The organism is Streptomyces sp. JLBG701 (assembly GCF_058544905.1).
This window is the reverse complement of record NZ_CM178588.1, coordinates 4,586,593-4,642,399: the sequence shown is the minus strand read 5'-3', so window position 1 is coordinate 4,642,399 and position 55,807 is coordinate 4,586,593. Positions and strand designations below refer to the sequence as shown.

Annotated in this window: 54 protein-coding genes and 2 pseudogenes (1 of these 56 cut by a window edge); 26 read left to right on the top strand and 30 right to left on the bottom strand. The window is 70.0% G+C overall.

The features are described from left to right. Positions 1-221: 221 nt before the first annotated feature. Positions 222-1,064, bottom strand: a complete 843-nt coding sequence (locus AC5DRG_RS21260) for a helix-turn-helix transcriptional regulator (protein WP_491812144.1) — start codon at positions 1,062-1,064, stop codon at positions 222-224. 145 nt (positions 1,065-1,209) lie between these two features. Here AC5DRG_RS21260 and AC5DRG_RS21255 point away from each other — a divergent pair, with 145 nt between their 5' ends. Then, on the top strand, positions 1,210-1,971 hold the full coding sequence (locus AC5DRG_RS21255) for an SDR family oxidoreductase (protein ID WP_491812143.1): 762 nt from the start codon (positions 1,210-1,212) through the stop codon (positions 1,969-1,971). 16 nt (positions 1,972-1,987) lie between these two features. On the opposite strand, the gene AC5DRG_RS21250 is transcribed toward AC5DRG_RS21255, so the two are convergent. After that, entirely contained in the window at positions 1,988-2,425 is a 438-nt protein-coding gene (locus AC5DRG_RS21250; protein WP_491813113.1) for a hypothetical protein, read from the bottom strand. A gap of 166 nt (positions 2,426-2,591) precedes the next feature. Between AC5DRG_RS21250 and AC5DRG_RS21245 the strand changes: the two are divergent. Beyond that, positions 2,592-3,326: pseudogene (locus AC5DRG_RS21245) on the top strand (IS200/IS605 family accessory protein TnpB-related protein); the annotation flags it as partial. A 105-nt stretch (positions 3,327-3,431) separates the two neighbouring features. Here AC5DRG_RS21245 and AC5DRG_RS21240 read toward each other — a convergent pair. From AC5DRG_RS21240 to AC5DRG_RS21225, 4 genes are read right to left on the bottom strand one after another with little or no spacing between them, the layout of a single operon-like run. After that, on the bottom strand, positions 3,432-4,364 hold the full coding sequence (locus AC5DRG_RS21240; RefSeq protein ID WP_491813112.1) for an ABC transporter substrate-binding protein: 933 nt from the start codon (positions 4,362-4,364) through the stop codon (positions 3,432-3,434). Positions 4,365-4,384: 20 nt separating this feature from the next. Beyond that, on the bottom strand, positions 4,385-5,047 hold the full coding sequence (locus AC5DRG_RS21235; protein WP_491813111.1) for an ABC transporter permease: 663 nt from the start codon (positions 5,045-5,047) through the stop codon (positions 4,385-4,387). After that, the gene (locus tag AC5DRG_RS21230; RefSeq protein WP_491812142.1) at positions 5,047-5,688 is read right to left on the bottom strand and encodes an ABC transporter permease; all 642 of its coding nucleotides are present in this window, start codon (positions 5,686-5,688) and stop codon (positions 5,047-5,049) included. The genes AC5DRG_RS21235 and AC5DRG_RS21230 overlap by 1 nt, the downstream gene beginning before the upstream one ends. After that, on the bottom strand, positions 5,685-6,728 hold the full coding sequence (locus AC5DRG_RS21225; RefSeq protein ID WP_491812141.1) for an ABC transporter ATP-binding protein: 1,044 nt from the start codon (positions 6,726-6,728) through the stop codon (positions 5,685-5,687). Before AC5DRG_RS21225 ends, AC5DRG_RS21230 begins: the two co-directional genes overlap by 4 nt. Before the next feature lie 142 nt (positions 6,729-6,870). Between AC5DRG_RS21225 and AC5DRG_RS21220 the strand changes: the two genes are divergently transcribed. The 3 genes from AC5DRG_RS21220 (at position 6,871) to AC5DRG_RS21210 (ending at position 10,022) form a co-directional block, all read left to right on the top strand. Next, positions 6,871-8,433 carry an aromatic amino acid ammonia-lyase gene (locus AC5DRG_RS21220; protein ID WP_491812140.1) on the top strand — a complete coding sequence of 521 codons (1,563 nt, stop codon included), beginning with the start codon at positions 6,871-6,873 and terminating at the stop codon, positions 8,431-8,433. A gap of 26 nt (positions 8,434-8,459) precedes the next feature. Next, positions 8,460-9,338 (top strand): MurR/RpiR family transcriptional regulator, encoded by an 879-nt coding sequence (locus tag AC5DRG_RS21215; protein ID WP_491813110.1) that lies wholly within the window; start codon positions 8,460-8,462, stop codon positions 9,336-9,338. 99 nt (positions 9,339-9,437) lie between these two features. Beyond that, positions 9,438-10,022 (top strand): hypothetical protein, encoded by a 585-nt coding sequence (locus tag AC5DRG_RS21210; protein WP_491812139.1) that lies wholly within the window; start codon positions 9,438-9,440, stop codon positions 10,020-10,022. 3 nt (positions 10,023-10,025) lie between these two features. Here AC5DRG_RS21210 and AC5DRG_RS21205 read toward each other — a convergent pair whose 3' ends face one another. The 5 genes from AC5DRG_RS21205 to AC5DRG_RS21185 all read right to left on the bottom strand — a co-directional run bounded on the left by AC5DRG_RS21205 (position 10,026) and on the right by AC5DRG_RS21185 (position 13,862). Further along, complete coding sequence (locus tag AC5DRG_RS21205; protein ID WP_491812138.1) at positions 10,026-10,400, bottom strand: roadblock/LC7 domain-containing protein; 375 nt, start codon at positions 10,398-10,400, stop codon at positions 10,026-10,028. A gap of 14 nt (positions 10,401-10,414) precedes the next feature. Beyond that, complete coding sequence (locus AC5DRG_RS21200) at positions 10,415-10,915, bottom strand: roadblock/LC7 domain-containing protein (RefSeq protein ID WP_491812137.1); 501 nt, start codon at positions 10,913-10,915, stop codon at positions 10,415-10,417. 34 nt (positions 10,916-10,949) lie between these two features. Further along, positions 10,950-11,822 carry a transcriptional regulator gene (locus AC5DRG_RS21195; RefSeq protein WP_491812136.1) on the bottom strand — a complete coding sequence of 291 codons (873 nt, stop codon included), beginning with the start codon at positions 11,820-11,822 and terminating at the stop codon, positions 10,950-10,952. Further along, positions 11,819-12,220, bottom strand: a complete 402-nt coding sequence (locus tag AC5DRG_RS21190) for a hypothetical protein (RefSeq protein ID WP_491812135.1) — start codon at positions 12,218-12,220, stop codon at positions 11,819-11,821. The genes AC5DRG_RS21195 and AC5DRG_RS21190 overlap by 4 nt, the downstream gene beginning before the upstream one ends. A 169-nt stretch (positions 12,221-12,389) precedes the next feature. After that, positions 12,390-13,862 carry a type III PLP-dependent enzyme domain-containing protein gene (locus AC5DRG_RS21185; protein ID WP_491813109.1) on the bottom strand — a complete coding sequence of 491 codons (1,473 nt, stop codon included), beginning with the start codon at positions 13,860-13,862 and terminating at the stop codon, positions 12,390-12,392. 228 nt (positions 13,863-14,090) lie between these two features. Between AC5DRG_RS21185 and hutU the strand changes: the two genes are divergently transcribed. From hutU to hutI, 4 genes are all read left to right on the top strand, one after another. Next, positions 14,091-15,755, top strand: a complete 1,665-nt coding sequence (hutU, locus tag AC5DRG_RS21180; RefSeq protein WP_491812134.1) for a urocanate hydratase — start codon at positions 14,091-14,093, stop codon at positions 15,753-15,755. 143 nt (positions 15,756-15,898) lie between these two features. Then, a complete protein-coding gene (locus AC5DRG_RS21175; protein ID WP_491813107.1) occupies positions 15,899-17,107 on the top strand; it encodes an allantoate amidohydrolase in 1,209 nt (402 codons plus the stop codon). Next, positions 17,104-18,450, top strand: a complete 1,347-nt coding sequence (locus AC5DRG_RS21170; RefSeq protein ID WP_491812133.1) for a formimidoylglutamate deiminase — start codon at positions 17,104-17,106, stop codon at positions 18,448-18,450. Before AC5DRG_RS21175 ends, AC5DRG_RS21170 begins: the two co-directional genes overlap by 4 nt. 32 nt (positions 18,451-18,482) lie before the next feature. Beyond that, positions 18,483-19,670, top strand: a complete 1,188-nt coding sequence (gene hutI / locus AC5DRG_RS21165; protein WP_491812132.1) for an imidazolonepropionase — start codon at positions 18,483-18,485, stop codon at positions 19,668-19,670. Positions 19,671-19,721: 51 nt separating this feature from the next. On the opposite strand, the gene AC5DRG_RS21160 is transcribed toward hutI, so the two are convergent. After that, positions 19,722-21,227 (bottom strand): ricin-type beta-trefoil lectin domain protein, encoded by a 1,506-nt coding sequence (locus AC5DRG_RS21160; protein WP_491812131.1) that lies wholly within the window; start codon positions 21,225-21,227, stop codon positions 19,722-19,724. 183 nt (positions 21,228-21,410) lie between these two features. Next, positions 21,411-22,322 (bottom strand): RNA polymerase sigma factor SigF, encoded by a 912-nt coding sequence (locus AC5DRG_RS21155; protein WP_491812130.1) that lies wholly within the window; start codon positions 22,320-22,322, stop codon positions 21,411-21,413. Positions 22,323-22,652: 330 nt separating this feature from the next. Here AC5DRG_RS21155 and AC5DRG_RS21150 point away from each other — a divergent pair, with 330 nt between their 5' ends. From AC5DRG_RS21150 to AC5DRG_RS21125, 6 genes are all read left to right on the top strand, one after another. After that, positions 22,653-23,030 carry an STAS domain-containing protein gene (locus tag AC5DRG_RS21150; protein ID WP_491813106.1) on the top strand — a complete coding sequence of 126 codons (378 nt, stop codon included), beginning with the start codon at positions 22,653-22,655 and terminating at the stop codon, positions 23,028-23,030. Positions 23,031-23,247: 217 nt separating this feature from the next. Further along, positions 23,248-23,718: an ATP-binding protein gene (locus AC5DRG_RS21145; RefSeq protein ID WP_491812129.1), complete on the top strand. Its 471-nt coding sequence runs from the start codon at positions 23,248-23,250 to the stop codon at positions 23,716-23,718. 200 nt (positions 23,719-23,918) lie between these two features. After that, positions 23,919-24,614 carry an LPXTG cell wall anchor domain-containing protein gene (locus AC5DRG_RS21140; protein WP_491812128.1) on the top strand — a complete coding sequence of 232 codons (696 nt, stop codon included), beginning with the start codon at positions 23,919-23,921 and terminating at the stop codon, positions 24,612-24,614. A 28-nt stretch (positions 24,615-24,642) separates the two neighbouring features. Continuing rightward, positions 24,643-25,488 carry a hypothetical protein gene (locus AC5DRG_RS21135; protein ID WP_491812127.1) on the top strand — a complete coding sequence of 282 codons (846 nt, stop codon included), beginning with the start codon at positions 24,643-24,645 and terminating at the stop codon, positions 25,486-25,488. Between the two features lie 14 nt (positions 25,489-25,502). After that, positions 25,503-26,639 (top strand): hypothetical protein, encoded by a 1,137-nt coding sequence (locus AC5DRG_RS21130; protein ID WP_491813105.1) that lies wholly within the window; start codon positions 25,503-25,505, stop codon positions 26,637-26,639. Continuing rightward, positions 26,636-27,940, top strand: a complete 1,305-nt coding sequence (locus tag AC5DRG_RS21125) for a hypothetical protein (RefSeq protein WP_491812126.1) — start codon at positions 26,636-26,638, stop codon at positions 27,938-27,940. Before AC5DRG_RS21130 ends, AC5DRG_RS21125 begins: the two co-directional genes overlap by 4 nt. Positions 27,941-29,368: 1,428 nt before the next feature. On the opposite strand, the gene AC5DRG_RS21120 is transcribed toward AC5DRG_RS21125, so the two are convergent. From AC5DRG_RS21120 to AC5DRG_RS21110, 3 genes are all read right to left on the bottom strand, one after another. Continuing rightward, complete coding sequence (locus tag AC5DRG_RS21120; protein ID WP_491812125.1) at positions 29,369-29,740, bottom strand: PIN domain-containing protein; 372 nt, start codon at positions 29,738-29,740, stop codon at positions 29,369-29,371. Continuing rightward, positions 29,737-30,000, bottom strand: a complete 264-nt coding sequence (locus tag AC5DRG_RS21115) for a hypothetical protein (RefSeq protein ID WP_491812124.1) — start codon at positions 29,998-30,000, stop codon at positions 29,737-29,739. Before AC5DRG_RS21115 ends, AC5DRG_RS21120 begins: the two co-directional genes overlap by 4 nt. Before the next feature lie 101 nt (positions 30,001-30,101). Beyond that, the gene (locus tag AC5DRG_RS21110; RefSeq protein ID WP_491812123.1) at positions 30,102-31,598 is read right to left on the bottom strand and encodes an oligopeptide:H+ symporter; all 1,497 of its coding nucleotides are present in this window, start codon (positions 31,596-31,598) and stop codon (positions 30,102-30,104) included. 517 nt (positions 31,599-32,115) lie between these two features. Here AC5DRG_RS21110 and AC5DRG_RS21105 point away from each other — a divergent pair. Together AC5DRG_RS21105 and AC5DRG_RS21100 are read left to right on the top strand one after the other, a co-directional pair. Next, positions 32,116-32,793 (top strand): response regulator transcription factor, encoded by a 678-nt coding sequence (locus AC5DRG_RS21105; RefSeq protein ID WP_491812122.1) that lies wholly within the window; start codon positions 32,116-32,118, stop codon positions 32,791-32,793. 39 nt (positions 32,794-32,832) lie between these two features. After that, positions 32,833-34,104 carry an ATP-binding protein gene (locus AC5DRG_RS21100; protein ID WP_491812121.1) on the top strand — a complete coding sequence of 424 codons (1,272 nt, stop codon included), beginning with the start codon at positions 32,833-32,835 and terminating at the stop codon, positions 34,102-34,104. A 141-nt stretch (positions 34,105-34,245) separates the two neighbouring features. Here AC5DRG_RS21100 and AC5DRG_RS21095 read toward each other — a convergent pair whose 3' ends face one another. Beyond that, a complete protein-coding gene (locus AC5DRG_RS21095) occupies positions 34,246-34,758 on the bottom strand; it encodes a GtrA family protein (protein WP_491812120.1) in 513 nt (170 codons plus the stop codon). A 194-nt stretch (positions 34,759-34,952) separates the two neighbouring features. Between AC5DRG_RS21095 and AC5DRG_RS21090 the strand changes: the two genes are divergently transcribed. After that, positions 34,953-36,092: a 5-(carboxyamino)imidazole ribonucleotide synthase gene (locus AC5DRG_RS21090; protein ID WP_491812119.1), complete on the top strand. Its 1,140-nt coding sequence runs from the start codon at positions 34,953-34,955 to the stop codon at positions 36,090-36,092. Positions 36,093-36,123: 31 nt separating this feature from the next. Here AC5DRG_RS21090 and AC5DRG_RS21085 read toward each other — a convergent pair. After that, positions 36,124-37,330 (bottom strand): annotated as a pseudogene (locus AC5DRG_RS21085) (RNA-guided endonuclease InsQ/TnpB family protein). A gap of 149 nt (positions 37,331-37,479) precedes the next feature. Here AC5DRG_RS21085 and purE point away from each other — a divergent pair. The 3 genes from purE (at position 37,480) to AC5DRG_RS21070 (ending at position 39,641) form a co-directional block, all read left to right on the top strand. Further along, on the top strand, positions 37,480-38,043 hold the full coding sequence (purE, locus tag AC5DRG_RS21080) for a 5-(carboxyamino)imidazole ribonucleotide mutase (protein ID WP_491812118.1): 564 nt from the start codon (positions 37,480-37,482) through the stop codon (positions 38,041-38,043). 5 nt (positions 38,044-38,048) lie between these two features. Beyond that, a complete protein-coding gene (locus tag AC5DRG_RS21075; protein ID WP_491812117.1) occupies positions 38,049-39,254 on the top strand; it encodes a dipeptidase in 1,206 nt (401 codons plus the stop codon). A gap of 153 nt (positions 39,255-39,407) precedes the next feature. Beyond that, positions 39,408-39,641: a DUF397 domain-containing protein gene (locus tag AC5DRG_RS21070; protein WP_491812116.1), complete on the top strand. Its 234-nt coding sequence runs from the start codon at positions 39,408-39,410 to the stop codon at positions 39,639-39,641. 224 nt (positions 39,642-39,865) lie between these two features. On the opposite strand, the gene AC5DRG_RS21065 is transcribed toward AC5DRG_RS21070, so the two are convergent. Continuing rightward, positions 39,866-40,327, bottom strand: coding sequence for a hypothetical protein (locus AC5DRG_RS21065; protein ID WP_491812115.1), 462 nt, complete (start codon positions 40,325-40,327; stop codon positions 39,866-39,868). 36 nt (positions 40,328-40,363) lie between these two features. Beyond that, entirely contained in the window at positions 40,364-41,218 is an 855-nt protein-coding gene (locus tag AC5DRG_RS21060) for a helix-turn-helix domain-containing protein (protein ID WP_491812114.1), read from the bottom strand. A 438-nt stretch (positions 41,219-41,656) separates the two neighbouring features. Between AC5DRG_RS21060 and AC5DRG_RS21055 the strand changes: the two genes are divergently transcribed. After that, positions 41,657-42,784 carry a dipeptidase gene (locus tag AC5DRG_RS21055; RefSeq protein ID WP_491812113.1) on the top strand — a complete coding sequence of 376 codons (1,128 nt, stop codon included), beginning with the start codon at positions 41,657-41,659 and terminating at the stop codon, positions 42,782-42,784. An 11-nt stretch (positions 42,785-42,795) separates the two neighbouring features. Here AC5DRG_RS21055 and AC5DRG_RS21050 read toward each other — a convergent pair whose 3' ends face one another. The 6 genes from AC5DRG_RS21050 to AC5DRG_RS21025 form a co-directional block, all read right to left on the bottom strand. Next, positions 42,796-43,185 carry a VOC family protein gene (locus tag AC5DRG_RS21050; RefSeq protein WP_491812112.1) on the bottom strand — a complete coding sequence of 130 codons (390 nt, stop codon included), beginning with the start codon at positions 43,183-43,185 and terminating at the stop codon, positions 42,796-42,798. A gap of 48 nt (positions 43,186-43,233) precedes the next feature. Next, positions 43,234-43,686 (bottom strand): cupredoxin domain-containing protein, encoded by a 453-nt coding sequence (locus AC5DRG_RS21045; RefSeq protein ID WP_491812111.1) that lies wholly within the window; start codon positions 43,684-43,686, stop codon positions 43,234-43,236. 2 nt (positions 43,687-43,688) lie between these two features. Further along, positions 43,689-44,048, bottom strand: a complete 360-nt coding sequence (locus tag AC5DRG_RS21040; protein WP_491812110.1) for a hypothetical protein — start codon at positions 44,046-44,048, stop codon at positions 43,689-43,691. Between the two features lie 122 nt (positions 44,049-44,170). Further along, positions 44,171-44,335 carry a hypothetical protein gene (locus AC5DRG_RS21035; protein ID WP_491812109.1) on the bottom strand — a complete coding sequence of 55 codons (165 nt, stop codon included), beginning with the start codon at positions 44,333-44,335 and terminating at the stop codon, positions 44,171-44,173. 34 nt (positions 44,336-44,369) lie between these two features. Continuing rightward, positions 44,370-44,591 (bottom strand): hypothetical protein, encoded by a 222-nt coding sequence (locus AC5DRG_RS21030; RefSeq protein ID WP_491812107.1) that lies wholly within the window; start codon positions 44,589-44,591, stop codon positions 44,370-44,372. A 108-nt stretch (positions 44,592-44,699) separates the two neighbouring features. After that, positions 44,700-46,040 carry a UDP-glucose dehydrogenase family protein gene (locus tag AC5DRG_RS21025; protein WP_491812106.1) on the bottom strand — a complete coding sequence of 447 codons (1,341 nt, stop codon included), beginning with the start codon at positions 46,038-46,040 and terminating at the stop codon, positions 44,700-44,702. Between the two features lie 199 nt (positions 46,041-46,239). Between AC5DRG_RS21025 and AC5DRG_RS21020 the strand changes: the two genes are divergently transcribed. Together AC5DRG_RS21020 and AC5DRG_RS21015 are read left to right on the top strand one after the other, a co-directional pair. Then, on the top strand, positions 46,240-47,397 hold the full coding sequence (locus AC5DRG_RS21020; RefSeq protein ID WP_491812105.1) for an acyl-CoA dehydrogenase: 1,158 nt from the start codon (positions 46,240-46,242) through the stop codon (positions 47,395-47,397). A gap of 192 nt (positions 47,398-47,589) precedes the next feature. After that, the gene (locus AC5DRG_RS21015; RefSeq protein ID WP_491812104.1) at positions 47,590-47,940 is read left to right on the top strand and encodes a four-helix bundle copper-binding protein; all 351 of its coding nucleotides are present in this window, start codon (positions 47,590-47,592) and stop codon (positions 47,938-47,940) included. Between the two features lie 65 nt (positions 47,941-48,005). On the opposite strand, the gene AC5DRG_RS21010 is transcribed toward AC5DRG_RS21015, so the two are convergent. Then, on the bottom strand, positions 48,006-49,316 hold the full coding sequence (locus AC5DRG_RS21010) for an LCP family protein (protein ID WP_491812103.1): 1,311 nt from the start codon (positions 49,314-49,316) through the stop codon (positions 48,006-48,008). A gap of 119 nt (positions 49,317-49,435) precedes the next feature. On the opposite strand from AC5DRG_RS21010, the gene AC5DRG_RS21005 reads away from it, so the two are divergent. Further along, entirely contained in the window at positions 49,436-49,984 is a 549-nt protein-coding gene (locus tag AC5DRG_RS21005; protein WP_491812102.1) for an acyl-CoA thioesterase, read from the top strand. Between the two features lie 32 nt (positions 49,985-50,016). Here AC5DRG_RS21005 and AC5DRG_RS21000 read toward each other — a convergent pair whose 3' ends face one another. Further along, complete coding sequence (locus AC5DRG_RS21000) at positions 50,017-51,486, bottom strand: LCP family protein (protein WP_491812101.1); 1,470 nt, start codon at positions 51,484-51,486, stop codon at positions 50,017-50,019. Positions 51,487-51,627: 141 nt separating this feature from the next. On the opposite strand from AC5DRG_RS21000, the gene AC5DRG_RS20995 reads away from it, so the two are divergent. Next, entirely contained in the window at positions 51,628-52,659 is a 1,032-nt protein-coding gene (locus tag AC5DRG_RS20995; protein ID WP_491812100.1) for a glycosyltransferase family 2 protein, read from the top strand. Between the two features lie 24 nt (positions 52,660-52,683). On the opposite strand, the gene AC5DRG_RS20990 is transcribed toward AC5DRG_RS20995, so the two are convergent. Further along, positions 52,684-54,303 (bottom strand): LCP family protein, encoded by a 1,620-nt coding sequence (locus AC5DRG_RS20990; RefSeq protein ID WP_491813104.1) that lies wholly within the window; start codon positions 54,301-54,303, stop codon positions 52,684-52,686. Positions 54,304-54,703: 400 nt separating this feature from the next. Further along, positions 54,704-55,807 carry the 3' portion of an LCP family protein gene (locus AC5DRG_RS20985; protein ID WP_491812099.1) on the bottom strand. It continues 447 nt past the right edge of the window, so the window shows 1,104 of its 1,551 coding nt (coding positions 448-1,551); the start codon falls outside the window, past its right edge — the gene reads right to left on this strand; its stop codon occupies positions 54,704-54,706.

Genomic DNA, 55,807 nt, shown 5'->3' with positions numbered 1-55,807 from the left:
CACGGGTCCGGCACATTAGTGGATGTCGGCAAGGGCGGGAGCGGCTCCCCGCCCCGGCCGGCACCAAAACGGCGCCAAGGACCTCCGGAGCGGCTCCCGGACCTCCATGGACGCCTATGGACGCGTAAGCCCGGCCCTGACCCGGCCCGCGTCCCTCGCGGGGACCGCCGTCGTCCCGCCCCCCGGTAACGGGGGTGCGGCGGTCCCCGCGCCAAGCTTTTTCAGCGGGCGTGAGTTGTCGCCCAACTCCCCAACAGACCTAGCCTCTCCGCCGTCTCCGACCCCGGCTCGGGTGTGTAGACCAGGAGGCTCAGGTCCTCGTCGCCCGGTACCGTCAGCGTCTCGTACGCGATGGTGAGCAGGCCCGCTACCGGGTGCCGGATGCGCTTCACGCCGTATGCGCACTCCCTTACCTCGTGGTCGGCCCACAGGCGGCGGAAGTCCTCGCTCTTCAGCGACAACTCGCCCACCAGCTCGGTCAGTTGGCGGTCGTCCTGGTGGCTGCCCGCGATGATCCGCAGATGCGCGACGCACTGGGTGGCCACCGCCGACCACTCGGGGTAGAGGTCGTGGGCGGCGGGGTCGAGGAAGACATGGCGCGGGATGTTGCGGGCCTCGGGTGGCGTGCCGCTGTAGCCGAAGACCGCGTCCCCCAGGGCGTTCCAGGCCAGCACGTCCATCCGGCGGCCGATCACGAACGCCGGGGTGCGGTCGATGCTGTCCAGCAGCAGTTGCACGCCGGGGCGCACGCGGGCGGTCGGGCGGCGGTCCTGTCGGTCCCGGCTGCGGTTTCGGGCGGGGCTGGCCACCGAGTGCAGGTAGACGCGTTCCGTCTCGTCCAGGCGCAGGACGCGGGCGATCGAGTCCAGCACCGCCTCCGACACCCTTGGTCCGCGGCCCTGTTCGAGGCGGATGTAGTAGTCGACGCTCACCCCGGCCAGCTGAGCGACCTCCTCGCGGCGCAGGCCGGGGACGCGGCGGCGGCCGTATGAGGCCAGACCCACCTCGTCCGGCTGGATGCGTGCGCGGCGCGAGCGCAGAAAATCTCCCAGGTCCCCGTCCATGGGTTCGATCCTAGGCGGGTCGCGGGCCGCGAACCTGGTTCTGCCAGACCCAGGAAAAACGCATCCCTGGGTACGGCGGGAGCGGGCGCGCAGGGTGTTCGGTGTGGCCGGGGAGACGCCCCGGCCGCGACCGAGGGAGTGCTTCATGTCGTACGAGAATCTGGCCGGCCGGACCGCGGTGGTCACCGGGGCCGCCAGTGGGATCGGCGAGGCGGTCGCCGTGCTGCTCGCCCGGCACGGTGCGCGGGTCGCGTTGTTGGCCCGGCGTGGGGAGCGGCTGGAGGCGATCAGCGGGAAGATCCGGGCGGATGGGGGGCAGGCCCTCGCCGTCGTCGCCGATGTCACCGACGAGGCGTCGGTCGGGGCTGCCGTCGGCAGGGTTCATGAGGTGTACGGGGGTGTCGACCTGGTCGTGAACTCGGCCGGCGTCATGCTGGGCAACCCCGTCGACGACGGGCGCATCGACGAGTGGCAGCGGATGATCGACACCAATGTGACCGGTGTGCTGCGGGTCATCCGGGCCTTCACGGGTGACCTGGTGGCGGCGGCCGCGGAGGGGCGTACGGCGGATCTGGTGAACGTGTCGTCCGTCGGCGCGCACCTGACGTTCCCCAACTTCGGGGTGTACTCGGCCACCAAGGCCGCGGTCACCCATCTCTCGACGGTCCTGCGTACCGAGTTCGGGCCCCGGGACGTGCGGGTCACCAACGTCGAGCCGGGGTTCACGCGGACCGAGCTGGCGTCGCACACCGACAACGCCGAGCTGCTCGGGCAGTTCGAACCCCTGATGGAGACATGGGGCTCGCTGTCGGCCGAGGAGGTCGCCGACGTCGTGGCCTATGCGAGCAGCCGGCCCCGCCACGTCAACCTCCGCCAGATCATGGTGCTGCCGACCCGCCAGGCGTGAACCCGCCGGACAGGCCCTAGCCCTCCCAGTCGCTGTCCTGCGCCGCCTTGTGCCGCCTGCCCCTGCCGCCGCCGAACAGGCCGGGGTTGGCGCGGGCGGCCTGGACCGCGTTGACGCCGACAATGCCGATCCAGGCGACCACAAGGCCGGGGAGGTGTCCGACGGTCCCGCCGATGGCCGACAGGGGGACCGCCAGGACCAGCGAGACGATGCCGAAGCCGAAGCGCTCGCCCCAGGAGTCCGTGGCCCTCGGCGACCGCGAGCCGCGGGCCACCACCATCTGCTGCTCGGCTATCTGCCGGCGCACCCGGCGCTCGACGGCGCCGTCGATGCGCTGGTCGACCTTCTCCAGGAACGAGTCGACCAGCGCGGACTCGTACTCCTCGCCCAGCTCCCTGCGGGCCTGCAGGGTGGCGTTGAGTTCCTTCTTGAGTTCGGTGTCCCGCGCGTCCATTCCGGTCATGAGGTCCACGTTAGGGAGCCGGAACGCCGGCTGCACTGGGGATAGCCCCCCTGTTCATATTCGGGGTTACCTGGAGGACTCCCCGGGACTCCAGGACCAGCGGGATGTGCAGTTCCTCGACGCTGTACCGGACGGACCCGACCACCGCCTCGTCCAGGACCTGGGCGGCGGCCAGCGCGCCGCCTGGTGCCTGGACAGCCATGGCAACCCCACAGGTGCCCCGCGTCGCTTCTTCTACGACCTGACCGGTACCACCGGTCATCGTGACGCCCAAGTCCGTCACGCCCTCACCCGGCTACTGCGCTGGGCCCAGACCTGCGGCGTGCAGGCGATCGCCGTCGAGGACCTGGACTTCGGTACGGAGAAGACCCGCGAGAAACACGGTCGCAAGAAGCGGTTCCGGCATCTCATCTCCAGCATGCCCACAGGCCGCCTGCGCGCCCGGCTGACCGCGATGGCCGACGCCACCGGCATCGCGGTCATCGCCGTGGACCCGGCCTACACCTCGAAGTGGGGTGCTCAGCACTGGCAGAAGCCCCTCACGTGGACAACCAGGAAGACCACGCGCCACGACGCGGCCGCCGTGGCGATCGGATGACGCGCCCAAGGACACCCGATCCGGATGGGGGCACCTCCCAGGCCCTTTAGGCACTGGGGGAGGACGGCACCGCCTCCTGCTCACCGGAGCGATGAGCAGGGGCATCGGACCGTCCAGGCCCGACCGGGCGTCCCTGGGCGTGAGGGAACCCACCCCCGCATCCCCGGACCACGCACCAGATGCGTGCGCGCCGGATGCGGCGAGAACGTGGGGGATCAGCGTGCCCAACACCGTTCGGGGCACACGGCTGAGCACGAGTCCTGGCTACAGGACTCACTCCCGCTCAGTCTCTAGGAACGGTTGTGCTGATAGCGCTTGTTCACGGCAAGCGCGTGATCGTCACCCTGAGTGGCTTTGGGTTGCGCTTGATTGATTCGTCGTCAGGTCACCGACCGCTCATTACTTCGTGAGCCCGTGCCGCTCGGCGTACGTGTTCGCCACGTCCTCCGGGTCCTTCTTGTCCTTGTCCACCTGGCGGTTGAGCTCGGTGAGCTGGGCGGTGGTGAGGACGTTGCCGAGTTCGGCGAGGGCCTTGCGGACCGTGGAGTCGGCCTTGCGGTCGGCGATGAGGGGGACGATGTGCTGGCCGGGGATGAGGTTCTTGGGGTCGGTCAGCACCACCCAGCCGTTGTCCACGATGTCGGTGTCGGTGGTGAAGAGATTGGCCACGTCCACATCGCCCTTCTTCAGGGCGGCCTTGACCAGCGGACCGGAGGAGTCCAGCGACTTGAACTCCTTGAACTCCACGCCGTAGACGTCCTTCAGGCCGACCACGCCGACCTCGCGCTTCTTGACCTCGGGCGCGGCGCCGAGGACCAGCTTGCCGTTCTGCTTCTTCAGGTCGGCGAGGGAGGTCAGGCCGTACTTCTTCGCCGTCTCCTGGGTGACGGCGAAGGCGTCGGAGTCCTCGGCCATGCCGTACGGCAGGATCTGGAGGCCGGCGGGCAGGGCGATGGCGAGGGCGTTCTGCATCTCGCCCTCCTCCGTGGCCGTCGCCTTGGGGGCGAGGTAGTGGAGCAGGGCGCCCTGGTACTCGGGGAGCAGGTCGATGTCGCCGCCCTTGAGCGCGGGGATGAGGATCTCGCGGGTGCCGAGGTTGGGGCGGACCTTCACCTCGACGCCGGCCGCGGTGAGGACGGCCGCGTAGAGGTAGCCGAGCACCTGGTTCTCGGTGAAGTTGGCGGTGCCGATGGTGATGCCGCCCTTGCTGGAGCCGCTGCCACCGGAGGTGCTGCCGCCGCCGTCGAGGGACGTGATGCCGCTCGCGCAGGAGGACAGGGCGGGGACGGAGGCGGCGGCGAGCAGGCCGCCGAGGAGAGCGCGGCGATTCATTGCGGTCATGGCGGGATTCCCTAGGCGGTGCGGTGGCGGAAGAGGAAGCGCTGGAGGCCCGAGAGCGCCAGGTCGAGGACGACGGCGATCACGGCGACCAGCACCGCACCGCCCATCACCTGCACGAGGTCGCGCTGGGCGAGGCCGTCGAAGACGTAGCGGCCCAGGCCGCCGAAGGAGACGTACGCGGCGATCGTGGCCGTGGCCACCACCTGGATGAGGGCCAGGCGCAGGCCGGTCATGATCAGGGGGAGGGCCAGGGGCAGCTCCACCTGGAGCAGGACCTGGTGCCAGCGCATGCCCTGGCCGCGTGCGGCGTCCTTCACGTCCGGGTCCACGGCCGTCATACCGGCGTAGGTGTTGGTGACGATCGACGGGACCGCGAGGGCGACCAGCGCCACGTACACCGGCAGCATCGACAGGCCGCCGGCCAGGAAGACCAGCACGACCAGGCCGACGGTCGGCAGGGCGCGGCCGAAGGAGGCGAGGTTGATCGCGAGGAACGCGCCCTTGCCGGTGTGGCCGATCAGCAGGCCGAGGGGGAGGCCGATCGCGGCCGCGATGAGGGTGGCCAGGAGTGAGTACTGGAGGTGCTCGGCGAGGCGGTGGGCGATGCCGTCGGAGCCCTGCCACTGCTCGCCGCTGACCAGCCAGCTGCCGAGGTTCTTGAAGAGTTCGAACATCAGGCTCGCCGCCTCTGCCACGGGGTGAGTACGTGCTGGAGGGCGACCAGCAGCGCGTCCGCGACGACCGCGAGCAGCAGTGTGAGGACCACGCCGACGATCACCGGGGTGGGGAAGTCGCGCTGGAAGCCGTCGGTGAAGAGCTGGCCGAGGCCGCCGTCGCCGATGTAGGTCGCGACCGAGACGAGCGAGATCGACATGACCGTCGCGATGCGGACACCCGCCATGATCACGGGGAGGGCGAGGGGGAGTTCGACGGTCAGGAGGGTGCGCAGGGGGCGCGTGCCCATCGCCTTCGCCGCCTCCTTCGTCTTCACCGGGACCGAGTCGAGGCCCTCGACCGTGTTCCGCAGCAGGACGACCAGGGTGTAGATCGTCAGGCCGATGACGGTGGTGGTGCGGGTCAGTCCGCTCACCGGCAGCAGCAGCACGAAGACCGCGATCGACGGGATCGTGAACAGCACGTTCGACAGGCCGAGCAGGAAGCCGCGCAGCGGGCGGATCCGGTGGGCCACGACCGCCAGCGGGAGCGAGATCAGCAGGCCGAAGAAGACCGCGGAGAGCGCCGCCTGGAGATGGGAGATCGTGAGGGTGGTGAGATCGTCGGTGTGGTCGGATATCCACGACCAGTCGATGGTCATGCGGCCACTCGCGCTTCGGTGTGCGCGTTGCCCGCGTGCTCGTGGATGTCGTCGCGTGAGGAGACACCGGTGAGCACGCCGTCCGCGTCGACCCGCGCGATCAGCCCGGTGGGGGAGGCGACCGACTCGTTCAGCGCCGCCAGCAGGGAATCGTTGTCGGTCAGCGGCCGTACGGGGATTTCGGCATCCTTGGCGTTTTTGGCCGCCCAGTGCAGCGGCTTGCGTGCCTCGTCGAGTACGAGGGTCCAGGCGCCGCCCTCGGGGGCCGGGCCCTGCGGGACGTCGGCGAGGCTCTTCAGCGAGAGCAGCTTCAGTCCGCGCTCGGCGCCGAGGAAGTCGGCGACGAAGTCGTCGGCGGGGCGGGCCAGCAGTTCGGTGGGGGTCGCGCACTGCACGAGGTGGCCGCCGGTGCGGAAGATGGCTATCTGGTCGCCGAGCCGGACGGCCTCGTCGATGTCGTGCGTGACGAAGACGATGGTCTTGCTCAACTCCTTCTGGAGTCGCAGCAGTTCGTCCTGGAGCTGGGTGCGCACGACGGGGTCGACCGCGCCGAACGGCTCGTCCATGAGCAGCACCGGCGGGTCGGCGGCGAGTGCCCGGGCCACACCGACGCGCTGCTGCTGGCCGCCGGAGAGCTGGTGCGGGTACCGCTTGCCGGCGTCGGCGGCGAGACCGACGGTCTCAAGGAGCTCGGCCGCCCGCGCCCGCGCCTTCTTGCGGCCGTGGCCAAGGAGCAGCGGCACGGTGGCGATGTTGTCCAGCACCGTGCGGTGCGGGAAGAGGCCCGACTGCTGGATGACGTACCCGATGGAGCGGCGCAGCTCGGCGGCGTCCTGGCGGGTGACGTCCTTGCCGCCGACCCGGATGGTGCCGGAGGTCGGCTCGACCATCCGGTTGATCATCCGCAGCGTGGTTGTCTTGCCGCAACCGGAGGATCCGACCAGGACGGTCACGCCACCTTCCGGCATCTCCAGGGAGAGGTCGTGGACCGCTGTCGTGCCGTTGGGGAAGCGTTTGTGGACCGCGTCGAACTGGATCATGATGTGTCCCTTGCCCGGCTGTATAACGTCATGCAGAGTTCTTGGTGTCTGAATAGGTTGTCAATGCTTCGGTGTTAATCCGAGGTAACGGATGACCGGTAAGCAAGATCGAGTGTCCGGATTGAGGGGAGTTTGAAGGCCTATGTCGTCTCGGATCGTGGACACCCTGGGTCATGCGCACACTGGCCTGGTGGTCCTCGACGGGTGCGGGCTCGGCGTCGCGGACGTCGTGCGGCTCGCAGACGGCGACGCGCGCCCCGTTCCCGGGACGGAGGCGATGAAGCGCGCCGAGGAGTCCTGGGACGCCGCCCGCCAGATCGCCGCGACCGGACGCGTCTACGGCCGCTCGACCGGCGTGGGCGCCAACCGGAACGAGGCCGTTCCCACCGAGGCGGCAGCCGAACACGGGCTCCGCCTGCTGCGCAGCCACGCCGGCGCCATCGGCGAGGAACTCCCGGCCCGGCAGGTCCGCGCGATGCTCGCCGTCCGCGCCAACCAACTCCTCGCCGGCGGCGCCGGACTGCGACCCAGCGTCGTCACGGCCCTGTGCGAGGCGCTGGAGGGCGGGGCACATCCGGTCGTCAACGAGTTCGGCTCGGTGGGCACCGGGGACATCGCGGCGCTGGCCCAGGTGGGGCTGGCGCTGGCGGGGGAGCATCCTTGGCGGGGGACAGAGGGTCCGGGTGCGGGGGCTTCCGGTGACGCGCGGGGCGTGTCCGGTGTGGCGGGCGTGCCCGAGCCGCAGCCGCTCGACAACAACGACGCCCTCGCCCTCATCAGCAGCAACGCCCTCACCCTCGGCCAGTCCGCCCTCGCCCTGCACGAACTGCGCGGGCTCATCGGCGCCACGCAGGTCGTCGGCGCGCTCTCGCTGCTGGCCGTCGACGGTTCGCACGAGGCGTACGCCGCCCCCGTCCACGCGGCCCGCCCGCACCGGGGTTCGGTCGAAGTCGCCCGGCGGATGCGGGAGTTGATCGGTGCGGCGGACCGGCCCACGCCTCCCCTCGGGCGGATCCAGGACCCGTACGGCTTCCGCTGTCTGCCCCAGATCCACGGCCCCGCGCACGACGCGGCGGACGCGCTGGAGGAGGTCATCTCGATCGAGATCAACGCGGCCGCCGAGAACCCGCTCATCTCCACCCAGGACATGGCCGCCTACCACCACGGCGGCTTCTACCAGGCCCAACTCGCCCTCGCCCTGGACCACTTCAGGCTTGCGGTCACCCAGGTGGCACGGCTGTCGACATCCCGGCTCTCCACCCTCAACGAGCCCGCCTTCACCCGCCTCAAGCCCTTCCTCGCCGACCAGGAACCCGCCTCGTCCGGCGTGATGATCCTCGAGTACGCCGCGGCGGCCGCCCTCGGTGACCTGCGGGCCTTCTCGGCGCCCGCGTCGCTCGGGCACGCTGTACTCTCCCGGGGCGTCGAGGAGCAGGCCAGCTTCGCCTCGCTCGCCGCACGTCAGACGCTGCGTGCGTGCGGCGCGTACCGTCTCGTCGTCGGCTGCGAACTCGTCGCCGCCGTACGGGCGTTGCGCCTGCGCGACCTGCGGCCCGACCCGGAGCTTCCGGTGGGCCGGGCGCTGGCGCTCGCCGAGACGGTGCTCGACGAGGAACTGGCCGACCGGCCGCTCACGAACGACGTGACGGCGGCGGCCGCACTGCTGGACCGGTTCACGGACATCTGGAGGGGGAGCGGGTCATGAGCACGGACGGGAGCATGGGCACCGACATGAGTGCGGCCGCGGGTGCGAGCGCGGGTGGGAGTGCAGGTGGGAGTGACAGTCCCGCCGGACGGCTGCAGGCGCTCTTCGAGGGGCACCGGCTGACACCGACCCAGCGGCGTATCGCGCACAGCATGGTGCGGCGGGCCGCCGACGTGCCGTTCCTGTCCAGCGTGGAGCTGGCCGAGCTGGCCGGCGTCAGCCAGCCCTCCGTCACCCGCTTCGCCGTCGCCCTCGGCTTCGACGGCTACCCGGCGCTGCGCAAGCACCTGCGCGAGGTCGCGCCCTCGGAACAGACGGCGGCGTCGGCCTCGTACAACGAGTACCAGCAGGCCGTCGAGGCCGAGATCGAGAACCTGAAGCACCTCGCGGAGATCCTGGCCGACCCGCGGCCGGTCGCCAAGGCCGGCAGGCTGCTCGCCGGATCCCGGCCGCTGCCGGTGCTCGGGCTGCGGGCGGCGGCCTCCCAGGCGTACGGCTTCGCGTACTTCGCCGCCAAGGTCCATCCGGACGTACGGCTGCTCAACGAGGGCGGCACGATGATCCACGACCGTATCGACGCGGCCGTCCGGGCCGGGGCCACGGCCCTGCTCTGCTTCGCGCTGCCCCGGCATCCGCGCGAGGTCGTGGACACCCTGGCCTACGCCAAGGAGGCCGGCCTCACGGTCGTGACGGTCGCGGACTCGGCGTTCGCGCCGGTCGCCAAGGTCTCCGACCTGCTGCTGCCGGCCGCCGTCGGCACCGGGCTCGCCTTCGACACCGCCTGCGCCCCGATGCTGCTCGGCCGGGTCCTGCTGGAGGCGATGGCCGACGAACTGCCCGACGCGCAGGCCCGGTTGGAGCAGTTCGACGCGCGGGCGGCGGCGCGGGGGCTGTTCGTGGAGTGAGCAGCTGGGGAAAAGCTGTCGAGTTCTTAAGACTCGTCTCACGTTGCCTCGCTAGCGTGCCCGGCCAGTAGGACTGTGCCGGGCGATGAGGAGGCGGACGTGGCACGCGGAGGACAAGGCTTGGCCCGGGTGGCCGTCGTCGTACGGGCCGGGGCCGCGCCCCTGTGGTGGGCCGGGGTGTTCGCGGCGGGGGTCGGGGTTCTGGTGCCGGGCTTCACCGGGCGCCGGATCGGGGTGATGGCAGGGGCCGCCCTGTTCATCGTCGCGGTCGCCGTGGTGTCGTACCGGCGTCGCAAGCGCTACGCCGAACTCGCCCGCGGTGCCGCCCGGGCCGGCAAGCACGACGTGCTCCAGGACCGCGCGGTCACCGTGCGGAACTGGCGCCGGGGTCATCGCTGGTGGCTGCTGCTCGCCTTCGTGGCCGCGCTGGGCAGCTCGCTCGCGGTGCCCGCGGCGGGCGGCATGCTGCTGGCCGGGTTCGGCACCGGGCTGCGGCTGAAGGCCGCGTGGCTCGGGCGGCGCGAGAAGGCCGAGGACGCGCTGCTGTGGGTGCGGGTCGACTGGCTCGACGCGAGCGGTGGCAGGCCCGTCGGCAAGGCGGTCAAGGCCTACCGCGGTACGGGTATCGCGGCGGGCGACGCGGCCCCGGGCGGGGCCCGCCGCCGCACCGACGTGCTGGTCTGAGGGTCAGACCTCCAGGTCCTGTTCGATCTTCCGCAACTGGTGGCGGGCCATCGCGAGGTTGGACCTCTTGATGTCGAGAACCAGGTAGAGGAACAGGCCGTTGCCGCCGCGCCCCTTGATCAGCCGGATCATGTGGTACTGGTCGGACAGGGTGATCAGGATGTCCTCGATGTCGCCCTTCAGGCCGAGGTGCTCCATGGTGCGCATCTTGGCGCGTACGACATCGGTGTTGCCGGCGGCGGCGACCCCCAGGTCGAAGGTCTTGCTGCCGCCCAGCGTGCCCAGCGCCATGCCGCTGGTGTAGTCGACGAGGGCGACTCCGGTCGCCCCCTCGATGGAGGTCAGTGCCTCTTTGAGCGAGGTCTCGGTGTTGGCCATGACGGGGTTTCCTCTCAGTTGTCGGTAGTGGTGCGTGGAGTGGTGCGTGGGGTCGTGCGCGCGGTTCTGGTCCGCGCGGCGGTGGACTTGGCGGGCGCCTTCGCGGTGCCCTTCGCCGGTGACTTGGCGGGGGGCCGCGCCAACGCCGCGGCGTCGACGAGCTCCCCGATACGGGTACCGGCCCGGCGGCCCTCCAGATGGAGGCGGCCGACGTTGACGCCGTCCTGGGCGAGCAGGGTCAGGACGGCGGTGCGGCCCGCGGCGTACGTCGCGACGTAGCCGTACACGCCGCGTACGAGCAGTTCGCGCAGCTCGCCCTGACCGGTGACGTCGGCCATCCGCACGGCCACGCCCAGCGCGGTGGCGGTGAGCGCGGCCACGCTCTCCGGCTCGACGCCGGGGGTGTCCTGGGCGATGACGAGACCGTCGACGCTGGCCGCGAGGGCCCCGGTCAGCTGGGGCACGCGGGCCCGCAGCCGGCGGAGCTCGTCGAGTATCTGAGGCTCGGCCGCCATCAGGTCACTCCTCTCGGCGAGGGAGCGCTGCCGTTCAAAGGGCCTCCAGCGCATCTCTGAGCCTCTTCAACAACGCGATGTCGGGGTCGGGGACGCGAGTGACGTCCGCGACGGTGGGCACGGGGGGAACGGTGGTGCCGGGATCCCGGCCGACCGGCGGGGACTCCGCCGCCGGGGACGGCGGGCGGGGCGACACGACTCCCGCCGCCGCGAGCCGCCGTACGTCCACCAGCGTGTGGAACGCCGGCCGGCCCAGGAGCCGGGCGATGTCCGTCGCGGTGCGGGCACCGTCCACCCGGGCCAGGACCGCCCGCTGGCGTGCCGTGAGCGCCGGGGCCCGGACGGCGTCGGCCCTGACGAGCGGCGCGCCGTCCGTCGCCGGGAGGGGCCAGAGGCGGTGCAGCAGCTCGCGGCGGCGCAGTGTCTCGCGCTCCACGGCCGCCACCGGCACCGCGCGCACCGAGCCCAGCCAGTGCCCGTCCCCGTACCGGAAACGGCCCGGCGTGCTGCTGGGCGCGAGCGCGAAGTACGCCGCGTCGTACAGCGCCGCCAGATGGCACAACTCCAGTGCGCCCCGGGGCAGTTGGCCGATGTCGACCAGCCGGTGTCCGGCGCCGTGCCGCTCGTCGGTGTCGTCCGCCGCCTCCCGCCAGGTCTCGGCGGCGAGCGTGCCGTGGGCCGTGAGGAGGACGCCGAGACCGGGCGCGAACGGGCTCTCGGCGTGCACCACCCGGCCCTCGGCGAGGTAGAGGGTGCCGGGCTCGCGGACGAGGACGCCGGTGGCCCGCTCGGCGGCGAGCCGGGTCAGCATCGGCGAGACGCCGCCCCAGGCCCGTCCGCCTTCCGATCTGTCCCTGACCGGCAGCCGGGGCGGCGGAGTCGTCGGGGTGGTCCTGACCACGGTCATTCCAGCACCAGCCGTCCGGCCATCTCGCCGAGCCTGATGCGGGCCAGTGCGAGGTTGCCCTCCGCGCGGGCCAGCCACAGGTGCAGGAACACACTGCTGTCGAAGGACGTCCACACGAACCGCAGCAGGTGGTAGCTGTCCCGGTTGCTGATGATCAGGTCCTCGACCGCCGGATCCGCCTCACCGTCCCCCTCGGCATCGTCGCCCGGCGCGAACGCCCGCTGCTCGGCGGCCAGCCGGGCGAGCTCGGCCGCCTCCGCCGCCATCGCCTCATGGTCACCGCCGGGCGCTTCCCCTACGGCGCCCAGGGCCAGCCCGCTGGTCCAGTCGACCAGCGAGGCGCCCCGGGCACCGGGCAGTCGCATCGCTTCCAGTAAGCACTCGTCGATTCCGGGCACCGGGGCTCCCCTCCCGCCTGTCGTTCGGCTGAGTGACGCCGAAGCTACGCAACGTGTGCGTGAGGGGTGAGGATTCTGGCATTTTCCGGTGGAACATGCAGCAGGAGACTAAGGTGGGTCAACTGGTGTGGATTTCACACCAGTTGAACAGCGTGCCCACCGGAGTACGTCAAGGGCGCCCGGATGTGCGGAGGGTGGTGAGCGCCGAAGCGTGCGCCCCTCCGGACTCGGCCACGATCTCGTCGAGCGTCTGCGGCTCACGGACGGTCGCGAAGGTGATCCCTGTCGGCCCCGCCGCCCCCTCCGGCCCGTCCGGCCCTTCTGTGCCGTCCTGAACGAAGCCGTAGATCCCGGGCCGGGCAAGGGAGTTGTACGCGTAGTGGTGAGCGAAGTAGTACGCGCCCGTGTCCAGCGCCGCCGCGTAGTCGCCCTGCTCCAGGAGCGGCAGCGCCCGCCCCTCGGCGAGCAGGTCCCCCGCGAAGCAGGCGGGTCCGGCCACGTCCTGGACCACCTCGGGCCCCGCCTTGGGCCGCCCCTTCGCGTCGTACGCGGCGATCCTCAGCGGCCACGACCCCGGCACGTACACCGTCCGCGTCGCGACCTGCACGCCCGCGTGCGTGACCGCGATCGGCCGCCCGCCCGCGTTCTTGGCGTACTCGACCCGTGCCACCACCGTCCCGTGCTTGGCCAGCAGCGACCGCCCGAACTCGGTGACCAGCCCGTACCGCCCGCTGAACAGCCCCGGCACCGCCTCGCTCAGCAGCCGCGCGTACTGCGCGTACGTCGGTGCCGTCACGTCCGAGCCGAAGTTCACCGGCAGCCCGCCGCCGATGTCGATCGTGTCGATCTGCGGCCGCCCGATCCGCCCGTTGATCTCCTCGGCCAGCGCGTACGTCCGCGCCGCACCCTGAGCCATCAGCGACAGCGGGATGCCCTGCGACCCGGTGTGCGCGTGCAGCCGCGTCAGCCAGGGGCGCTCGGCAAACGCCCGCACCACCCACTCGCGCGCCCCCTCGTCCGTCAGCGCCACCCCGAACTTCGAGGTCGCCGTGGCCGTCGACAGTGCCTCGATGGCACCCCCGCCGACCTGCGGATTCACCCGGATCCCAAGAGGGGAGCGGCTGGTGGCGGACCGCACCAGGGCGTCGATGCGATCGAGCTCCTGGGGATTGTCCGCGTTGACGGCGATACCGAGGGCCAGTGCCTCCCGCAGCTCCGCCGGGGTCTTGGCGGGCGAGTCGAGCACCGTCCGGGCCGGCGGCAGCCCCGCCGCCCGCGCCAGGGCCAGCTCGCCCGGGCTCGCCACCTCAGCGCCGATGCCCTCGTCGCGCAGCAGCCGCAGCACCGGCACGAGTGGAGTGGCCTTCACCGCGAAGGCGTGCAGCACGGGCGTCCCCGGCGCCACGACCGCGTCGAACGCGGCCCGCAGTGCCGCCGCCGACTCCCGGATGCCGGTGACGTCCAGAAGCCCCACGATGGGGGAGCCGGACCCGAGCAGCCCCTGCTCCACGGCGGCCCGAACCGCCTCGTCCCGCCGGACGCCGCGATCGGATTCGCCGGGACCACCTGCCCGACCCGACCGTCCCGCCTGCCCGCGGTCTCCCGGGCGCACGCCGTCCCCGCCCCGTCCCCGTCCGCCCATGTCCCCCGCAGCCCCCGTCACGCCCTCGTCGTCCACAGCATCCCCGGTCGGGCCGATGTTCGCGCTCATGCATCCAGCCAAACATCCACGGCCCACCAGTGGTGACGCGAGAATGTATTGACTAGTTCTATTCAGGAAGCCAGGATGTGAATATCAGCAGCAACAGTCCGCAGCAACAGACGGCAGTAGCAGTCCGCAGCTGCGAAGCCAGCCGCTAGGAGGCAGACCATGTCAGGACCCCGCCCCGTTCGAGCACCGCGCGGTACGGAACTGAGCGCCCTGGGATGGCAGCAGGAAGCCGCTCTGCGGATGCTGCAGAACAACCTCGACCCCGAGGTCGCCGAACACCCCGACAAGCTCGTCGTCTACGGCGGCACCGGCAAGGCCGCCCGTGACTGGCGCTCCTTCGACGCCATGGTCCGCACCCTGCGCACCCTCAAGCAGGACGAGACGATGCTGGTCCAGTCGGGCCGCCCGGTCGGTGTCATGCAGACTCACGAGTGGGCCCCGCGTGTCCTCATCGCCAACTCCAACCTGGTCGGCGACTGGGCCAACTGGGAGGAGTTCCGGCGCCTGGAGCAGCTCGGCCTGACCATGTACGGGCAGATGACCGCCGGCTCCTGGATCTACATCGGCACCCAGGGCATCCTCCAGGGCACCTACGAGACCTTCGCCGCCGTCGCCGCGAAGAAGTTCAACGGCACCCTCGCCGGGACCATCACGCTGACGGCCGGCCTCGGCGGCATGGGCGGCGCCCAGCCCCTCGCCGTCACGATGAACGACGGCGTCGCCATCTGTATCGACGTCGACCCGCGTGCCATCGAGCGCCGCATCGAGCACCGCTACCTCGACGTGAAGGCCGACAACCTGCGGCACGCGCTGGAGCTGGCGGTCGAGGCCCGCGACGCCCGCCGTCCGCTCTCCATCGGCCTGCTCGGCAACGCGGCCGAGTTGCTCCCGCAGATGCTGGCGGAGGGTGCCCCCATCGACATCGTGACCGACCAGACCTCGGCCCACGACCCGCTGGCGTATCTGCCGGTGGGCGTCGACTTCGACGACATGGCCTCCTACGCGGCCAAGGACCCGGCGGGCTTCACGACTCGCGCGCGCGAGTCGATGGCCAAGCACGTCGAGGCCATGGTCGGCTTCATGGACGCCGGCGCCGAGGTCTTCGACTACGGCAACTCGATCCGCGGCGAGGCCCAACTCGCCGGGTACGACCGGGCGTTCGCCTTCCCCGGCTTCGTCCCCGCCTACATCCGCCCCCTCTTCTGCGAGGGCAAGGGCCCCTTCCGCTGGGCGGCCCTGTCCGGCGAGGCGTCCGACATCGCCAAGACCGACAAGGCGATCCTCGACCTCTTCCCCGAGAACGAGTCCCTCCACCGCTGGATCAAGCTGGCCGGCGAGCGCGTCCACTTCCAGGGCCTGCCCGCCCGTATCTGCTGGCTCGGCTACGGCGAGCGTGACAAGGCCGGCGAGCGCTTCAACGACATGGTGGCGAGCGGCGAGCTGGCAGCACCGCTGGCCATCGGCCGCGACCACCTCGACTGCGGCTCCGTCGCCTCCCCCTACCGCGAGACCGAGGCCATGCTCGACGGCTCCGACGCGATCGCCGACTGGCCCCTGCTCAATGCCATGGTGAACGTCGCCTCGGGCGCGTCCTGGGTATCGATCCACCACGGCGGCGGCGTCGGCATGGGCCGCTCCATCCACGCCGGCCAGGTCTCGGTCGCCGACGGTACGAAGCTCGCCGGCGAGAAGATCCGCCGGGTACTGACGAACGACCCGGGCATGGGCGTCATCCGGCACGTGGACGCCGGGTACGACATCGCGGAGACGGTGGCGGACGAGCGGGGCGTGCGGGTGCCTATGCGCGAGGGTGGCGACGCGTGACCCTTCCGGGAGATGAGCGGGGCGGCAACCCTTCGGCTGGGGCTGAGGTCTCGTCGCCGGGTGCGGGTCCGGCTGACGGCCGTCCACAGGCTGGGGTGTCTGCGGCTCATGGCGGTTCCCAGGCTGGTGCCTCCTTCCACGCCATGTGGCGCGAGCTGCTCCCCATCGGCCGGCACTCCGAATCCCGCGGCTACCGGCGTTACGCCTGGACAGCCGCCGACACCGAGTGCCGGGCCTGGTTCGAGGACCAGGCCCGGGCGCGCGGGCTGGTCTACGAGGTCGACCGGAACGGTAACCAGTGGGCCTGGCTCGGGGATCCCGCCGCGGGGGACGCCGTCGTCACGGGGTCGCACCTCGACTCCGTGCCCGACGGGGGCGCCTTCGACGGGCCCCTCGGGGTCGTGTCCTCCTTCGCCGCACTCGATGAGCTCCGCGGGCGCGGCGTGCGGTTCAGTAAGCCCCTCGCGATCGTCAACTTCGGTGACGAGGAGGGCGCCCGGTTCGGGCTCGCCTGTGTCGGGTCGCGGCTCACCTCCGGCGCGCTCACCGTCGAGCAGGCGCACCGGCTGACCGACGGCGACGGCATCACCCTGCCGCGGGCCATGGAGGCCGCCGGGTACGACCCCGACGCCATCGGCCCCGACCCGGAGCGGCTCGCCCGCATCGGTGCCTTCGTCGAGCTGCACGTCGAGCAGGGGCGTGCCCTCGACCTCTCCGGTGACCAGGTCGGCATCGCCAGCGCCATCTGGCCGCACGGCCGGTGGCGGTTCGACTTCCGGGGCGAGGCCAACCACGCCGGCACCACGCGGCTCGTGGACCGGCGCGACCCCATGCTGTCGTACGCCGAGACCGTGCTCGCCGCCCGCCGTGAGGCCCAACTCGTCGGTGCCGTCGCGACGTTCGGCAAGATCGTCGTCGAGCCTAACGGCGTCAACGCCATCCCCTCCCTGGTCCGCGGCTGGCTCGACTCCCGCGCGGCCGACCAGGAGCGCCTGGACCAGGTGGTCGGCGGGATCGAGAAGGCGGCCCGCGAGTACGCGGACGCCCACGGCATCGACCTCGACATCGTCCGGGAGTCCTTCACCCCCGTCGTCGAGTTCGACCACGCCCTGCGCGACGAGCTCGTCCGCATCCTCGGCAAGGGCAGGGACGGCGACCTCACGGTCCCCGTCCTGGGCACCGGCGCGGGACACGACGCCGGGATCCTCTCCGGGAGCATCCCGACCGCCATGCTGTTCGTGCGCAACCCCACGGGCGTCTCGCACTCCCCGGCCGAGTTCGCGGCCGAGGACGACTGCGTGGCCGGGGTGACCGCACTCGCCGACGTACTGGAAGGGCTGGCCTGCACGTGACGCACCCCCACACGCAGACGTACTGGCTGGAGCACGCCTGGCTCGACACCCACGTCGAGCCGGGCGTCGCCCTGGAGGTGACCGACGGCCGCATCACCGCCGTCCGCACCGATTTCGACACCCCGCCCCCCGGCGCCGAGATCCTCCGCGGACTCACCCTCCCCGGCCTCGCCAACGCCCACAGCCACGCCTTCCACCGCGCCCTGCGCGGCACCGTCCAGGTCGGCTCCGGCACCTTCTGGACCTGGCGCGAGATCATGTACTCGTTCGCCGACCGCCTCACGCCCGACACGTACCACGCGCTCGCCCGCGCGGTGTACGCGGAGATGGCGCTGGCGGGTGTCACGGCGGTCGGCGAGTTCCACTACGTGCACCACGCCCCGGGCGGCACCCCGTACGCCGACCCGAACGCCATGGGCGAGGCCCTCATCGCGGCCGCCGCCGACGCCGGTATCCGTATCACCCTCCTCGACACCGCCTACCTTTCCTCCGGCTTCGGGCAGCCCCCCAACATCCACCAGCTCCGCTTCTCCGACGGCAGCGCGGACGCCTGGGCGGAACGCTGTTCAGTTCTCAAGGACCGTGATCACGCGCGGATCGGTGCGGCCATCCACTCCGTACGGGCCGTCCCCGCCGGCCAGTTGGCCACGGTGGCGCGGTGGGCCGAGGAGCGGCGGGCCCCGCTCCATGTGCACCTGTCGGAGCAGACCGCGGAGAACGACGCCTGCCGGGAAGCCCACGGGCTTACCCCGACCCGCCTCCTCGCCGACCACGGCGTGCTGGGCCCGCGCACCACCGGCGTCCACAACACGCACCTCACCGACGAGGACATCGCTCTGCTCGGCGACACCGGCACCGGCACCTGCATGTGCCCGACGACCGAACGGGACCTCGCGGACGGCATCGGCCCCGCCGTCGCCCTCCAGCGCGCCGGCTCCCCGCTCTCCCTCGGCTCCGACAGCCACGCCGTCATCGACCTGCTCGAAGAGGCACGCGCCATGGAACTCAACGAGCGCCTGCGCACCCGCACCCGGGGTCACTGGACGGCAGCCGCCCTGCTCCGGGCAGCCTCCGCCGACGGCCACGCGGCCCTCGGCTGGGACGAGGCGGGCACCATCGAGGCCGGCGCGCTCGCCGACCTCACGACGATCGCGCTCGACTCGGTCAGAACAGCGGGCCCGCTGCCCAGGCTCGGCGCCGAGACGGCCGTATTCGCCGCGACAGCAGCGGACGTACGCCACACGATCGTCGGAGGCCGGCACGTCGTACGAGACGGGGCGCACGCCCTCGTACCCGATGTGCCGCAGCAGCTGGCGGCAGCCGTCGAAGCACTGCGCGGCTGACGCCCGTAGACCTGAGCCCCCACGAGGACGCCATGAGCAGCACGACCGGCAAGACCACTGCCATCACCAACATCGCCACGCTTGTCACCAACGACCCCTCCCTCGGTGACGGTTCTCCCCTCGGTCTGATCCAGGACGCGGCCGTCGTCATCGACGGCGACCGCATCGCGTGGACCGGTGAATCAAGGAAAGCACCCGCCACTGACAATCGGGTCGACGCCGAGGGCAGGGCGGTCCTCCCGGGCTTCGTCGACTCCCACTCGCACCTGGTCTTCGCGGGCGACCGCACGCAGGAGTTCAACGCCCGCATGTCGGGCCGCAGCTATACGGCGGGCGGCATCCGCACCACCGTCGCCGCCACCCGAGCCGCGAGCGACGCGGACCTGGAGGCGAACCTCACCCGCTACCTCGCCGAGGCCCTCCGCCAGGGCACGACCACCTTCGAGACGAAGTCGGGCTACGGCCTCACCGTCGAGGACGAGGCCCGCGCTCTTCGCATCGCGTCGGCGCACACCGACGAGGTCACCTACCTCGGCGCGCACATCGTCTCGCCCGACTACGCCGACGACCCCGCCGCCTACGTCGCCCTGGTCACCGGCGAGATGCTCGACGCCTGTGCCCCGTACGCCCGTTGGGTCGACGTCTTCTGCGAGAAGGGTGCCTTCGACGGCGACCAGGCCCGCGCGATCCTCATGGCCGGCAAGGCGAAGGGCCTGCACCCGCGCGTCCACGCCAACCAGCTCTCGTACGGCCCCGGCGTCCAACTGGCCGTAGAACTCGACGCGGCGAGCGCCGACCACTGCACCCATCTCACGGACGCGGACGTCGACGCCCTGGCGAGCGGCGCCACGGTCGCCACCCTCCTCCCCGGCGCCGAGTTCTCCACCCGCGCCCAATGGCCCGACGCCCGCCGCCTGTTGGACGCGGGCGTCACGGTCGCCCTCTCGACGGACTGCAACCCGGGCTCGTCCTTCACGTCCTCCGTACCCTTCTGCATCGCCCTGGCGGTACGGGACATGGGGATGACCCCGGACGAGGCGGTGTGGTCGGCCACAGCGGGCGGGGCAAGGGCGTTGAGGCGCGACGACATCGGCCGCCTCACCCCCGGAGCCCGAGCCGACCTGACCCTCCTCGACGCCCCGAGCCACGTCCATCTCGCCTACCGTCCGGGCGTACCGCTGGTCAGCGCGGTGTGGCGGCGGGGCGTACGCGAGGTCTGAGCCGCGAACAACGGCCGTCAGCCGCACGGCACTTGTTCGCCCCCGTACGGTCTACGCCCGCCCCGCCCGCCACCGCTGCCCCCCACTCCCACTGAGCGCCACCAACGACAGCTCGTCGTCTCCGGTGGCCGGGGTGAGGGCCGTCGCGAGGGCGATCGCCGGGCGGATCGTGCCGTCGGGGTCGATCGTGAAGCGCAGGTTGTCGCCGTTGGCGCCGTCGACCGACGCGCACTCCCAGATGCCGACGCCGTTGTCCACGTCACCCCGGCTGTCGAGGCAGAAGTCGGAGTCGGCGGAGGACTGGAGGACGTTGCGGTCGGTGTCGAAGCGCCAGCGTTGGGTGGGGGAGGAGGTGCACGGCGCCGTGATGACGTCGATGCCCTTCTCCAGGGTGCCGTCGCGGATGTCCAGGCACAGGCCGGAGGAGACGTTCACGACCTGGGCGTAGGAGCCGCCCGGCGGTCGTGCGATCGGAGTCGGGGACGGGGTCGGTGAACTCGGCGGCTTCGAACTCCTCGTGGGGGAGGGGGACCTGGAGGTCGGTGAGGGCGACGGGGTCGGTTGCGGGGGCGGCGAGACGGTCACCGTCACCGGGGGCTGTGACGGCGTGGTGCTGGTCGCCGAGGCCGCCGTCTCCTGGGAGGGTGAGCCGCCCGACGGCAACAGGAAGAACAGCAGCGGTATCAGGGCCACGCCCAGTGCCGCCGACGCCAGCACGAAGCGGCGGGACGGGGGCCAAGGGCCCGTGGGTGTACGGCCGTTGGCGATCGGCTCGCGCGCGTTGCTTGTGACGTACGCCCGGCCGGCCCAGGGCAGCAGACCCTCGGCCAGGGCGGTGCGCGGGTGGTCGCGCAGGGCGGACAGTTCCTCGTACGCCGTCGTGCAGTGGGCGCACAGCGCCATGTGGGCGTGCAGGTCGGGGCTGGAACGGGGCGTGTCCGGTCGTACCGCCTCCTCAATCAGCCGCCGGAAGTCGCCGCAGCGCGGATCGTCCGAGGCGGCGAGGCGGGAGCGGAGGCAGGCCTGGGCCAGGGACTGCAGGGCCGGTCCGGTGTCGTACGTCACGTCCTCGCGGCTGATGCCGAGCAACGCGGCTGTCCTGGCGGCGGGTTCACCCTCGACGACGCCGTACCAGACGAGGCCCTGCGCGCGGGACGGGAGGGACCGGAAGGGGGCCAGCATGGGGGGTGCCGGGCCGTCCGGGCCCGCTGTGTTCAGTACGAGGAGCAGGCTCGGTTCGAGGCTCGCGGACCGTTCGTCCGCTGCCCACGTCGCCGCCGACCGGTGGGTCAGCAGGAGGAGTTGGTGCCGCCAGGGCACGCCCGGGTCGATGCCGCGTGCCGTCTCCCGGGCCGCGAGCGTGAACACCTGCGCGGCCAGCTGCGCCGCCGCCGACTCGCTCGTCGTGCACAGCCGGGCGAGGGCGAGGACCGACGGGCGGTGGCGCTCGCGGAGTTCGTGCAGCGCCGAGTAGGCGGTGGCGGTGTCGGCCCGCAGCAGCTCGGTGAGCCGCGCGTCGGGCGCGCCACCGTGCATCCCGTTGACGCCGTGCGCCATCCCTGGCCTCCTCGCACCCCCGTGCAGCCGCTCTCCCCCGTCCTGACGTACCAGCCAGTTTGGAGTGACCGTCGTGACGGTGGGGTGCCTTTGGGGAAAATGAGGGAGCGGCCCGGCCAGGTCGGCCGGACCGCTCTCCATTCATCGTCCTCAAGTCACCGCTCTTGTACGGCGGTTCGACCGTCACTCCTCGACGGTCAGCCCCTTCCGCAGCCGCACCAGCGTCCGCGACAGCAGGCGCGACACATGCATCTGCGAGATGCCGAGCTCGTCGCCGATCTCCGACTGGGTCATGCCCGCGACGAAGCGCAGCGAGAGGATCTTCCGGTCCCTGGACGGGAGTTCGGCGATCAGCGGCTTCAACGACTCGACGTACTCGATGCCTTCGAGCCCGTGGTCCTCGTAGCCGATGCGGTCCGCGAGCGCGCCCTCGGAGTCGTCCTCCTCCGGCTGCGCGTCCAGCGACGACGCGGTGTACGCGTTCGACGCCGCCATGCCCTCGACGACCTCGTCGTTGGAGATGCCGAGCCGTTCCGCCAACTCGCCGACCGTGGGGGCGCGGTCGAGTTGCTGGGCCAGTTCGTCACCGGCCTTGGCGAGGTCGAGCCGGAGTTCCTGCAGGCGGCGCGGTACGCGCACCGACCACGACGTGTCGCGGAAGAAGCGCTTGATCTCGCCGATGATGGTCGGCATCGCGAAGGTGGGGAACTCCACACCGCGACTCAGCTCGAAGCGGTCGATCGCCTTGATCAGGCCGATGGTGCCGACCTGGATGATGTCCTCCATCGGCTCGCTGCGGGAGCGGAAGCGGGAGGCGGCGAACTTGACCAGCGCGAGGTTGAGTTCGACGAGCGTGTTGCGGACGTACGAGTATTCGTGCGTGCCTTCTTCGAGGGACTCCAGCCGCTCGAAGAGGGTCTTGGACAGGGCTCGTGCGTCTACCGGCCCCACCTCGTCGTAGGGCGGGATCTCGGGCAGGCCCTCAAGGCCCTCAAGTGCCTCAGGCCCTGCGTGGCCCTCGATGGGATCCCGTTGTTCCGGAAGGGGTGTCGACGTCGCCTGCTGGGTATGCGATCCGTCGAGCCGGGGTGACATGGTGTCCTCCATCGTTCTCGGCTTATGGCTGCCGATGCCATTGCGTGCACTGCGGTGTGCGGCGCCTCCAAAGCCGGTCGAGTCGAAAAAGTGTCTCTACTAGCCCTACCCGGTTTCGCGACCCCACCGCAAGTGTGTTCTGTAGGCATATGTCTGTTTGTGGGCGGTTGTTCGGGTGTCGAAGGGTGTAGGGAAGGCGTAGTGTTCGAGGGCGTCAGTCAGCGGCGCTATGACAGCCACGGACAGCCATGGGTAGCCATGGACGGCCGTGGGCAGTCATGGACGACCATGACAGCTATGACAGCCAAGACGTCGGGAGTGAGAGACGGCATGGACCGCGGGACAGTCGGCAGCGCACAGTCGGGCCGGCTTCTGGTCGAAGTGCGGCAAGAGGGCTCCAGCGCCGTCTTGACCCCGGCGGGTGAGCTGGATCACCACACCGCCGATCTGTTGCGTGAGCCACTTGAGGACTGCCTTCGCAAAGGGCATGCGCGGCTGGTGGTGGACTGCTCCCGGCTGGAGTTCTGCGACTCGACCGGGCTCAATGTGCTGCTCGGGGCGCGGCTGAAGGCGGAGGCCGCCGGGGGCGGGGTGCACCTCGCGGGGATGCAGCCCGTGGTTGCACGGGTGTTCGAGATCACGGGGGCGGATGCGGTCTTCACCGTCCACGAATCGCTGGCGGATGCCTTGGCCGACGAGACCGGCTGAGTCGGCGGTTTCCGGGCGCAATGTCCCCCGTGTCGAATGTGGGGGGTGTTCTGCGGTTGCGGTCGGGCAGGAGACATCCTGTACCTGTCGGCCGCGTGGGAGCGGGGGCGCCCTGGAACTCCGGAGAGTCCGTTGAACGAAGTGGCACGTAGCGCACGTACTGACCGTGCCTGATTGTTTGAATCGTGAACTGGTGAATCGGTGAGGTGAAGCGCTGATGAGCACCACCCGGCCGGGTGCGTCCGAGTCCGAGGGGGGCGCGGCCGTACCGCCCGCCGGCCGTCAGGTCCGCAGGCTGAACTTCGATGGCGAGAGCGGCGTCGTCCCGCTCGCACGCGACTTCGCCCGCCAGGCCCTGTACGCGTGGGGCTGGCTCCCCGCCGCCGGCGCCGACCAGCGGGCCGCCGCGGAGGATGTGCTGCTCGTCGTCTCCGAGCTGGTCACCAACGCCTGCCTGCACGCCGAGGGCCCGGACGAACTCTGGATCACCTGCGACAACAAGGTGATCCGCGTCGAGGTCTCCGACCGCGGCACGGGCCAGCCGTCCCCCCGCACCCCACACCGCGCGGGCCGCCCCGGCGGCCACGGCATGTTCATCGTCCAGCGGCTGTGCCTGGACTGGGGCGTCGTGCGGACGCCGGGGGCCGCGGGCAAGACGGTGTGGGCGGAGCTGGGGGCTCCGGCTTAGCTCGGGTTACCCCGGGTAGGTCCTCCGTCGCGGTCTCCACTCGAACCCCCTTTCGTGCACGCCGGATCGTCACACATCCGGCGCGCGCACTCTCTTCCTTCCTCGCGACCCCGGGCGTACCTTGACGGCCGATCTGATGTGCCGTCAGGAATCACGTTCGGTAATGACGTTCGGTAATGACGTTCGGGAATGAGGGGACCGTGTCGTACCAAATACGAACCGCAGCGCTCGCGTCCGTCGCGGCCCTGGCCGGCTCGGCGGTATTGATGGCCGCCCCCGCGGCGCGGGCCGAGGTGGTCGACGTCAACTATCAGTGCAAGACGCCGATCGGTGACAAGTCCGCCGTCTCGCCCATCGACATCAAGGGCGTCAAGAGCGGCAGCTCCTACAAGATCACCATGTCCTGGCAGAAGGGCGTCTCCTCCAGCCCCGTCGAGCTCGGCAAGGGTGCGGTGAACCCGAGCGCCACCATCAAACTGGGCGGCGCCGAGAGCGGCACCCTGTCGGTGAAGGGCGCCGCCAACCAGGCCGCGATCCCCGCCAACACCCCGATAAAGATCAACGACTTGAGCGGGACGTACACCCCGAAGAAGACCGGCAAGGTCACCTTCACGGCGGCCATCCTCACCATCGAGGCGCTCGGTACGACCACCACGTGCACGCCCTCCAACAACCCCGGCCCGTCGCTCACCCTCGACGTCACGGCAGCGGGCGGTGGCTCGGGCGGGTCCCAGAGCGGCACCGACTCCGGCTCCGCACTCCCGCAGACCGGCCCCGAGGACTCGGCCATCGCGCTGGGCACGCTCGGAGGCACGGTCCTGCTCACGGGCGCGGCGGGCGCGCTGTGGCTGACCCGGCGGAACCAGCGGGTCCAGGCGGCACGCGTACGACGTTGAGTCATCCGTATGACAGTTGGAGCCGCCGATGTCGTCGCCGTTCGCCGCCCGTGTCCTGGGCCTGACCTTGCTCGCCGTGCTGTGGTCCGCCCCGACGGCCACAGCCGCCGGGAGTTGGTCCCTCACGCCCTCCGGTGGCAGGCCCGTCCTCTACGCCGAGGGCGCCCCCGGAACGGTCCTCCAGGACACGGTGTCCGTGACCAACCGAGGCGACAAGGCCATCACCGTACGGCTGCACGCCGACGGCGTCACCTTCGCGGACGCCACCGTACGCGTCCCCGCCCGCACCCGCGCCGACGTCCCCTTCACGGTGTCCGTTCCGTCCGACGACCGCAGCACCGAGATCGTCGCCCGCGACACCGACGGCGGCACCCGGCAGACCCGCCTCCAACTCCGCGCCAGTATCCCGGAGTTGTCCGCGCTGACGGTCGAGCACGTCACCGTCGGCGCCGACCGCATCACGTACGACGTGGTCAACCGAGGCACGACCACCCTCGTACCGCGTCTGACCGTATACGCCGACGGAGTCCTCGGCCCGGTCCTCGACCGCGCCGCCCGCACCCTGCCCGTGGAACTCCGGCCGGGCCGCCGCCTCCACCTGACCGAACCGTGGCCCGACCATCCGGCCCTGGACGCGGTCGACGTACGGCTGACGGTCACGGCAGCGGGCGGGGCGCGGGACACGGCGGGGGTGTCGGCGTGGTTCGTGCCGTGGGGTGCGGTGGCGGGAGGGGCGGGTGCGGTGGTGGTGGCGGGGGTCGGTGCCGGGTGGGTCGTAGCGGTCGTACGACGTCGTAGGCGCCGTATGACTGATGGCGACTGGTCGGCCGAACACCCGCGTACGGAAGTCGAGTTGACGGGAGCTGTGACGTGAGCGGCAAGGTGCGGATGGGGGTGTTGGTGGCGGTGCTCGCGCTGCTCGTGCTGCCGGTGTCGGGGATCACCTCCGCTGTTGGCGCGGAGGCTGGGCCGACCGTCAAGCTCTCCAAGTCCCAGGCGGGGACAGGCGGTTCGATCACCGTGAGTGGCAGCGGATGGCGGGCGAAGGCGCTGCTGATGATGCTGATCTGCGGGCAGTCCGTGCCGTCGCGAGGGGTGATAGGGGGCACCAACTCCTGTGCCAACGCGGACGGTCGGGCCGTCACCACCGACGCGAAGGGCCGCTTCAGCAAGGCGTTGCCGGTGGCCGAGCCGCCCGTGCCATGCCCGTGTGTCGTGCACGTGGCGACCGTGACCGGGGCCAAGGCGGACGCGGACGCGATCTTCCAGGTCGCCGGGCACGCGGTGGAACCCCTGCCCGCCGAACCGGCCGGCGGACGGTTGTCCGTCCTCACCGACACCCGGCTCGACGGCTCGAGCGGGCTGCTGACCTGGTTCGGGTCGCCACCGGCCCGCACGCTCGTCTTCACCGTCGGCAACGTCGGCTCGGCCACCGTCAAGAACCCGGTCTTCCAAGTGGGCACCTCCCACGGCGTGTTCGCCCCGCAATGGGAGGAACAGCAGTGGCGCGGCACGGTCGCACCCGGCCAGAAGGCCCAGATCAAGCTGCCGGTGGAGCTGGCGGCGGGGGCGCACGGCGACTACACGGTCTCGTTGAAGTACGGCGGAAAGGTCCTGGCCGAACAGCCCTGGGGTGTCGGACGCCCCTGGGGCGTGACGCTGTTCTGGATCCTGGTCTGCCTGGTCGTACCGGCGGCGGTGTTCCGGGCCGGGATGGCGGTGGTGGACCGGGTACGGCCGCGTGGGAAGAAGGGTGGGGTGGTGGCGGGCGGTCGCCGTCATCGCGGGCTGCGCATGCCTGAACTCACCTTGCGCCTACCGAAGTTGAACGCGTCGGCGACCGAGGCGCACTCCTCGACATCGACATCGACATCGACATCGACATCGAAATCAACATCGACTTCGACCTTGCCGTGGTTCACCCCGGACTCGGATCCGGGCACGGCTGCTACCGGTCGGCTCTCCGCACCGCACGACGACAGCCCGACGAGTCCTACGACTCCCACCAGAAAGGGACCCACGTGAGCATGCGAAGGAGAGTCACACCGGCCACCGGGCCGAGAAGAGCGGGGGCGGTCGGGCTCGTGCTGGCGCTCGGCGGGGCGGGCGTCCTGCTGGGCCTGGCCGCCGGGCCCGCGCAGGCGGCGGAGGTGTCGTTCGCGACGCACTGTGTGCCGCCCGCCGGTATCGACCCCGTCGACGGCACCACCAAGGTGGAGATCACCGCACCGGCCACGGCGAAGGTGGGTGACGAGGTCGAGGTGGTGTGGAAGTTCGTGCAGGCGGCCTCCAAGAACCCCGACATCATCGTCCTGCCCGCGAACTCGGTCCAGCCGTCCGGCATCCTCAAGGCGGCCGGCGCGCAGACCGCCGACATCGAGATGGTCGGACCGCGCGAGAACCCCGAGATCCCCAAGGGCGGGGACATGGTGCTCTCCGACATGAAGGGCACCCTGAAACTGACGGCGCCCGGGGAGCTCGCGCTGACGCCGGACGCGTACACCGTCAACGCGATGTCGACGAATACGGAGTGCTCGCCGACGGAGACGGTGGGGTCGGCGGCGACGATCAATGTGGAGGAGGGGGACGGGAGTTCGGGCACGCCGAGTACGACTCCGGAGCCGAGCGACAGTACGTCGGCGTCGCCGTCCCCGTCCGTCACAGAGAGCGCGAGCCCGAGTGCCAGTGCCAGCGAATCGGGCGATGACGGAGACGGCCAGACCGACTTCACGGGCAAGACGGTCGACATCCCCTACACCTGCGACTCCCCCCTCGGCGAGCAGAAGGCGACGTCCCCGATCCAGATCAACGCCAAGAAGAACGGCGGGAGTTACGACCTCACCGTGCAGTTCAAGGAGTCGGTGATGGACAGCCCGGCCGACATCCCGGCGGACTCGGTCAAGCCGTCGATGGAGGTGGTCCTGGGCGGCTCCGACGAGGGCACGGTGCACGTAGAGGGCCCGACGAACTCGGAGGAGATCAAATCGGGCGACCCGATAGAGATCCCCGACCTGACCGGCACCTACAAGCCGGGAGCAACGGGAGAGTCGACGCTGTCCCCGGGCGTCCTGACGATCGAAGCCCTCGGCACGACAACGACCTGCAACCCTGACAAGACGTCGGTCTCGTTGACCCTGGACACGACGGAACAGGAGGGCGGTGCATCGGGCTCGACCGGCTCGAACTCCTCCTCAACGAGCGGTGGCCTGGCAGCAACGGGTTCGGACGACCACGCGGCCCTGAAGGCCCTGGGCCTGATGGCGGGGACGGCGGTGCTGCTGGGCGGCGCGGTGTTCACGTTTATGCCGGGGAGGCGGGTGCGGTAGGTGGTTGCGCGGTAGGTGGTTGCAGGGAGCGGGTGGTGCTGCGGGCGCGTGTTGGTGGCGTGACCGTCGGGGCCACTCGCTTCTTTGTGAGTGTCGTGCTTCCACGGCCCGGGTCAAGGGTGGCCCGGGCCGTTCCAGCACGGGTGAGAAGCGAGCGAGCGGCCCGGAAAGCGGGGGTCCCAGGTGGGTGGACGGCAGCCGTCGGCTGGGCTGTGGGCCGGAGTTGGCGGGCGCGGTGGCGTCTCGCCTGCACGCCGGGCGGGCTCGGGGGCAGACGGCCGGTGGGGTCGCGCGGGCAGCGGGACGTGGGCACACCGGCTGGGCTTGGCGGCTGTCCGCTAGTTGGGGGGCGCGCTTGGTCCCGTGGCGGTGTCCGCTGGGCGGGCTTGGCGGCTTGCCGCCGGGTGGGCGGGGCGCGCGGCGGCGGGGTGGTGGAGTGCGGGACCGGGCTCGGCGGCGTGCGGTGGGTGCTTGGGGACGGGGCGGTGGCCGGGAGGGCATGGGATTGCCACGCCCGGGGTGCGGTGGTGGGCCGTGTCGCGGTGATTGGCCCCTTTGGACCAGGCGGTGAGAGGAAAACCCCAGGTCAGCACTTCTGGGTGTGGTCCAAAGGGGCCAATCACTTCCTCTCGCTTCCTCCCGCGTGACGGGTGAGGCCGCTGTGACTGACGGGGCGTGGCCTCGCCTCTCCACCGTCCACCCGCGCCACGCCCCGACCGCCCAGCTCGCCCCGTGCTCCTCCGTTGCAAGCTGCCTAGCCTGCCTGGCGTGGCGCCACCAGGCGGCCACGCATCCCCTCGCATCGCAGGCCGCTGGACTCGCCCGGCGTGCCGCCACTCGGCTGCCGCGCACCCTCACCGGCGGATCGCCGCTAAGCCAGCCCGGCGTGCAGGCGAGGCGCGACCGCGCCCGCCAACCCCGGCCCCCCATACAGCCGACGGCATTCGCCGGCCAACCTGGGACCCCCGCTTTCCGGGCCGCTCGCTCGCTTCTCACCCGTGCTGGAGCGAGCCGTGTCAAGGGGCGGCCGAAGGCGACGCGTAGCGCCCTTTACTCGGCTCGTGGAAGCACGACACTGACAAGGAAGCGAGTGGCCTCAGCGGCGACGTCTCGAAGAAGCCAGGAGTGAACGTCCCCGCCCACTGGCACCCCCTCAACTGTCAGCCCGTACCCGCGCAAAGATCACGACGAGCAGTACAGCCACGGCTGTAGTCGAAGGCTGCCCGAGCCGCGTTCCGCCGATCCGCGAGTTGCCGGCAGGTCTCGCAGCCGTCCATGGGCAGGGGCGCGCGGCTCATGTCGTATGGCGGCGAGTACGACGGTCCGGTCGGGGCGTGCGCACCCGTCGGCTTCTCCCGTGCTTCCCGCAACTCCCGCTAACAGTCACCGACTTCACCGCGACGGTCCGTCTCCCCCGCCGCCTGAGCTTCAGGGTTTGCCGATGTCGACCGCCCACACCCCCGTGCCGTCGTAGGCCTCGGGCGTGGCGGTAAGTACCTGACCTTCGGCCGCTCCCGTGGCTGCCGCATGGACTGCGTGCCCGTAGGCCCACTCCAGGCCTGCGGCCACCGCTTGCTCGACCGAGGCGGCACCCGCGAAATCCAGCGGCAGGAACTCCAGGCCGGGCAGCGCACCGACGTGGGCTGCCGCGCCGGGGAGTTGAAGACTCGCGGCTACCAGACATAACGCTGGGATGTGTGCGCGCTGCTCGGGATCGTCCACCTCGACGACGGCTAGGCCGGACAGCAATCGATGGCCACGGCACAGGGCGATGACAGCCGTGTGGTCCAGGATGATCACCGGCGTTCCCCCAGTTGCCCGGACGCGATCGCGGCACGCCACTCCTGCGCCGCCCGTACGTCGGCCTCTGTGAAGTCGTCGCACAGGTTGGCCCGGACATAGGCGACGGCTCGGGCTGTGCGCTCCGCGCGCTCCTCCTCCGTGGGCGTCGAGGCGACGACGCGCTCCACATAGGCGCGCGTGCTCAGGCCGCGTTCTTCGGCGAGGGTGCGCAGACGATCCCTTATCGATTCACTGATCTTGATCGTGGTGTCAGCCATGACGCAAGAATACAAGTGAATACCGGAGCGTGCGGGGAAAACCAAAAGGCCGCCACACCAACCGGTGCAGCGGCCCTCGGCAAAACCCTGGACGGTGTGCGTCAGCGCACGTCGCCCATAAGCTCCTTCACCTCGCCCCGGTACATCCACACCGCGACACCGGCGATGACAGCGAGCGTGGCCTCCAGGGCGACGATCCCCGTCTTGTTGAGGTCGACCCCGGCGATGGACAGCAGCCCCGTCGTAGCGTCGCCGGCCGTGACCGCGAGGAACCAGACGCCCATCATCTGGGAGGCGTACTTCGCGGGGGCCATCTTTGTCGTGACCGAGAGGCCGACCGGAGACAGGGTCAACTCGCCTACCGTCTGGACGAAGTAGATCGCCACCAGCCACATCGCGGCCGCCTTCGTGCCGTCCTCGGCGATCGAGAGCGGGGCCAGGAAGAGGAAGAAGGACGCGCCGACCAGGACCAGGCCCGACGAGAACTTGACGATCGTGCTCGGTTCCTTGCCGCGCTTGTTCAGGGCCAGCCAGAACCAGGCGAAGACCGGGGCCAGCGCCATGATCAGCACGGGGTTGACCGACTGGTACCAGGAGACCGGGAACTCCCAGCCGAACACCGTGTTGTTCGCGGAGCTGTCGGCGAAGATCGACAGGGTCGAGCCGCCCTGGTCGTAGATCATCCAGAAGACGGCCGCGGCGACGAAGAACCAGATGTACGCGGACATCGACTTCTGCTCGGCGCGGTCCAGGTCCTTGTCGCGCTTGATGCGGGTGAGGACCATGATCGGGATGATCACGCCGAGCAGGGTCAGCGGGACCAGGATCCAGTTCAGGGTGTAGTGGCCGGAGAAGCCGACGATCGCGTAGAAGACGACGGCGATGCCCGCCCAGAACGCGGCCTTGCGGAGTGTCGTGGCCTTCTCCTGAGCGGACAGCGGCGTCGGGACCACGCTTGAGCGCGGAGCGAGGTGGCGGCTGCCGATCAGGAACTGGGCGAGGCCGATCGCCATGCCGACGGCCGCGAGCGCGAAGCCCAGGTGCCAGTTGACGTTCTCACCGATGGTGCCGATGACCAGCGGCGCGGCGAACGCGCCGGCGTTGATGCCCATGTAGAAGACGGTGAAGCCACCGTCGCGGCGGGCGTCGTCCGGGCCCTCGTAGAGGTGGCCGACCATCGTGGAGATGTTGGCCTTCAGCAGACCCGAGCCGATCGCGACGAGGCCGAGGCCGGCGTAGAAGGTGCCGGACGAGGGCAGCGCCAGCGTCAGGTGGCCGAGCATGATGATCGCGCCGGAGACGGCGACGGTCTTGCGGGGACCCCAGACGCGGTCGCCGAACCAGCCGCCGGGCAGGGCGAGCAGGTACACCAGCGACACGTAGACGGAGTAGATCGCGGTCGCGGTGGCCGCACTGAGGTGCAGGCCGCCCGGGGCAACCAGGTACAGCGGGAGCAGAGCCCTCATGCCGTAGTAGGAGAATCGCTCCCACATCTCGGTCATGAAGAGAGTGGCCAGTCCGCGGGGGTGGCCGAAGAAGGTCCTTTCGGAACCGGGGGTGCCCGGAGTCACCGAGTCCTTCGTCAGGCTGGACGCCATGGTCGTTCCTTGCTGGTTCGGGACGCGCTGCAAGAGCGGTTACGCGCCCGGTGGGGGGCGGCCGGCACCGGCGGTTCGGTCCGTCCACCCCACGCCCAGGGGAGTCCGCTCCGGATCACGAAGCGGTGGACGGTGACCACCGGGATCCACGCCCCAGGTCACGTCGCTGACGTGCCGAGGCCCGGCCACAGGTCATTCCTTTCAAGGCTGGCCGTGGCCAGCCCGCACACAAAAGAGACCTTCAGCGTCAATTCCTCGCCAAAGGTCCCCGGTGTTGCTACAGGCGTTGTGGTCACCATACGACAGGACACTGACGGAAATGGAAGGACTTGAGACGCGGATCACAGGTGATCAAGGAACCGCGCACATCCTTTCGAAGGTCTTCATTATCTTCTCACCCCACACCCGCAGGTTCGTGCCAATGGAACCCCGGGGGTGAATCCCATATGTCCCTGAGTAAGAAACCCCAATGCCGATCACACCTCAGGCGCACTCCCAGGCGGACTACCATCAGCTCATGACCCGTGTACTGCTCGCCGAGGACGACGCGTCCATCTCGGAGCCGCTGGCCCGCGCACTGCGCCGGGAAGGTTACGAGGTCGAGGTGCGCGAGGACGGACCCACAGCGCTCGACACCGGACTGCAGGGCGGCGTCGATCTGGTCGTACTGGACCTCGGCCTGCCCGGCATGGACGGCCTGGAGGTGGCCCGCCGGCTGCGTGCCGAAGGCCACACCGTCCCGATCCTCGTCCTCACCGCGCGCGCCGACGAGGTGGACACCGTCGTCGGGCTCGACGCCGGCGCCGACGACTACGTCACCAAGCCCTTCCGGCTCGCCGAACTGCTCGCCCGCGTCCGGGCCCTGCTGCGGCGCGGTTCCGCCGAAGCCCAGCAGCCGCCCGCCACGCACGGCGTGCGCATCGACGTCGAGTCGCACCGCGCGTGGATGGGCGACGAGGAACTCCAGCTCACCGCCAAGGAGTTCGACCTGCTGCGCGTCCTTGTACGGGACGCGGGGCGGGTCGTCACGCGCGACCAGCTGATGCGCGAGGTCTGGGACACCACCTGGTGGTCGTCGACCAAGACCCTCGACATGCACATCTCCTGGCTGCGCAAGAAGCTCGGCGACGACGCGGCGAACCCCCGCTACATCGCGACGGTCCGGGGCGTCGGCTTCCGCTTCGAGAAGAGTTAGCCGCACAGGGCCCGCAGGGACCGCTACCGGTAACAGGACATGCGCCGTCGACTCATCCAGTCCACCCTCGCCGTCGTTCTCGTGGTGATCGCCGTCTTCGGTGTGTCCCTCGTCATCGTCGAGACGCGGACCATCAGCAGCAGCGCCCAGGAGCGGGTGGACTCCGAGGCGCTCCGGCTGGCCAGCATCGTGGACAGCCGGATCATCGGCCAGGAGGAGATCACCTCCGAGATCCTCCGCAACCAGGTCACGCAGGACCGTTACGCCCTCGTCAGCATCCCCGGCCAGCAGCCGATCCGGATCGGCACCAAGCCGACGGGCGACGTCATAGAGGGCAAGGCCACCGGCGAGGAGGGGGAGACGGTCGTCGTCCAGGAGCCGCGGTCCGCGGTCACCCGGGAGGTCGGCCGCACCCTGCTGATCATCGGCGCGGTCGCCCTGCTCGCGGTGATCGCCGCGGTCCTGCTGGCCGTACGGCAGGCCAACCGCCTCGCCTCCCCGCTCACCGACCTCGCGGAGACCGCGGAACGCCTCGGCTCGGGCGACCCGCGACCACGGCACAAGCGGTACGGCGTCCCCGAGCTGGACCGGGTCGCGGACGTCCTCGACTCCTCCGCCGAGCGCATCGCCCGCATGCTCACCGCCGAGCGCCGCCTCGCCGCCGACGCCTCCCACCAGCTCCGTACGCCTCTCACCGCCCTCTCCATGCGGCTGGAGGAGATCACCCTCACCGACGACCCGGACACGGTGAAGGAGGAGGCGACCATCGCGCTCGGCCAGGTGGAACGGCTGACGGACGTGGTGGAACGGCTCCTGACGAACTCCCGTGACCCCCGCACCGGCAACGCCGTCACCTTCGACCTCGACGAGGTCATCCAGCAGCAGCTCGCCGAGTGGCGCCCCGCCTACCGCGGTCATGGCCGCGCGATCGTCAGCTCCGGCAAGCGGCACCTCCAGGCGGTGGGTACGCCGGGCGCGGTCGCGCAGGTGCTGGCGGCGCTGATCGAGAACTCCCTCATGCACGGCGGCGGCACCGTCGCGCTGCGCACCCGTGTCACCGGAAACCAGGCCGTCGTCGAGGTCACGGACGAGGGGCCCGGCATCCCCGCCGACCTCGGCGCGCGGATCTTCGAGCGGGCGATCAGCGGCCGCAACTCGACGGGCATCGGCCTGGCGGTCGCGCGTGACCTCGCGGAGGCCGACGGGGGACGCCTGGAGATGCTGCAGACGCTGCCGCCGGTGTTCGGACTGTTCCTGTCCCGTACGCCGGTGAAGCGGCCTCCGCTGGAGGACGAGCCGACGGTCCGCTGAACCTCAGCGGAGCGACGGGCTGTCGGCTGAGCGGACCTCGGAAGTGCCGCGATGGGCCGTCGATCGTCTGCGGCACCATCGTGGCTGGTCGCGCAGTTCCCCGCGCCCCTTCAGGGCGCTGCCGAAGCGCACCCGACATGCTTAGCGCGCCGAGCGCACCGTCGGCTTCGCCTTCGCTTCCTCCAGGAACGATTCCGCGCTCGCGACGGCCTCCTTGGCCGGCAGCGTCTTGAACACCCACGTCCGGTACGACCAGAACCGGAACAGCGTGGCTATGCCGATGCCGACGACCTTGAAGATGTTGCGCTGCAGCGAGCTGTCCCAGCCGAACCCGTAGATCGCGGCGTAGAGGATGCCGGTCTCGATCACGAGACCCACCGCGCTGAACGCCAGGAACAGCGAGAGCTCCTTGGTGCGGGCGCTCTTGTCGCGGTCGCGGTACGTGAAGTAACGGAACCCGACGTAGTTGCAGGCGATGGCGACGACGGTGGCGATGACGTTGGCGCGCACGGCCGCGAGGCTCGTGGTGTGCCAGAGCAGGTTGGAGACGCCGAAGTTCACGACGGTGCCCAGGGCACCCACCGCTCCGAACTTGGCGACCTCACGCGCGAGCCGGTCGAAGCGCTGTCGAACCGTCGAGGAACCCTGTCCCATGGCTGTCCAGGCCCCCATACGTCGGTTACGTCAACTCAGCCATGCTAACCACCCCCCATGGCAAACGCCTGTGGACCGGCTCACAGGAAGGGAACAGGACGGGAAGAGGTCGGGAAGAGGTACGGAAGAGGCCGGTAAGAGCCGGTAAGAGGGACGGAAACCGGCCTCCGTGGCGCGGCCGATACCCTAGGGGCGTGACGTTCCCGGTAGTCGGCATGGTCGGCGGGGGGCAGCTCGCTCGTATGACACACGAGGCGGGCATCCCGCTCGGCATCAAGTTCAAGCTCCTCAGTGACACCCCTCAGGATTCCGCGGCACAGGTCGTGAGCGACGTCGTCATCGGCGACTATCGCGATCTGGACACGCTGCGTGACTTCGCGCGGGGCTGCGATGTGATCACCTTCGATCACGAACACGTACCCACCGAGCACCTGCGTGCCCTGGAGGCGGACGGCATCCCCGTGCGCCCCGGGCCCGACGCGCTCGTGCACGCCCAGGACAAGGGCGTGATGCGCGCGAAGCTCGACGAGATCGGCGTGCCGTGCCCACGGCACCGCATCGTGACCGATCCGCAGGACGTGGCGGCCTTCGCCGCCGAGGGGGACGGTTTCCCCGTCGTCCTCAAGACCGTCCGCGGTGGCTACGACGGCAAGGGCGTGTGGGTCGTGGACTCCGTCGAGGAGGCCGAGGCCCCCTTCAAGGCCGGTGTGCCGGTCCTGGCCGAGGAGAAGGTCGACTTCCTGCGGGAGTTGGCGGCGAACGTCGTCCGCTCGCCGCACGGCCAGGCGGTCGCGTATCCGGTCGTCGAGTCCCAGCAGGTGAACGGCGTGTGCGACACCGTGATCGCGCCGGCCCCCGACCTCGACGAGACGCTCGCGCTGCAGGCCGGGGAGATGGCCCTGCGCATCGCCAAGGAACTCGGTGTCGTCGGCCACCTCGCCGTCGAGCTGTTCCAGACCCGCGACGGCCGCATCCTCGTCAACGAACTGGCGATGCGCCCGCACAACTCGGGCCACTGGACCCAGGACGGCGCGATCACGAGCCAGTTCGCCAACCACGTACGGGCCGTCCTCGACCTGCCCCTCGGCGACCCGCGCCCGCGTGCCAAGTGGACGGTCATGGCGAACGTCCTCGGCGGCGACTACCCGGACATGTACTCGGCGTACCTGCACTGCATGGCCCGCGACCCCCAGCTGAAGATCCACATGTACGGCAAGGACGTGAAGCCCGGCCGCAAGGTCGGCCACGTCAACACCTACGGCGACAACCTGGACGATGTCCTTGAGCGTGCCCGTCACGCAGCCGGTTATCTGAGAGGCACGATCACCGATTGACCTCGGCCTCTCCCCGTTGGGGAGGGGTCTGTCATGGCTCGCGCCATGATGCTTCCTGCTTCATCGCCGACTGCCCGCCCGGAGGAACTCCGTTGGGGTCTTACACCGGCTCCACAGGCCGACACCGCCAGCCCGGCGGCCAGAATGGTCTTAGCGGCATTGTGGTCCCGGTCGTGCTGGGTGCCGCAGCCCTCGCATGTCCATCGGCGGACGTGCAGGGGCAGCCCATCGCGGATCAGGCCGCACGCGGAGCAGGTCTTGCTCGACGGGAAGAAGCGGTCGACCGCGATCAGTTCACGCCCGTACCAGGCGCATTTGTACTCCAGCAGGGAGCGCAACTCCGTCCACGCGGCATCGGATATCGCACGTGCAAGAGTGCGGTTGCCGAGCAGGCTGCGGACGGTCAGATCCTCGATCACGATCGTTTGGTTCTCACGAACGAGACGAGTGGTCAGCTTGTGGAGGAAGTCCCGGCGCCGGTCGGCGATCCTCGCGTGGACACGCGCTACCTTGACGCGCGCCTTCTCCCGGTTCTTGGAACCCTGAGCCTTACGGGAGAGTTCTCGCTGGGCCTTGCCAAGGCGGGCTCGGTCCTTCCGCTCGAATTTCGGATTGGTGATCTTCTCCCCGGTGGAGAGGGTGAGCAGACTGGTGAGCCCCGCGTCGAGCCCCACCGCTATGTCCGTGGCCGGTCCGGGGCCGACCCTGCTTTCGACGAGCAAGGAGACGAACCAACGTCCTGCCTTGTCCCTGGAGATCGTGGCCGTGGACGGTTCGACGCCCTCGGGAAGAGGGCGCGACCACACGATGGCCAACGGATCACGCATCTTCGCCAAGGTCAGCTCCCCATCACGGAAGCGGAACGCGGAGCGGGTGTACTCGGCAGAGGCTTTCGATCTCTTCTTGGACTTGAAGCGCGGATGGCGGGCCCGTTTGTCGAAAAACGCCGCGTACGCGCTCTGCAGATGCCGCAACGACTGCTGCAGCGGCACAGAGGATACCTGCGCCAGAAAACCGTGTCCTTCGGTCTTCTTCCACTCCGTGAGCATCGCCGACGTCTCCACGTAGGAGACCCTGCGGTGCTCCAGCGTCCACGCCCGGGACCGGGCATCGAGCGCCATGTTGTAGACCTTGCGCACGCAGCCGAAGGTGCGCGACAGCTCTGCTGCCTGCTCCGCAGTCGGATAGAAGCGGTACTTGAATGCCCGCTTCACGCACTTGGCCCCGTTGGTCCCCACACCTCACACGCTAGCGTTTTCGATGTAAGCCTGTCCGGCAGTCCGGGAATCTTCCTGTACGACGACTCGGACGAACCGCTCCCGTATGAGAGCCGGGCATCCACCCAAACCGCTCGGCTGAGCCCGAGAAGGTAAGCAAGGAGACTGAAATGAGCCCCGTTGTTGGCATCGTCATGGGGTCGGATTCCGACTGGCCCGTCATGGAGGCGGCCGCCCAGGCACTCGACGAGTTCGAGATCGAGTACGAGGTCGACGTCGTCTCCGCCCACCGCATGCCGCGCGAGATGATCGCGTACGGCGAGGAGGCGGCCGGGCGTGGGCTGAAGGTGATCATCGCCGGGGCGGGGGGTGCCGCGCACCTGCCCGGCATGCTCGCCTCCGTGACCCCGCTGCCCGTGATCGGCGTCCCGGTGCCGCTGAAGTACCTCGACGGCATGGACTCGTTGCTGTCGATCGTGCAGATGCCGGCCGGTGTCCCCGTCGCGACGGTCTCCGTCGCCGGGGCGCGGAACGCCGGGCTCCTCGCGGCCCGGATCCTCGCCACGCAGGACGACGAACTCCTGGGCCGGATGCGGGAGTTCCAGCAGGAGCTGAACGACCAGGCCACGGAGAAGGGCAAGCGGCTGCGGGCCAAGGTCGAGGGCGCGGGCGGCTTCGGGTTCGGGGCGGGGTCCGGGTCCGGCGCGGGTTTCGGCGCCGGTTTCGGGAAGTGACGCGCGTGACGTCCCCCTCTCTCGGGCAAGCCCGGGAACTGCTCCGGGAGTTCCCCGTCGTCGACGGTCACAACGACCTGCCCTGGGCCCTGCGCAAGCAGGTCCGTTACGACCTCGACGCCCGCGACATCGCCGTACACCAGAACGCGCACCTGCACACCGATCTGCCGCGGCTGCGTGAGGGCGGGGTAGGGGCGCAGTTCTGGTCGGTGTACGTGCCCTCGGACGAGCCGGGGCCGGTCGAGGCGACGCTCGAACAGATCGACTGCGTACGGCAGTTGCAGGCGCGGTACCCGGCGGAGCTGGCGCCCGCGGCGACCGCCGCCGAGATGGAGACGGCGCGGCGGGACGGCCGTATCGCCTCCCTCATGGGGGCGGAGGGTGGCCACTCCATCGCCAACTCCCTCGGCGCGCTGCGGGGGTTGTACGGGCTCGGCGTCCGCTACATGACCCTCACCCACAACGACAATGTCGACTGGGCGGACTCCGCGACGGACGACCCCGGGGTCGGCGGACTGTCGGCCTTCGGGCGTGAGGTGGTCCGGGAGATGAACCGCCTGGGCATGCTGGTCGACCTCTCCCACGTGGCGGCGACGACCATGCGGGCCGCGCTCGACACCTCCACCGCACCTGTAATCTTCTCGCACTCCTCTTCCCGGGCAGTCTGCGACCACCCCCGCAATATCCCGGACGACGTCCTGGAACGCCTTCCCGCCAACGGTGGCGTCGCGATGGTGACCTTCGTGCCGAAGTTCGTGCTCCAGGCCGCCGTCGAGTGGACGGCCGCCGCCGACGAGAATCTGCGCGCCCAGGGTCTGCACCACCTCGACACCAGCCCCGAGGCGATGAAGCTGCACCGGGCCTTCGAGGAGCGCAATCCGCGCCCGGTGGCGACCGTCTCGACCGTCGCCGACCACCTCGACCACATGCGCGAGGTCGCCGGCATCGACCACCTCGGCATCGGCGGCGACTACGACGGCACCGCCTTCACCCCGGACGGCCTGAACGACGTCTCCGGCTACCCGAACCTGATCGCGGAGCTCCTGGACCGGGGGTGGTCTGCCTCGGACCTCGCCAAGCTGACCTGGCGGAACGCGGTGCGGGTGCTGGGGGCGGCGGAGGACGTGGCGCGGGATCTTCAGACGACTCGGAGGCCGTCGAACGCGACTATCCGGGACATGGACAGACGAGCGTGGGCTGATCTTGGCTGATGTGTCGCGCATGCGAGGCGGGCGAGCGGGTGGGGGCTGTGGCTCTCTGTTGAACGCCCGCTGTTGCGGGTAGACCGTCTAAAACGTGTGGCGTTCTTTCGGGCTGAGCCTTGTTGAGGCAAGTGCGAGAGGCCCAGGGCGTGGCATCTCCGTGTGGGAGAGGGGGCGGCGTTGTCTGGGGGTCGCAGTGCGGTCGCGTGGCGGAAGAGCAGCCACAGCGGGGAAACCGAAGGTAATTGCTGTGAGATCGCGGTGTCCTCGGCGGAAGTCCGGGTGCGTGATTCCAAGCACCCGGACGGTTCTGTGCTCGCCTTCGGCCTTGATGCTTGGCGTTCGTCGATGGCCATGTTCTTGACCCCGGGCGGCGCCGGGCAGGACCATGGGTAACTCGGATCCAGCCGGATGGGCGATGAGCGGTCAGCGCGGTGGACAGTCGACGACCAGGGAGCCCGGTGTTGTCGGGTACTGCCTGGTGACCGGCGTGTTCGCGTCAGCCGCTGGGGCGGGGGCATCTCTGCTGGGCGGGAACCTGTGGGTGCGGTTGACGGCCTGGTTGACGGTATTGGTCGGAGTCGCCGCCGCCGCGGGCTGGTGGTGGGTACGTTCCCCGGTCACGGCTCGTCGATGGACGGTCGGTCTCTTGGTGCCTCCGGCAACGAGGGACGCACCGTCACGAAGAGTTTGACGAAGCTCCGGACGAGCATGGGGCCACCGCCGACACTGCCGAGCCAGCACACTTCAGGGGACACACCCATCCTGATGCCCGCGTAGGCCACCAGGGCGGCGGAGGCCGAGAAGAACAACAGCAGTGCCGCGACCGCCCGCAGGACACGTATGAGGTCGTCTATATGGGTACGTCGGCGCCGGATGTCGTTGTCGGTCTCTGTCTTGTTCAGCCGCAGTAAGCGGACGCAGGCCTCGCGGCTGCCGAGCGCGACCCGGACGAGGCTCGCGCTCCGCGGGGGCCGACCGGGCCCGGAGACGGTGGCGGGACGCGTGGAGTCGTCGCCTCGGGCACTCTTGACGCCTGGCCTCGGGCCGCGGCGCCTGTTCCTCCCCTTGTCCGTCCTCATGGCTTCCCCCGGGCCCGATGGCACGCTGCGCAGGTGTCAGGTGCGGTGCAACTGTGCGATGAGTTCGTCGATCAGCGTCAAGGTGTCCTCCTCGTTGAGCGCGTTGCTCCGTAGATCCTCGAAGCACTCTTGATAGCGGGCGACGGTCGCTCGGTCGTCGCGGATCGTGTCCACGGCTCCTGGTCCTGCCAGGTAGAGCACGTCCTCGTCGTCCTGGAAGCCCAGGAGGAAGAAACTGCTGTCCAGGCTGTCGTGCGCGCCCGCCGTGAAGGGAAGCACCCGCAGTGTGGCCCTGTGTTCCACGATCAGCTCCTTGAGAAACGACAGCTGACGGCGCATGACGGCAGGCCCGCCGAGTTGGCGGCGCAACGCCGCCTCGTCGATGATCATCTCCACCTGGGGTCCGTCTTCCTGAAGCACCCGCTCCTGCCGGGCCAGGCGCAGATCGATGCGTTGCTGGGGGCTGGCGGCTGAACGTCCGGCCTCGAAGATGGCGGCGATGTAGTCCGCGATCTGAAGGTGTCCGGGGATAAGGCTCGGGTGGTAACCCCGGATGCTGGTCGCCGCGCTCTCGTAACCCAGGTACTGGGCGAAGGGTGGGCTGATGACGTCGTTGTACTCGGTCCACCACGACTGACCCTTGCTGCCTCGGGCAGCTTCCTCCAGCTCAGCGATGGCGTCCTGGTCTTCGACCCCGTACTCCCGGAGTAGTGCGCGAAGATCCGTGACGGACAGGCTGACGGTGCCCGCCTCGATGCGGATGAGCTTCGACAGCGACCACTCCAGGGCCTCCGCCGCTTCTCGCTGGGTCAGTCCGCGCTTGTCGCGGGCCGCCTTGAGGGCGAGGCGTAGCTTGCGGCGGTTCAGGCTCGGGTCGACGGCCGTGGGCATGTTGCTCCTCTGCGGTATGACGGTCGGTGCCGTAAGGCACTGGCTCTCCGCATCGGCCATCGTGAAATGTCAAGTAGGTGTTACTGGAATGCCGTTGCCAACTAGCCACTGCCGCCAAGCTGAGTGCGTGCCGATACCGTCATTCGGGTGACTACCCGAACGACATGTGGCTAATCGCCGTTGGCTGGAGTAGGCCGCAAAAATTTCTGAGATCTTGCTGCCTTGTTGATGGAAATCAATATTTGGTGCATGAGCAACGAAAAATGCTCTGCCGGATGATTGTCCGTCAGAGGGGGTGGAGATGGAGGGTAGATCTCATGGGCTGAAGCGAAGTTCGCGTACCCCGAACGCTGCACCCACCAGGAAGCCCCCCGCGCTCCGTGCGACGGTGACCGTACAGCGATCACGACGCAGGTCACGCGACGTACGGAGCCCGGCATGGCAGACCTCCAGGACGAACTGCAGAGCACGGCCGAGGTGGGTGGGCTCGACGAGCTGACCGACCACTTCGCGGCGACGGTGGCGGCCGAGTCGTACACCCCCGTCTCCGACCCGGACACCGATCCCCTGGAGCGGGCGCACGCCATCCTCGCCGCGCATCCCGTCGCCGACGGCTACAGCGGACTGCCGTGGGCGCTGCGGCATCTGCCCTGGTTCGATCTGGAGCTCGGCGAGAGTTCCGTCGACACGGATGTGCCGCGGCTGCGTGAGGGGCACGTGGGTGCGCTGTTCTGGTCGTTGCATCTGCCGGAGGGGCTGGCCGGCGACCGGGCGGTGGGCGCCACCCTTGAGCAGCTGGACCTGGTCAAGACGGTCGTCCAGGCCCACCCCGAGGGGCTGCGGCTGGCCTGCACCGCCGGGCAGACCACCGACGCCCGCAACTGCGGCCGGGTGGCCGTGCTGCTCGGCCCCGCCGGAGCCGCCGCCCTCGGTGACTCGCTCGGCATTCTCCGCTCGCTGCACGCTCTCGGCCTGCGCGTGCTCACGCTCTCCGGCGCGTCCTGGGCGAGCGAGGCCGGGCTGACGCGGTTCGGCGAGGAGGTCGTCCGTGAGATGAACCGGCTCGGTGTGCTCGCCGACCTCTCCGGCGCCTCCGAGGACACGATCCGCCGCGCCTTCGCCGCCTCCAAGGCGCCCGTCCTGTTCACCCGCTCCGCCGCCCGCGCCCTGCGCCCGCACCCGATGAACCTCCCCGACGAACTGCTCACCGAGCTGGGCGCCGCGAAGGGCCTGTGCCTGGTGCCGCTCACCGCCGAGCAGACCGGCCCGTCCGTCCGGGACGTCGCCGACCACCTCGACCATGTGCGCACGGTCGCGGGCGTGGAGTGCGTGGGCCTGTCCGGCACCTACGACGCCGGCACCGCCCACCCCCAGGACCTGACCGACGCCTCCTGCTACCCGCACCTCATCGCGGAACTGCTGCGCCGCGGCTGGTCCGAACCCGACCTGGCGCTACTGACCTGGGGCAACGTCCAACGCGTCCTGCGCAGCGGCGACTTCACGGCCCAGGCCGTCCGCGGACGCCGCGAGCCGTCGACGTCGAAGATCGCGGAACTGGACGGGTAGCCGACGGGTAGTCAGCCGGCCTGCTCGATCCGGCAGAGGCAGAACGGATGCCCTGCCGGATCGGCGTACACCCGGAAGTCCTCCTTGTCCTCCTGGTGCAGCGGTCGCGCCCCGAGCGCCAGCACGGCGGCCTCCGCGGCGTAGACCTCCTCCCACGTCGACCCGGCGTCGAAGTCGAGGTGGAACTGCTGCGAGTTCCGGTCCGCCCGCGGCCACTCCGGCGGCGTATACCCCTCCGCCCGCTGGAAGCCAAGGCGCGGCCCGCCCGGAATCGGCAGTACGACCCACTCGTCGTCCTCCGACAGGGGCGTACCGCCCACCACCCCGGCGTAGAACGCGGCGAGCGCATGCGGGTCGGGACAGTCGAGCACGACGGTACGGAAACGTGCCACGGCAGGCATGAGGCCCTCCAGAATCTCCGCGGTTACCTTTGCTGCCGACGGTAGCGGTTACTCACGTGGCGCCGCCGACCTCGAGCCAACCAGAAGCAGGCACATCACGGCGGAGGCGGGCGTGGTGGCGGTGGCTGAGGGCTTGGACGGGGTCGGGGAAGCGGTTCGCGGTGCCTTGCTGCTCGCCGAGGGGAGGGTCATGCCGATGGTCTTACTCGTCCCCTGCGAGCTTGCCGTCGAGGCCGCCTCGTGGTGGGAGTGCGTGGGCGTCGCCGCCTGTACCGCGATTCCGGCCGTCATGTCCGGATGCACGGTGCAGTAGTAGCCGTAGGAACCGGCCGTGCCGAAGGTGAAGGTCCAGCTCTCGCCCTTGTCCAGCATGGGGGAGTGGATCGAGACGGGGCCCGAGGTGGTCTTCACGTCGTGCGGGGCCGTGTCCTGGTTGGTCCAGGTGACCGTGGATCCGGCGGGGACGGTGAGGGTCGCGGGCATGAAGGCGTACCCCTTCATGGTCACGCTGTAGGAGGCCGCAGCAGCACAAGGAAGCGGACCCCGCGCACGTGTAGATCGCCGATCACCTGCAACCGCCGTCCCCCGTCGAGGAGTTCGAGCTCGCCGGAGGTGAGTACGGCGGAGGTGTCGTCGTCCCGGTCGAGGCCCGCGAAGTCGAAGCTGAGGGACGGGTGTTCGGGCTCGTCAGGAGGCCCGTCGGGCACGGTCAGTGAGGCTTCGGTGAGGCGCAGGCGGCGGCGCCGGGTGGGCAACGGGCCGTACCAGGCGGTGAGTTCGACGATCGAGCGGCCGGCGGCCACGGCGTACCGGCCGGGGCGCGGCAGCGTGCCGGAAGGGATGGGCAGGGTGACGGTTGTCATCCCGGTTCTCCTTGGAAGCGGTTCCCGATGTGGCGGAGGTGTGGAGAATGGGACAGGCGCCGGTCCGGCCGACTGAGCCTCGGCCGGACCGGCGTCCGTCTGTACGCGTCGCGCTGGGTGGGTCAGCAGCTGGTGGTGAGGAAGTCCGTGGTGGGTGTGAGCATGTGCTCGACCCACACCGTGTGCATCTTGATGTACGAGTCGAGCGCCAGCGCGTCCTGGACCTGCTGGCCCGGGGACTGCTCCAGGTGCGCCGAGTAGAGGTGCTGGAGGATCGGCAGCAGCACGTTCTGGACGCTGGTGCACTGCTCGTCGCCGCCGTCACCGGTGCCGCCCGTGGCCGTCGGGGTGGCCGTCGGCTCGCTGGTCGGAGTGGCCGTGGGCTTGGCCGGTCCCGGTCCCCGGAACCGAGGTGCCCGGTACGGGGCTCGCCGGTGCCGTGGCCGCCGGGGGTGCGGCGGCCTGGTCGGAGCCGGAGCCGGAGCCGGAGCCGGAGGCGGCGGGGGCGCCGATACCGGAGGCGTAGCCCAGCACGATCACCACGGCGCCGACGAGCGCTCCATCGGGAGCCGTCGCTGCCCAGACGCGACAAGGCCCCGGCGTTCTCGCGCCGGGGCCCTGCCCTGCTCTGTGGAGCGTTTGCGAAGGTTTTCAGGCCGTCGGACGCCCCATCGCCCGGTAGGTCCACCCGGCCTTCCGCCACAGCGCCGGGTCGAGCGCGTTGCGTCCGTCGAGGATCAGCCGGACCGCCGCGACCTCGCCCAGTGTCGCCGGGTCCAGCTCGCGGAACTCCCGCCACTCCGTCAGGTGGAGTACGGCGTCGGCGCCCCGCACCGCTTCGACGGCCGAGTAGGCGTATCCGAGCGTGGGGAAGACCCGGCGGGCGTTCTCCATGCCCTTGGGGTCGTAGACCGTCACCTGGCCGCCCTGGAGGTGGATCTGCCCGGCGACGTTCAGCGCGGGCGAGTCGCGGACGTCGTCCGAGTCGGGCTTGAAGCTGGCGCCGAGCACGGCGACCCGCTTGCCGAGGAAGGAGCCGCCGAGGGCCTCGCGGGCCAGTTCCACCATCTGGCCGCGCTGGCGCATGTTGATCGAGTCGATCTCGCGCAGGAAGGTCAACGCCTGGTCGGCACCCAGCTCACCGGCGCGGGCCATGAAGGCGCGGATGTCCTTGGGCAGGCAGCCGCCGCCGAACCCGATACCCGCCCGCAGGAACTTCTTGCCGATCCGGTCGTCGTACCCGATGGCCTCGGCGAGCTTGGCGACATCGCCACCGGAGGCCTCGCACATCTCCGCCATCGCGTTGATGAAGGAGATCTTGGTGGCGAGGAAGGAGTTCGCGGACGTCTTCACCAGTTCGGCGGTGGGGAAGTCGGTGACGACGAAGGGCGTCCCCTCGCCGACGGGGCCGGCGTACACCTTGCGCAGCAGCTTCTCGGCCCGCTCGCTGCGCACGCCGACCACGATCCGGTCGGGGTGCAGCGTGTCGTCGACGGCGAAGCCCTCGCGCAGGAACTCCGGGTTCCAGGCAAGCTCGGCGTCCGCGCCGGCGGGTGCGTGCTCGGCGAGGTAGGCGGCCAGGCGCTCGGCGGAACCGACGGGCACGGTGGACTTGCCGACGACGAGGGCGGGGCCGGTGAGGTGGGGCGCGAGGGCCGCGAAGGCGGAGTCGACGTACGACATGTCCGCGGCGTACTCGCCGTGCCGCTGAGGCGTGTTCACACAGACGAAGTGCACGTCCCCGAAGGCGGCCACCTCGGCCCAGTCCATGGTGAAGCGCAGCCGCCCGGAGGACCCCTCGATGCCCGCGACATGCTTGCGCAGCAGCTCCTCAAGGCCGGGCTCGTACATGGGGACCTGCCCCCGCTGGAGCATCTCGATCTTCTTGGGCACGACGTCAAGGCCAAGCACCTCGAAGCCCAGCTCGGCCATGGCCGCGGCGTGCGTGGCGCCGAGGTAGCCGGTACCGATCACGGTGATCTTGAGGCTCATGGGTGCTCCAGAGAGGTACGGCGTGGGTGCGCTGCCTGAGCATAGTCGGGGCTTGCGCTAGGCCCTCAGCGGACACTTTTCCCTCTGTCGCCAAGCTCACGTATCACTCCCGTGGGCGTGCCTCTAAAATTTGGGTTACTTAACGGTAATTAGCGCCATCACCACAGATCACCACAGTGTCCTTGGAGCGTGAGAGACCTTGGCCGGATCGGCTGACTTCGACCTGTACCGCCCGTCCGAGGAGCACGACATGCTCCGCGACGCCATCCGCTCGCTGGCCGAGGCGAAGATCGCGCCGTACGCCGCCGCAGTGGACGAAGAGGCCCGCTTCCCCCAGGAGGCGCTCGACGCCCTGGTCGCCAACGACCTGCACGCGGTGCACGTACCGGAGTCGTACGGCGGCGCGGGCGCGGACGCGCTCGCCACGGTGATCGTGATCGAGGAGGTGGCGCGGGTCTGCGTCTCCTCCTCCCTCATCCCCGCGGTCAACAAGCTGGGCTCGCTCCCCGTGATCCTCTCGGGCTCCGAGGACCTGAAGAAGAAGTACCTGGCGCCGCTGGCCAAGGGCGACGCGATGTTCTCGTACGCCCTCTCCGAGCCGGACGCGGGCTCGGACGCGGCCGGCATGAAGACGAAGGCGGTCCGCGACGGCGACCACTACGTGCTGAACGGCGTGAAGCGCTGGATCACCAACGCGGGCGTCTCTGAGTACTACACGGTGATGGCGGTGACGGACCCGACGAAGCGCTCCAAGGGCATCTCGGCGTTCGTGGTCGAGAAGTCGGACGAGGGCGTCTCCTTCGGTGCCCCCGAGAAGAAGCTCGGCATCAAGGGCTCACCGACCCGCGAGGTCTACCTCGACAACGTCCGCATCCCCGCCGACCGCATGATCGGCGAGGAGGGCACCGGCTTCGCCACGGCGATGAAGACCCTGGACCACACCCGCATCACGATCGCCGCCCAGGCCCTCGGCGTCGCCCAGGGCGCCCTCGACTACGCCAAGGGCTATGTCCAGGAGCGCAAGCAGTTCGGCAAGCCGATCGCCGAGTTCCAGGGCATCCAGTTCATGCTCGCCGACATGGCCATGAAGATCGAGGCCGCCCGCCAGCTGACCTACGCGGCGGCGGCCAAGTCCGAGCGCGGCGACAAGGACCTCACCTTCCAGGGCGCGGCGGCCAAGTGCTTCGCCTCGGACGTCGCGATGGAGGTCACGACGGACGCGGTCCAGCTGCTCGGCGGGTACGGCTACACGCGGGACTACCCGGTCGAGCGGATGATGCGCGACGCCAAGATCACCCAGATCTACGAGGGTACGAACCAGGTCCAGCGGATCGTGATGGCCAGGAACCTGCCTTAATCGATTGGCGTATCGACGACGAAGCCCTCGGAGGGATTCCGGGGGCTTTTGTCGCTTTGGTGGCGGGGATTTCGTAGCGAATTGTCGCGGAATATCGGCGTCCGCCCGATGGCGTGACCCGCCGATGAGGCGTACGACGGTAGGGCACGGGGCCCCGCCCCGGGACCCCCTTCCCTCCCCAGGAGGAACGCCATGAGCACCCAGCCCCGGACCACGACGACGATGAGCAAGGCGATGCAGGACTGCGTCGAGGCGTGCATGGCCTGCCACAACATGTGCGAGGAGACCATGAGCGCGTGCATGCAGATGGGCGGCCAGGCCCAGATGCAGATCATGCGCGCGCTCATGGATTGCTCGGAGATGACCCGCATGTGCGCCGACATGATGATGCGGCGCTCGCCCATGTCGGCCGAGATGTGCGTGATGTGCGCCAAGGCGTGCGACATGTGTGCCGAGGCGTGTATGTCCATGCCGGAGGATCCCCAGCTGATGCGCTGCGCCGAGTCCTGTCGCCGCGCCGCCGAGATGTGCCGCGCGATGTGAGGTCCTCCGCCTGAACGCACTCAGGGGCACCCACACGGGTGCCCCTGAGTGCGTACCGCCCGACGTCAGTTGCCCGACACCGTCACCTTCTCGTCGTTCTTCAGCTCGTCCACCAGCGTCTTCACCTTCGTCTTGTCCCAGATGAGGTTGCCGCCGGAGGAGCCGGAGATGGGCATGTTCATCGACTTGCCGTCGCCGCCCGTGACGCCCTTCATCGCCCAGAACATGTCGGCCAGGTCGAACAGGCCCATGTCCTTGTCGACGATCAGGGTGTCGAGGCCCGCACTCATCGTCGGGTACAGCTTGAAGGGGTTCAGGACCGTGCTCGGCGTCGCGACCTGGTTGGCCAGGGCCGCGAGGAACTTCTGCTGGTTCTTCGTACGGTCCAGGTCACTGCCCGCGAGGGCGTACCGGGTGCGGACGAAGGCCAGGGCCTGCTCGCCGTTGAGGGTCTGCTTGCCCGCCTTGAAGTTGGCGCCGGACTTGGTGTCCTTCATCCCGCCCTTGGGGATGGTGATCTCCACGCCACCGACCGAGTCCACGATGTTCGCGAAGCCCGCGAAGCCGATCTCGACGTAATGGTCGATGTGCAGACCGGTGTTGAACTCGACCGTCCGCACGAGCAGTTCGGGCCCGTCCTCCGCGTACGCGGCGTTCAGCTTCACGTGTCGGCCCGTGCCCTCGTACGTCTTGCCGGACTCGGACCCGACGAAGGTCGGGATCTCGACGTCCGAGTCGCGGGGGAGCGAGATGAGCGTCGAGCCGTTGTCGCCGGTGTGCAGGATCATCATCGAGTCCGTGCGCTTGCCGTCGGCGGACCCGGTGTGCAGCGCCTTCTTCTCCGCGGCGGTCATACCCTCACGGCTGTCGGAGCCGACGATCAGGTAGTTCGTGCCCTCGCCCGCGTCCGGCCGGTCGATGACCTTGGAGAGGTCGACCTCGCGGTTCAGCTTGGAGTCGGCCCAGAAGTACGTGCCGACGGACACCACGACCGCCAGCGTGACCAGCGTGATCGCCGTCCACTTGATCCGGCGCCGCCAGTTCGGCGCGGGGCGCGCACCCCGGTCGTCGTAGTCGTCGTAGTCGCCGGGGCCGCCGTGACCGCCGCCGCCCGGGGAGCCGTAGACCTGGCCGGTGTTGTAGCCGCTGTCGTAGTCGTTGCCGCCGTTGTAACCGCCGTCACCGTAGCCCTGGCCGCCGCCGTACGGCTGCTGCTGAGGGACTCCGCCGTAGGGCGGGGCGCTCGGCGGGACCGGCTGGCCGCGCCGGACCTGACGCATCACGCGCGCGCCTTCCGGCTGTGCGCCGGCGCTGCCGCGACCGTACCGGCGGTTGTCCCGGTTGTCGCCGTTCCATCCCTCGGGCCACTCATTCATGCCGACCAGTGTGCAGGGTAGGACTGTGTCCTTTACAAGGGTCGTCGGAAAATCAGGTCACGGCTGTTGCGAACCCAACACAAAGTCCGCAGAAGTGACCCCGGCATAAGGTGGAGGCCATGACAGACCAGGCCCCCGCCGCGGAGTCCGATATTCCGGGCAAGCTCACTTCCGCGTCCCGCACCACCCTCAGCCACATCATGAGCCACAACGACACCAACCTCCTCGGTACGGTGCACGGCGGCGTGATCATGAAGCTGGTCGACGACGCGGCGGGCGCCGTGGCCGGCCGGCACAGCGGCGGGCCCGCAGTCACCGCGTCCATGGACGAGATGGCGTTCCTTGAGCCGATCCGCGTCGGCGACCTCGTCCATGTCAAGGCCCAGGTCAACTGGACCGGCCGAACCTCGATGGAGATCGGCGTCCGCGTCCTGGCCGAGCGCTGGAACGAGTCCACCCCGGCCACCCAGGTCGGCTCCGCCTACCTCGTCTTCACCGCGGTGGACGCCGACGGCAAGCCCCGCCGCGTGCCTCCGGTGATCCCGGAGACCGAGCGCGACAGGCGGCGGTATCAGGAGGCCCAGATCCGCCGGACCCATCGGCTGGCCCGGCGGCGGGCGATCGTAGAACTGCGGGAGCGGCGGGCGGCCGAGGGACTCGACGACTGAGACCCCATGACGACCGCCCCCCAGGACAGGTCCTACGCGCACCCCACCTGATCCCCGGTGACCACGCCGAACTCCCCCTGCTGCGGATCCTCCGCCTTCACCTTCCGCACCTGCCTGAAGTCCGCTCCGGCGATCACCTTCAGCACCGGTCCTTGCCCCTTCACCGCCCGCAGCTCACTCCCGGGCAGTGCGGCGGCCAGCGACTTCGCGGACCGGTCCCACCGGGGGTCGTAGACGACGACGGTCCGCTTCACCTCACGGTCCGCCGCCGTCACCGGCCGCCGTGTCGTACGGAACCCGGTCCCCGCCAGCTCCGCGTCCACGCGCTTGCCGAGCCCGGACGTCGCCGTCCCGTTCTCCACCTGGACGCGGATCTGCTGTGGGGCCACGTCCACCCGCACGGCCTTGCTGCGCGGCCGGTGCACGGCCAGCGGCTTGTCGTCGCGCAGGGCCTGGAAGAGGCGCCCGGACTTCACGGGGTCCCACTTCAGCGTCGAACCGATGCCCTTCACGGCGTACCCCATCCGCCCGATCGGCACGGTCGTGAACTCGGACGACGACGGTGAGAAGTTCCGCATCGCCCGGCCGAGGTCGAGCAGCTCGTCCGTGCCGAAGCCCTTGTCGGCCCGTACGGAGCCCAGGACGGCCCGGGTGATGTCGCGGAACTTCATCGGGTTGAGGAGGATCCCGGAGGACGTCGCCCGTTCGATGAGGGCCGCCAGGAAACGCTGCTGGCGTTGCATGCGGCCGAGGTCGGAGGCGCCGTCGACGTGCCGGGAGCGGACGTACTGGAGTGCCTGGCCGCCCATGAGTCGGTGGTTGCCGGCCGGCAGGTCGAGGCCGGTGTACGAGTCCTTCAGGGGCTGGGCGGTGCAGATCCGGACGCCGCCGAGGACGTCGACCGTCTTCATGAAGCTGGTGAAGTCGACCTCCAGATAGTGGTCGATCTTCACATGGGTCATGCTCTCGACGGTCCGCACGGTGAGGTTGGGGCCGCCCTCCGCGTACGCCGCGTTGATCTTGATGGCGTGGCCGTGGTGCCGGTCGCCGGTGGTCTCGTCGACATGCGGGGGCGTCAGGGCGTACGAGTCGCGGGGCAGGCTGATCACGCTGGCCCGCTCCCGGTCCTCCGAGATGTGCACGATCATGATCGTGTCGGTGCAGTGGCAGGGGGCGCCGCCCAGCCGGAACCTGCGCCGCTCGGCCTCGCTGATCTTGTCGCGGCCGTCGGTGCCGACCAGCAGGACGTTCATGCCGTGGCTCGCACGCGGCCGGTTCTTCATGTCCCTGAAGGGATCGACGCGGGCGATGTCAGCGTCGAGGCTGGTGACGACCGCGTGCCCGATCCCGGCGGAGGCGAGGACGACCACGGACAGCGTGGTCACCGCCCGCATGGCCCAGCGCGGCTTCTTACGCCGTACGGGCGGCCGGGGCCTGCGGGACGACGGCGGCTGCGGACGGCGCTGTGGGCGGGCAGGGGAGCGGGGCGGTGTGGTGGGCAAGGGGGGACACCTCCGCGAAGGCCTTGCGGCGGGGGGTATGGGGGATCCGCGAGCACCGTAGGCCCATACGATCTGTGGCCCGGTGCACCTCCCCGGGCGGGGCGCATCCGTGTCCCCCGTTCGCGGTAACGTGAGCCCCCTATGAACGCCATTCCCGACGTGCAGCTCCCCGCCGTTTCCGTGATCATGCCGGTCCTCGACGAGGAGCGGCATCTGCGCGGAGCCGTCCAAGCGATCCTCGCGCAGGAGTACGCCGGCGAGATGGAGGTCGTGCTCGCCCTCGGTCCGTCCACGGACCGCACGGACGAGATCGCCGCCGCACTCGTCGCAGAAGACGCGCGTGTACACACCGTGCCCAACCCCGCCGGCCGCACCCCCGCCGCGCTGAACGCCGCGATCAAGGCCTCCCGCCATCCGATCGTCGTCCGCGTCGACGGACACGGCATGCTCTCGCCCAACTACATCGCGACGGCCGTACGTCTCCTGGAGGAGACCGGCGCGCAGAACGTCGGCGGCATCATGCACGCCGAGGGCGAGAACGACTGGGAGCACGCGGTCGCCGCCGCGATGACCTCGAAGATCGGGGTCGGCAACGCGGCCTTCCACACGGGCGGGGAGGCCGGGCCGGCCGAGACCGTCTACCTCGGCGTCTTCCGGCGCGAGGCGCTGGAGCAGCAGGGCGGCTACAACGAGGAGTTCATCCGCGCCCAGGACTGGGAGCTCAACTTCCGGATCCGGGAGGCGGGCGGGCTCATCTGGTTCTCGCCCGAGCTGCGGGTGTCGTACCGGCCGCGGCCGACCGTGAAGGCGCTGGCCAAGCAGTACAAGGACTACGGCCGTTGGCGGCACGTCGTCGCCCGCTACCACGAGGGCTCCATCAACCTGCGCTACCTCGCCCCGCCGATCGCGGTGGCCGCGATCGCGGCGGGTGTGGTCCTGGGCGCGCTGGTGACTCCGTTCGGTTTCCTGATCCCCGGCGGCTATCTCGCGGCGATCGTCCTCGGGTCCCTCCCCGCGGGCAAGGGGCTGCCGCTGAAGGCACGGCTGCGGATTCCCGTCGCCCTCGCCACCATGCACATGTGCTGGGGCTGGGGCTTCCTCACCAGTCCCAGGGCGCTGGCGAGGAAGGTCATCGCGTCCCGGCGCCCCGCGGTGCTCAGCTCCGCCGGCTGAACACCGCGAGACATCCGGCCCGGCCTACCAGGTGTAGGCCGGGTCGACGTGCATACAGGCCGTGGTGTCCGAGCCGTTGAGGGCGTCGGCCGACTCCGGTGTCGTGTCGTCCTCCTCCTCGACGGTGTACTTCGTGCCCGACGTCCAGTCCGCGCCGACGACCAGGGTGACCCCGGAGACGTCCGTCGACTTCTTCACCGAACTCGTGGGGATACCGAAGGCCTTGGCGACCCGCTGGGCGTCGGCCTCCAGGTCGGCGCTCGGGTAGCGGACGAGCGTCTTGTCCTCGCTGAGGATGGTCGAGGCGTCCGCGGCGGCCTCGGTGAAGCCCTTGTCGACCAAGAGTTCGGTCACGGCGGTTGCCCGGCCGCTGACCGCCGACGTCGTGCTGGTCCGGGTGCCGTTCTGCACCTGCACCGCGATCTTGTCGTCCGCGGCCGCCTTGTCCGTCGTAGCGGACGCGGTCGCCTCGGTCGTCGTCTTCTTCTTGTCCTTGCCGTCCAGCGCGATGTCCTCGCGCACCAGCCGGAACAGCTTGTCCGCGTCGGTCGGCTTGGGCACCACGCGGTTGCCGTCCGTGGCGTACTGCCACGGCATCGTCGTCATGGTGATGCGCTTGGTGGGGACCTTCTTGAGCTCGGTCGCGAGGCCGTACATCTTCGTGATGGAGCCCAGACCGTCGTCGACCGTGATCGCCTTGGTCGCCGCCTCCGCGAGCTTGCGCAGCTTGTTCGGGTTGCTCAGCGAGGCGTTGGCGCGCAGTTCGCGGACCATCGAGTTCATGTACTGGTGCTGGGCCTTGGTACGGGCGATGTCGGTGTCGTCCTCGAAGCCGTACCGCGTACGCAGCCACTGCAGGGCCTGCTTGCCCTTGACGGCCGTGGTGCCCTTCTCCAGCTTCAGACCGGAGCCCTTGCCGGAGGAGGTGTGGGAGTAGACGTTGGCGTCCACACAGACCGGCACACCGCCGATCGCGTCCGCCATCGACACCACGCCCGAGAAGTCGACCATCATGAAGTGGTCGATGTGGATGTCGGTCAGCTTCTCCCACGTCGCCACCGTGCAGCCGGGGCCGCCGCGGGTGAGCGAGGCGTTGGTGATCGTGTCGTCGCTGGCCGCGTAGACGTCACCGCTGTCGGGGTCCGTGCACTTGGGTATGTCGACCAGGGTGTCGCGCGGCATGCTGACGACCGACATGTTGGTGCGGTCCGCGGAGACGTGCAGCAGCATCTGGACGTCGGCGCGCGCCGCGGTGCCGATGTCGGTGGCGCCGCCGAGCTTCTGGTTCTCCGCGGAGTCCCGCGCGTCCGAGCCGATGAGCAGGATGTTCAGCGCGGTCTGCCCGGCCGCGTTCGCCTCGGTCTTGGCCGCCCTGTCCTTGGCGTCGCCGATGTTGAGGTCGTCCTTCTTGATGTTGGCGTTCAGGTGCCGGTAGTAGAGGTATCCCGCCCCCGCGGTCCCCACTATCACCACCGCCAGCGTGATCGCCGTCCAGCGCAGTACGCGCCGTCTGCGCCGTCGCCGGACGAGGTCGCGGCCGCCTTTCCGCCCACCGCCGTGCCGGCCCCCCTCGCCGGCCGCGGTGTCCGGGCCCTGCGGTGTGAGGGACATCGTGTCCTCAACCGCGGGCACCTCCGTCCGCATGCTGCTCTGCGTCAATTCCCTGCCCCTCCCCACCCCTGCGCGCCTGACACGGGCCCGCCACACGTCATGTACGACGCTTGACGGACCCGCTGGTTGTACTGGGCGCACTCGACCTCACCCCGGGGCGGCGTCATCGCCGGCAGCCCCTGGGAGTTCCTGCGTGCCTGTCCGTGTGGGTCAAGTGCGTACGCGGGCGGGGTTCCTCGGCTGCGTCGGCGAGGAATGCCCGAGTGCTCGGACTTGGTCACGCGTGCATCATTCTGTAGCCAGTTATCAGTTCCCTGTGCGAAACCGACAGGATTGGTGGCCCCACTCCTGACGATTTATGCGGCAGATCTACACGCGGTGACCGAAGACCTACCGGCGGTGCGGGAGAGCGCTTTCAGTTGTACGTCGCGTACTACCAGCGGTACGGGGAGTAAACGTCCATGCACTGGCCGGCGTCCGACCCGTTGATGGCGTCGGCGGTGTCGGGTACGTCACCGGCCTCGGGAGTTGACTGCTTCGGATAAGTGGACCCCGTACGCCAGTCGGCGCCGACGACGAGCGTGACCCCGGAGACGGCGGTCGACCTCTCCACCGAGCCCGCCGGGATACCGAGGGCCTCGGCGACCCGCTGGGCGTCGCCCTTCAGATCGGCGCTCGGATAGCGGATCACGGTCGTGCCGACCGCCGTTGCCGCCGCCGACCTGTCCGGGGCCGCACTGCTGAAGCCCTGCCGGACCAGCGCCTGGCTCACCGCGGTCGCCCGCCCGTCGACGGCGGCCTGGGTGTCCGTGCCGGTGCCGTTCTGTACGAGGACACCGATCTCGCCGTCCGCCGCGACCGGATCGCCGGAGGCGGGCTTGGCGCTCGCCGTCGAAGTCGCCTTCTTCTTCCCGCCCTTGTCGTCGAAGGGCACGTCGTCGCGGATCATCGTCCAGACCTTCTCGGCGTCCGCGCCCGGCAGCAGATGGTTCGCGTCCTGGTCGTCCTGCTTGACCGGCATGGTCGTCATGGTGATGCGGTTGGTCGGCACCGTCTTGAGCTGCATCCCCAGGTCGTACAGCTTCTTGACCGTGCCGATCTCCTCGGAGACCGTCAGCGACTTGGTGGCCGCCTCCGCGAGCGCCGTCAGCCGCCCGGCGTCGGTGAAGGCGTTCTGCTCCTTGAGCGTGCGGATCATCGAGTTCATGTACATGTGCTGGGCCCTGGCCCGCAGCGGGTCGCTGCCCCAGGCGTGCCGGGTGCGCAGCCACTGGAGGGCCTGCTTGCCCTTGACCTTCTTCGTCCCGGCCTTCAGCTTCAGGCCGGAGCCGCCGGACGCGGTGGGCAGCGGACGGTCCCACACGTTCTGCTTCACACAGACCTCGACACCGCCGATGGCGTCCGCCATGGACACCACGCCCGCGAAGTCGATCATCATCCAGTGGTCGATGTAGACACCGGTGAGGTTCTGCCAGGTGTCCAGCGTGCAGCCGGGTCCGCCGCGGGCGAGCGACTCGTTGATGATGGTGTTGGTGGC

Coding starts and splice junctions, on each gene's coding strand:
- AC5DRG_RS21260 (WP_491812144.1), bottom strand. CDS start 1,064: ATGGACGGGGACCTGGGAGATTTTCTGCGCTCGCGCCGCGCACGCATC.
- AC5DRG_RS21255 (WP_491812143.1), top strand. CDS start 1,210: ATGTCGTACGAGAATCTGGCCGGCCGGACCGCGGTGGTCACCGGGGCC.
- AC5DRG_RS21250 (WP_491813113.1), bottom strand. CDS start 2,425: ATGGACGCGCGGGACACCGAACTCAAGAAGGAACTCAACGCCACCCTG.
- AC5DRG_RS21240 (WP_491813112.1), bottom strand. CDS start 4,364: ATGAATCGCCGCGCTCTCCTCGGCGGCCTGCTCGCCGCCGCCTCCGTC.
- AC5DRG_RS21235 (WP_491813111.1), bottom strand. CDS start 5,047: ATGTTCGAACTCTTCAAGAACCTCGGCAGCTGGCTGGTCAGCGGCGAG.
- AC5DRG_RS21230 (WP_491812142.1), bottom strand. CDS start 5,688: ATGACCATCGACTGGTCGTGGATATCCGACCACACCGACGATCTCACC.
- AC5DRG_RS21225 (WP_491812141.1), bottom strand. CDS start 6,728: ATGATCCAGTTCGACGCGGTCCACAAACGCTTCCCCAACGGCACGACA.
- AC5DRG_RS21220 (WP_491812140.1), top strand. CDS start 6,871: ATGTCGTCTCGGATCGTGGACACCCTGGGTCATGCGCACACTGGCCTG.
- AC5DRG_RS21215 (WP_491813110.1), top strand. CDS start 8,460: ATGAGTGCGGCCGCGGGTGCGAGCGCGGGTGGGAGTGCAGGTGGGAGT.
- AC5DRG_RS21205 (WP_491812138.1), bottom strand. CDS start 10,400: ATGGCCAACACCGAGACCTCGCTCAAAGAGGCACTGACCTCCATCGAG.
- AC5DRG_RS21200 (WP_491812137.1), bottom strand. CDS start 10,915: ATGGCGGCCGAGCCTCAGATACTCGACGAGCTCCGCCGGCTGCGGGCC.
- AC5DRG_RS21195 (WP_491812136.1), bottom strand. CDS start 11,822: ATGACCGTGGTCAGGACCACCCCGACGACTCCGCCGCCCCGGCTGCCG.
- AC5DRG_RS21185 (WP_491813109.1), bottom strand. CDS start 13,862: ATGGGCGGACGGGGACGGGGCGGGGACGGCGTGCGCCCGGGAGACCGC.
- hutU (WP_491812134.1), top strand. CDS start 14,091: ATGTCAGGACCCCGCCCCGTTCGAGCACCGCGCGGTACGGAACTGAGC.
- AC5DRG_RS21175 (WP_491813107.1), top strand. CDS start 15,899: ATGTGGCGCGAGCTGCTCCCCATCGGCCGGCACTCCGAATCCCGCGGC.
- hutI (WP_491812132.1), top strand. CDS start 18,483: ATGAGCAGCACGACCGGCAAGACCACTGCCATCACCAACATCGCCACG.
- AC5DRG_RS21160 (WP_491812131.1), bottom strand. CDS start 21,227: ATGGCGCACGGCGTCAACGGGATGCACGGTGGCGCGCCCGACGCGCGG.
- AC5DRG_RS21155 (WP_491812130.1), bottom strand. CDS start 22,322: ATGTCACCCCGGCTCGACGGATCGCATACCCAGCAGGCGACGTCGACA.
- AC5DRG_RS21150 (WP_491813106.1), top strand. CDS start 22,653: ATGGACCGCGGGACAGTCGGCAGCGCACAGTCGGGCCGGCTTCTGGTC.
- AC5DRG_RS21145 (WP_491812129.1), top strand. CDS start 23,248: ATGAGCACCACCCGGCCGGGTGCGTCCGAGTCCGAGGGGGGCGCGGCC.
- AC5DRG_RS21135 (WP_491812127.1), top strand. CDS start 24,643: ATGTCGTCGCCGTTCGCCGCCCGTGTCCTGGGCCTGACCTTGCTCGCC.
- AC5DRG_RS21130 (WP_491813105.1), top strand. CDS start 25,503: ATGGGGGTGTTGGTGGCGGTGCTCGCGCTGCTCGTGCTGCCGGTGTCG.
- AC5DRG_RS21115 (WP_491812124.1), bottom strand. CDS start 30,000: ATGGCTGACACCACGATCAAGATCAGTGAATCGATAAGGGATCGTCTG.
- AC5DRG_RS21110 (WP_491812123.1), bottom strand. CDS start 31,598: ATGGCGTCCAGCCTGACGAAGGACTCGGTGACTCCGGGCACCCCCGGT.
- AC5DRG_RS21105 (WP_491812122.1), top strand. CDS start 32,116: ATGACCCGTGTACTGCTCGCCGAGGACGACGCGTCCATCTCGGAGCCG.
- AC5DRG_RS21100 (WP_491812121.1), top strand. CDS start 32,833: ATGCGCCGTCGACTCATCCAGTCCACCCTCGCCGTCGTTCTCGTGGTG.
- AC5DRG_RS21095 (WP_491812120.1), bottom strand. CDS start 34,758: ATGGGACAGGGTTCCTCGACGGTTCGACAGCGCTTCGACCGGCTCGCG.
- purE (WP_491812118.1), top strand. CDS start 37,480: ATGAGCCCCGTTGTTGGCATCGTCATGGGGTCGGATTCCGACTGGCCC.
- AC5DRG_RS21065 (WP_491812115.1), bottom strand. CDS start 40,327: ATGAGGACGGACAAGGGGAGGAACAGGCGCCGCGGCCCGAGGCCAGGC.
- AC5DRG_RS21060 (WP_491812114.1), bottom strand. CDS start 41,218: ATGCCCACGGCCGTCGACCCGAGCCTGAACCGCCGCAAGCTACGCCTC.
- AC5DRG_RS21055 (WP_491812113.1), top strand. CDS start 41,657: ATGGCAGACCTCCAGGACGAACTGCAGAGCACGGCCGAGGTGGGTGGG.
- AC5DRG_RS21050 (WP_491812112.1), bottom strand. CDS start 43,185: ATGCCTGCCGTGGCACGTTTCCGTACCGTCGTGCTCGACTGTCCCGAC.
- AC5DRG_RS21045 (WP_491812111.1), bottom strand. CDS start 43,686: ATGAAGGGGTACGCCTTCATGCCCGCGACCCTCACCGTCCCCGCCGGA.
- AC5DRG_RS21040 (WP_491812110.1), bottom strand. CDS start 44,048: ATGACAACCGTCACCCTGCCCATCCCTTCCGGCACGCTGCCGCGCCCC.
- AC5DRG_RS21025 (WP_491812106.1), bottom strand. CDS start 46,040: ATGAGCCTCAAGATCACCGTGATCGGTACCGGCTACCTCGGCGCCACG.
- AC5DRG_RS21015 (WP_491812104.1), top strand. CDS start 47,590: ATGAGCACCCAGCCCCGGACCACGACGACGATGAGCAAGGCGATGCAG.
- AC5DRG_RS21010 (WP_491812103.1), bottom strand. CDS start 49,316: ATGAATGAGTGGCCCGAGGGATGGAACGGCGACAACCGGGACAACCGC.
- AC5DRG_RS21005 (WP_491812102.1), top strand. CDS start 49,436: ATGACAGACCAGGCCCCCGCCGCGGAGTCCGATATTCCGGGCAAGCTC.
- AC5DRG_RS20995 (WP_491812100.1), top strand. CDS start 51,628: ATGAACGCCATTCCCGACGTGCAGCTCCCCGCCGTTTCCGTGATCATG.
- AC5DRG_RS20990 (WP_491813104.1), bottom strand. CDS start 54,303: ATGCGGACGGAGGTGCCCGCGGTTGAGGACACGATGTCCCTCACACCG.